Raw genomic sequence first — 57,671 nt, forward strand, 5'->3', positions numbered from 1 at the left:
GCGGCGCCACCTCGCCCTCGGAGGCACGCGAAAGGGCCGCCCCCGCTACATCCGGTGGCCGCCCCTTTCGCGGAGCGTGGGTGTCAGCCGTTCAGCTCGGCCGCCACCAGCTCCGCGATCTGCACGGCGTTGAGTGCCGCGCCCTTGCGCAGGTTGTCGTTGGAGACGAACAGCGCCAGACCGTGCTCGACGGTCTCGTCGACGCGGATGCGGCCCACGTACGAGGCGTCCTTGCCGGCCGCCTGGAGCGGGGTCGGGATCTCGGACAGCTCGACGCCCTCGGCGTCCTTCAGCAGCTCGTACGCGCGCTCGACGCTGACCGGACGGGCGAACCGGGCGTTGATCTGGAGCGAGTGGCCCGAGAAGACCGGGACGCGGACACAGGTGCCGGACACCTTGAGCTCCGGGATCTCCAGGATCTTGCGGGACTCGTTACGGAGCTTCTGCTCCTCGTCCGTCTCGAACGAACCGTCGTCCACGATCGAGCCGGCCAGCGGCACCACGTTGAACGCGATCGGACGCTTGTAGACGGCGGGCGCGGGGAAGTCGACGGACTCGCCGTCATGGGCCAGCTTGTCGGCCTCGGCGACGACCTTCAGCGCCTGGCCGTGCAGCTCGGCGACACCGGCGACACCGGAGCCCGACACCGCCTGGTACGAGGCGACCGTCAGCGTCTCCAGGCCGGCCTCGGTGTGCAGCGGGCGCAGCACGGGCATGGCCGCCATCGTGGTGCAGTTCGGGTTGGCGATGATGCCCTTGGGGCGGACCTTCGCCGCGTGCGGGTTGACCTCGGAGACGACCAGCGGCACCTCGGGGTCCATCCGGAATGCGGAGGAGTTGTCGATCACGACGGCGCCCTGGGACGCGACCTTCTCGGCGAGCGCCCTCGACGTCGCGCCGCCGGCCGAGAACAGCACGATGTCCAGGCCCGTGTAGTCGGCCGTGGAGGCGTCCTCGACGGTGATGTCCGTGCCCTGCCACTCGATCGTGGAGCCCGCGGAACGCGCGGAGGCGAAGAGCCGCAGTTCGGCGACGGGGAACTTCCGCTCGGCCAGGATGCTGCGCATGACTGTGCCGACCTGACCGGTGGCGCCGACGATTCCGACCTTCACGAAGACTCCTCTGTACGTGTGTGCGACCCGCTTGCCGCTCCATGATGCGTATGTCCCTGCCCGCCTTGTCCAATCCATTGTCCGTTCCTCGGACGGCGAACGCCGTCCGGGTGAACGTTCCGCCGCTCTTCCGCGTCACAGGGGAAACACGTTCAGGGGGAGGCAGTCCTTGCTGGGAAGGAAGGCGGCCGGCGCGGGGGAAGATCCCCTCGGCCCGGCACACGTGAACCGCGTACGGGCGGTTCTTTCACTGGGCGGAGTGCCACACTCCGACCTCCAGGACGGGGTGCAGCAGGTACGGCTGCGCCTCCTGGAGCGATCGGCCGGCGGCCGGGAGGCTCCCCGCGAGATCGGCGCCTGGGCGGCCGTGGTCGCCTCCAACCTGGCCGCCGACTGGCACCGGGGCCGCAGCAGGCAGGAGCGGATCGGCGCCCGGCTCGCCGCGCTGAGCCCGGCGGACTCCCTGACCGAGGGCGGCCAGGAGGCCAGGCTGCTGGCCCTCACCGTCGCGGAGGGACTCGACGAGCTGCCCGCCGCGCAGCGTCAGGCCCTGGTGCTGCGGTTCTACGCCGATCTCTCCGTACCGCAGATCGCGGCGGAGCTGGGCATTCCCGAGGGCACGGTGAAGAGCCGCCTGCACACGGCGGCCGGAGCGATGCGCGAACGACTGGCGCGGACGCACGCGGACGAGGTGGTGTGACGGTGGACACGGACGAACAGGACGAGCTGATGGCCGTACTGCTGGGGGAGCCGTCGCCCGACGCGGACGATGACGCGGCCGCCGCGGCCCGGCATGCCGCAGCGGCCAGGGACATGGAACTGCTCGGGGAGCAGCTGCGCATCGTCGGGGACCGGCTGGCCGCCCCGGAGGCGCACGCGCCCGCCCGCTCCCGGTGGACCAGGAAGGGACCGCTCGCGCTGGCGGCGTCGGTGGTGATCGCCGTCTGTCTGACCGGGACCGGGATTCTCTGGTCGGTCGCTCAGCCGTCGGAGGAGAGCGGCGACGTCAAACTGACCGAGGAGGGCCGGCTGGCCTGCGCGCGGGTCGTCGCGGACGGCACGGTCAGCCGGACGGAACGGGCCGGCGGCCTCGTACGGGTCGTGCTGACGGTCGACCGGTACCTCAAGCCGGACAAGGGGCCCCGGGAGACCTCGTTCATCGTCCCGGGCGCCGAGGAGAACTACTTCCGGCCCGGCAGGCCCATGCTCGTGGTCGTCTCGCGCTTCCCCGGTGAGGGGGTCGAGTCGTACCTCGGTGACGACCGGGCCGCCGCCTGGCAGTGGATGACGGACGCGCTGCCCGCCTCGCGCACCCTGGACTGCACGGACCCCGGATGACGCACAGCGGGGCGGGAGCTCCCGGAAGAGCGCCCGCCCCGCTGTTCAGGTACTGCCGGCCGTTACGGCGTGACCTTCTCGATCACGACGCTGCCGGTGCCCGCCGCTGTGCCGCGGGCGTTCACCAGCTGGACCTCACCGAAGAACTGACGTCCCTCGGGTGCCGCACCGGCGACCAGGACCTCGGCGCCGAGCTGGGCCGAGGCGCCGTTGGCCAGGGTCACCGACTTCGACTCGTCGACCGTGATCGCACCGAGCGACGGCGCGTAGTACACGTCGCGGTAGTCGTACTCGGTGGTCCCCGCCGGAACCGCGTAGCCGTCGACGACGACGGTGTACGTACCGGCTGCGGGCTTCACCAGGCTGACCGACTCCTCGGAACCGGCCGTCGTGGACGCGCCGACCTCGGTGTCGCCGTTGTAGACGTACAGGTCGATGTCGGCGTTGGCGTCCGACGTGCCACCGATGGCGAAGTCGAGCTTCTCGACGCCCTCACCGATGGTGACCGTGGTCTCGTACGTCTCGCCCGTGGCGATCGACGGGCGCTCGACCTTGGCCGAACCCAGCGAGCCGCCCTTGAGCTTGCCCTCCAGGTCACCCGCGTTGTTCGTGACCGTCCAGTTCACCGCGGCCGGGGTGCCGACCTTCGCCTCGGCGATGGTCTGCACCGCCGGGTCGAAGGTGGCGCCGAGCAGCGAGACGTCCAGCTTGTACGGGTTGTCCAGCAGCGGCGACGTACGGCGCGACTCGACCTCGATCTCCCAGACTCCGGGCTGCGGGTCCTTGTAGGAACGTGTGTCCGGACGGCAGGTGTTGGTCGGGCTCTCGTAGTTCGGGTAGCAGTAGATCGTGGCGCTGTCCTCCACCGCGACCCCGTAGGGGTGGATGGAGATGAACCGCGTCTGGCTGCCCGAACGGAGTGCGCTGAGGGCGACCTCAAGGGTCTTCGCGCCCTCCGGCACGTTCACGAAGTACGACTTGTGGCCGTTGCGCTGCACCGAGCCGGACGTCGTGTAGGAGTAACCCGGCGCCACGAGCTGCTTGGAGACGACGACGGTGGCGAGGATCTGGTGGTCCACACCGACGGTCCGCGAGTCGTTCACCTTGAGGATCGCGCTGTGCACACCGGCACTGCCCGGGCGCGCCTTGACCTTGACGGTCACCGGCTTGCCGAGGGGCAGGTGGACGGTGCTCGAACCGGCCAGCGAGAAGGTGCCGTCGTTGTTCTTCCAGGACAGCGAGTGCGCGACGTTGCGGTCGGGGCCCGTGGTGCGGGTGACCGTCACGTCGTACGTCTTCGTCTGGCCGGCCTTCAGGCCGCCCTCACGGTCGTACAGGCCCGTGCCGAAGCCCGGGGTCTTCAGCGCGAAGTCGATCGCGGTGTCGACCGGGGCCTTCACCGAGTACTCGTGCGCCGTGGCACCCGACTTGATGGACTTCCAGGCACCGATGATGTTCATCAGACCGGCACCCTGGGCGTGCGCGGGCACACCGCTGATGTGGGTGGCGGTGCTGGTCAGCGCGGTGCGCAGATCGGCCGGGGGCAGCTCGATGTTCTTCTGCTCCGCGGCCGAGAGCAGCAGCGCGGCGGCACCGGCGGCCTGCGGCGAGGACATCGACGTGCCCTGCAGCATGGAGTAACCGGCCGGCAGGCTGTAGCCGGCCTCCTTGACCGGACCGCCGGCCTGCCACGTCTGGGTGGTGTTGATCGAGGCACCCGGAGCCGTCAGGATCGGGGCGAAGCCGCCGTCCTCACGCGGACCGCGCGAGGAGAAGTTCAGCATGGCGTACTTCTTGGTGACGTTCGAGCCGTAGTTCGCGGCCCACGTCTCCTTGGAGATGGACGCACCCACCGAGATGACGTGGTCGGCGAGACCGGGGTCACCGATGGTGTTCACACCCGGGCCGTCGTTGCCGGCCGAGATGACCAGCTGGACGCCGTAGTTGTCGATGAGCCGCTTGTAGAGCTCCGCGCGGGCGTTGTTGCCGTCGTTCAGTGGCGGCAGGCCGCCGATCGACATGTTGACGATGTCGACCCCGCGGTTCACGACGAGGTCGATCATGCCCTCGGTCAGCGCGATGTTGGTGCAGCCGCCGGACCAGGTGCAGGCACGCGAGGAGACGACCTTGGCGCCGGGCGCCGCGCCGTTCATCTTGCCGCCGAACAGGCCGTTGGCCGCGGTGATACCCGCGACGTGCGTGCCGTGCGAGCCCTCGATGACGCCGATGTTCACGAAGTCGGCCTTGGCGCCGGCCGCGTTGTACACGACGTTCTTGCGGGTCTCGACGACGAACGGAATCCGCTCGACGACGTCGGTCGCCGGGTTGTCCGTACCGAAGTAGCCGACCTGGTGGCCGTCCTTGTACGGCTTCATGACGGCGTCGTTGGTGAAGTCGGCGTCGTTGTTGAGGTCGACGCGCGCCGTGCCGGTGACCGCGTCGTAGAGGACGGCCCACACGTCGGTGGTGTCGCCGTCCCGGTTCAGGTCTCCCGCCATGTCGCCACCGCGGGTGGCGGCCTCGGAGAAGAGCTGGATCTTGTACGCGCCCTCGGGCGCCGCGTACGTGCGACCACCGATGGTGAAGGTGGGACCGGCCACGGAGGCCGTCATCCGCAGCCACGTACCGTCGCCGTCGCTGACCGGGTCGGTGGCCGTCACCCAGTCGACGATCTTGCGCTCGCCGGTGGTGGTCTTCTGCAGCGCCGGGTGACCGAGGTCGACGCCGGAGTCCAGGACACCGATGGTGATACCGCGGCCGTCGGCCTTCGGGTTCTGCGCGACGAAGTCGACCGCGCCCGTCTCGAAGGACGGGTTGTACGGGTTCTTCGCCGGGGTGTCCTTGCCGGGCGCCGGGTAGGAGCCCGTGGCCTGCGTCGACGCACCGGCCGCGCGGTCGCCCGCGGGAGTCGGGTCGTCGAGCTTGATCTCCTGCTTGAGATCGATGCCGTACACGGATGACAGCTTCTGCGCCGCCTTGAGCGTGGCCTCGGCGGTGGCGGTCGGCACGGTCGCGCGGACGTAGCCGAGCTTGTCGTACGTCTGCCCGAGCACGGACCCCTTGACGGCGTCCAGCTGCCGGGTGACCTCTTCGGTCGCACCGGGGGCGGTGGCGACCATGAGCGTGATGTTCTTCTCGCCCTTGGCCTCGGCCTGCGCCAGCACGTCGGCGTCGGCACTGCCGAGCTTGTCGCCCTTGCCGCTGGCGGCGGAGGGCTTGACCGGTGCGGTGGCCGGGTCGTCGGCGGCGAAGACCGGGGCTGCGCCGGAGGCGGCCAGCGCGGCCACCAGACCGGCGGCGGCGGCGATTCTGGCCGCTCGTCTCGCTCCGGGTATGAAGCTGGGGGATTCCTTGGTCATCAGCATCCCTGTATGTGAAAGAGAGAGTCCGGAATTCGGTACCCGATGACCGCTCACCCTGTCGTAAATGACAGGGGTTTGTGGAGAGTTGACGGGGGCGAGTATGGGACATGGCGTAGATCCGCCAATGAGGTCAAAGCGTCACGCGGGACGAATGGGCCCATAGGTGCCTTCACCGAGGCAGGATCACCACATAGGCGGCCGGTTCGCGGTCGTTCGCCGCCATCAGTGCCGTGCGCACCACGGTCGCCTGCTGCTCCAGGGTCTCGCGCAGCTTCTCCGCCGTGACGTGGACGACGGTGATCCCGAGCCGTTCCAGGTGGTCGCGCTTGTCGGCGTACGCGGACCAGTGCGCCTCGCCGTCCTCTGAGGGGGTACGGGAGTCGATCTCGACGGCCACGGCCTGGTCGGGCCAGTACGCGTCGACCTCGCCCAGACGGGGGCCGCCCGGCAGGCGCAGGTCCACGTTCCACAGCGGGGCAGGCAGTCCCCGTGTACGGACCATCTCGTACAGCCGGCTCTCCGCCACCGCCCGGCCCTCGGCCAGCAAGGACTCGACGGCCTCCCTCACATGGGCCAGCCCCAGCAGCTTCGCCGCACTCAACTCCCGTACCACCGCTGCCGGTTCGCAGTGCCCGCCCCGGACTGCCTCCGTCAGCATCCGGCGCGCCATGGAACCGTCCGTGATCCCGGCGACGGCATCCGCGAGAGCCCGCTCCACGGGGGCTACCGGGACCCCGTCCACCTGTACGGGTCTGGGCAGCCCGGCGCGGCGCAGCACCTGTACGTACCCGGTCGAGCGCAACCGCCGGGTGCGGGGCACCAGCACGTCGATCCGGTGGAGCGAGGCCACGGGCGGGGCGGAGGAGAACCCGTACAGGGTGAGCGCGGCCGGCCCCGTCGCCATGGCCTCCCCGTACGGGGGCCCGGCCGGTGCGGGCGCCGCCGAGCGCCGCGCGGACACGGGTGGGCGGCCGGCGTAGAGCAGGGCGCCGTGCAACCGCTCCTCGCCGGTGGGCGGGCCGGGGTGCAACAGGTATACACCGGGCAGCAGTTGCTGCCACGGACCACCGGGCAGGCACTGTGCGGCGGTCTGCGCGGCGGACACGCCCCGCGCCCGCAACTGCGCGGCGGACTGCACGTGGTGCCGTACCAGGTGGGGGCGGAGGGAGAGAGGGGTGTTCTGCGTCATGCCCCCGGGGTGCCCGCTCACTGAGGGGGCCCTAACCTCTGTTACACGTTCGTCGACATTCCGGGACAACGCCGCCCTAAAGTACGGGAGTTCGACTGCCGAAAAGACCCGTCCCGCCCGGAAATCCTGTGGCGGCCATCCGCATGCCCGTACGAACGTCGTGCGTACGGGCTCGTCCACCTGCCGGCAGGGCCCCGGGCCGCCACGAACGGGCGACCCGGGGCCGGGCCCAGACCTCAGCCCGTCCGGCGTCCGAGGACGCAACCCTCGCACCCGACCCGGGTCACACCGCGTCGCACGCCTGTCCCCGCAACGCCCGCGCCAGATCGTCCCGCGCTTCCAGGACCAGCCGCCGCAGCGCCGGCGCCGCGTCCGCGTGCGAGGCCAGCCACGCGTCCGTCGCTTCCAGCGTCTCCGGGCTGTCCTGGAGCCCCGGGAACAGCCCCGAGACCACGTCCATGCCGATCTGGATCGACCGCTCGGCCCACACCCGCTCGATCGCGTCGAAGTACGCGCTCGCGTACGGCGCCAGCAGCTCCCGCTGCGAGGACTGCACGAAGCCCGCGATCGTCGCCGTGACCAGCGCGTTGGACAGCTTGTCCGACTCCACGACCGCGGCCCACGCCTGCGCCTTGACGGCCGCGGACGGCCGCGAGGCCAGGCACCGCACGTGGTGCCGCTTGCCGGACGCCGTGTCGTCGCGCGCCAGCTCGGCGTCGATGACCGACTCGTCGGCCTGTCCGTGCGAGGCCAGCGGCGACAGGAACGCCCAGCGCAGCTCCTGGTCGACCTCCAGGCCGTCGATGTGCGCCGAGCCGTCGAGCAGCCCCGCCAGCAGCTGGAAGTCCGTGTCCGACGTGGCGACGGCCGCGAAGAACCGTGCCCAGGTCAGCTGGTGCTGGCTGCCCGGCTCCGCGGTGCGCAGCTCACGCAGCGCGCCCCCGGCCAGCAGCCGGCCGCCCTCTTCGCGCCACCCGGGCGCGATGTAGTGCACGAGCGCCGACTGCGTCCAGTTGTGCAGCATCTGGAGCACGCCGATGTCCGACTCGCGGCCGGAGAAGGCGAGTACGAGGGAGATGAAGTCCCGGGCCGGCAACAGCCCGTCCCGCGTCAGGTTCCACAGAGCCGACCAGCAGACCGCCCGCGCCAGGGGATCGGTGATGTCACCGAGGTGGGCCCCCAGGGTGGCGAGGGACCCCGCGTCGAAGCGGACCTTGCAGTACGTGAGGTCGTCGTCGTTGACGAGGATCAGCTCGGGCTTCTCCGCCCCGGCGAGCTCCCCGACGACCGTGCGCGCCCCGGCGACGTCCACCTCGGCGCGGGCGTAACGGACCAGGGCCCCGTCGGCGTCGTGCCGGTAGAGGCCGACCGCGATCCGGTGCGGGCGCAGCTCCGGGTGGGAGGCGGCGGCGTCCTGGAGGACGGCCAGCTCGGTGATCCGGCCGGCCACGTCGTACGTCACGTCCGGCGTGAGCACGTTGACGCCCGCCGTCTGCAGCCAGGCACGCGACCAGACCGTCATGTCGCGCCCGGACGTCTCGGCGAGCGCGGACAGCAGGTCGCCGAGCTGCGTGTTGCCGTAGGCGTGCCGCTTGAAGTAGCGCCGGGCGCCTTCGAGGAACGCGTCCCGTCCGACGTACGCCACCAGCTGCTTCAGCACCGAGGCGCCCTTGGCGTACGTGATGCCGTCGAAGTTGAGCTTGGCGTCCTCCAGGTCACGGATGTCGGCCGTGACGGGGTGGGTGGACGGCAGCTGGTCGGCGCGGTAGGCCCACGCCTTGCGGTTGTTGGCGAAGGTGACCCAGCCGTTGGTGAACCGCGTCGCCTCCACCTGGGAGAACGTGCCCATGAAGTCGGCGAAGGACTCCTTCAGCCACAGGTCGTCCCACCACTGCATGGTGACCAGGTCGCCGAACCACATGTGCGCCATCTCGTGCAGGATGACGTTGGCCCGGCGCTCGTACGACGCCGATGTCACCTTGCCGCGGTAGATGTACTCCTCGCGGAACGTGACACAGCCCGGGTTCTCCATCGCGCCGATGTTGTACTCGGGCACGAACGCCTGGTCGTACTTCCCGAACGGGTACGGGTAGTCGAAGTTGTCGTGGAAGAAGTCCAGGCCCTGCTTGGTGACGAGGAAGATGTCGTCCGCGTCGAAGTGGCGGGCAAGGCCCTTGCGGCACATCGCGCCGAGCGGGATCTCCAGCGTCGTGCCGTCGTCGAACACCCGGGTGTAGAGGTCGGTCTCGTAGTGGTACGGACCGGCGACGACCGCCGTGATGTACGTGGAGATCGGCTTCGTCTCGGCGAAGCGCCGCACCTCCCCGTCGCGGGACTCCTCGGCGCCGTTGCTCCGGACCGTCCAGCCGTCGGGAGCCGTGACCTCGAAGCGGAAGGGCGCCTTCAGGTCGGGCTGCTCGAAGTTCGCGAAGACGCGCCGGGCATCGGCCGGCTCGTACTGCGTGTACAGGTAGACCTCGCCGTCCTCCGGGTCGACGAAGCGGTGCAGACCTTCGCCGGTCCGGCTGTACGCGCACTGCGCGTCGACCACCAGGACGTTGTCGCCCCCGGCGAGGCCGTCGAGCGTCACCCGGGTCCCGTCGAAGACGACCGCCGGGTCCAGGGGCTTCCCGTTCAGCGTCACGGCGCTCACGCTCGGAGCCAGCAGATCGGCGAAGGTCGAGGCCCCCGCACGTGCGGCGCGGAACCGGATGGTGGTCTGCGAACGGAAGGTGCGCGGGCCGGCCTCCCCCTCGTCCCCGTCGGGCTCACCGACGGCGGAACGCAGGTCGAGGGCGACCTCGTAACCGTCGACGGTCAGCAGCTCGGCCCGCTCATGGGCCTCGTCGCGGGACAGGTTTTCACCGGGCACAGGCACTCCTTCGTGTCTCAGCCCGACCGGCAGTCGGGGGGCGGCATCGCACCCACCGCACGAGTGCCGGCCGGTCTCGTTCGAACGGCTTTGATCCTCGCATGCCGGTCATGGCGCCGGTATCCGGGAATGGCAGGGCCGCCCCGTGGCGTTGTGCCGCTCAGTGGTCGCGCCCTTCTGAGGAGAGACATGTCTGACAACAGCACGGCGAACGGCAGGACTCCGGTCGACTTCTGGTTCGACCCGCTCTGCCCCTGGGCGTGGATGACCTCCCGCTGGATGCTGGAGGTGGAGAAGGTCCGCGACGTCGAGGTCCGCTGGCACGTGATGAGCCTGGCCGTACTCAACGAGGACAAGCTGGACCAGCTGCCCGAGGAGTACCGCGACATGCTGGAGACGAAGGCGTGGGGCCCGGTCCGGGTCGTCATCGCCGCCCAGCAGAAGCACGGCGACGAGGTCGTCGGCCCCCTGTACACGGCGCTCGGCACCCGCTTCCACAACAAGGGCGAGGGCCCCACGCCCGCGGCCGTCGTCACGGCCCTGGAAGAGGTCGGCCTGCCGGTCGAGCTCGCGGCGTACGCGGACTCCGACGCCTACGACACCGAGCTGCGCGCCTCCCACAAGGAGGGCATCGACAAGGTCGGCCAGGAGGTCGGCACACCGGTCATCGCCGTTCCGGGCGCCGACGGCGAGCAGATCGCCTTCTTCGGCCCGGTCGTCACCCCCGCCCCCAAGGGCGAGGACGCGGCGAAGCTGTGGGACGGCACGCTGCTGGTGGCGTCGATCCCCGGCTTCTACGAGATCAAGCGGACCCGGACCCAGGGCCCGGTCTTCGACTGACGTCGCACAGGGAGGGCGGGTTCCGGACGAGGTCCGGAGCCCGCCCTCCCGCATGCGAGGCAGGCGGCGACGCCCTGCGGGGTGGGGAGCGGCACGCGCCGGTTACGCAGTGGCCTGATCCCGTTGGACTGCGTCGAGGTCGGTCGCGGACAGGACCGCCTCGACCGTCTCCCCGACCGACTGCCCCGAGGTGTCGATCCACGTTCCCGCATCACCGAGCTCCGCACGCATCGCACGGTCCAGGGGCGACCAGTCGGTGGCCAGCACCTTGTCCCGGGTCCGGTTGCGCTCCCGGGCGACGTCCGGGTCCGGGGCCAGGACGACGACGTGGAACCGGCCGGTCGCCAGCGTCTCCCGGTAGAAGTCGAGATGGGTGCGGCGTACGACCACATCGGCGAGTACGGGGACGAAGCCCGCCGCCACGAAACTGTCCGCCAGCAGACAGGCGTGCCGGGCCCGCAGGAAGATCTGCCGGTCCGCCTCCGCGTTGCCCTCCATGGTGGGCCACTCGTTCCCGCTGACGATCATGTCCTGGAGCGCGTCGACGTCGATGTGCGCCGACCTCCGCAGCCGCGCGGCCAGCGCGGCGGCCACCGTGGACTTCCCGCTTCCCGGGATGCCGGTCAGTAGGACGGCGCAGGGAGCGGGCTCCCGGTCGATGGGGCGGGGATCGAAGCTCACCGGGCGCTCCGCTCGCCGGGTGCGGCCGCCTCCAGCTCGTCGACGCTGCCGGACATGATCGTGCGTACGTGCTCCGTGATGTGCTCGGCGGGCCAGTCCCACCAGGCGACGGCGAGGAGGCGGGCGATGTCCTCGTCCTCGTACCGGGTCCGGATCAGTTTCGCGGGGTTGCCGCCGACGATCCCGTAGTCCGGTACGTCGGAGACGACCACCGCACCGGAACCGATGATCGCGCCGTGCCCGATCCGTACGCCGGGCATCACCGTCGTGCGGTAGCCGAACCACACGTCGTTGCCGACGACGGTGTCGCCCCGGCCGGGCAGGCCGGTCAGCAGGTCGAAGTGGTCGGCCCACGAGCCGCCCATCGTGGGGAACGGGAACGTGGACGGGCCGTCCATACGGTGGTTGGCGCCGTTCATGATGAACCGCACCCCCGTGCCGATCGCGCAGAACTTCCCGATGACGAGCTTCTCCGGCCCGTAGTGGTAGAGCACGTTGCGCGTCTCGAACCCGGTCGCGTCGTCCGGGTCGTCGTAGTACGAGAACTCCCCGACCTCGATCAGCGGCGAGGTCACGAGCGGCTTCAGCTGCACCACCCGTGGCTGCCCCGGCATGGGGTGCAGCACCGTGGGATCGGCGGGTACGAGGCTCATGTGGGCTGCTTCCGGCGGTCTCGACTACGGGTGGGCCCTCATGATGGCAGGCGCCTCCGGACGGCCGCACGCCCGTTTCCGCCCGGCCGCCGCTCTCCGGCTCAGGCCCGCAGGTCCTCCCGCGCGCTCACCGCGATGTCCGGGAAGTCCGTCACGACGGCGTCCACGCCCTGCGCGTAGTGGAAGGCGTACTCGGCGAACGCGTCACCGAACTCGGTGGGTGCGGTGCCCCGGCGGTACGGGGCCGGCAGGTACTGGTTCTCCGCGCGGAAGGTGTACGCGCCGACCTTCAGGCCCGCCGCGTGCGCGTCCGCCAGCAGGGTGAGCGGCGGGACGAGCGAGGACTTGTCCGGGCCGATCCAGTCCGCGTAACGGGCGATCTCGCGCAGCCCGGCGGGCGTCATCATCTCCTTGTACGTGACCGTGTGGCCGTAAGGACCGCCGCTCGTGCCGAGCGCCTGCCAGAGCGGCAGCCCGAGCCGGGCCTCGGCCACCCGGTGCAGGCTGGACGGTTCGAAGGACTGGACGACGCATTCGCGGGCGCTCAGCCGGTTGCGGCGGATGACGCGGATCAGTTCCGGCTCCAGCGGCAGCCCGATCGACCGGAAGTACGTGGGGTGCTTCGTCTCAGGGAAGACCGCGATGCGGCGCCCGTGCTCCTTCGACAGGGCGCGCGCCAGGTCGATGACCTCCTGGAACGTCATGACCTGCTGGCGGCCGTCGAAGACCGTGTTGCGGTTGCGGACCAGCGGCAGCCGCTCGACCGCCCGCAGCGTCTTCAGCTCGGCGAGCGTGAAGTCCTCGGTGAACCAGCCGGTGACGGCCCTGCCGTCCACGGTCTTCGTTGTGCGGCGGCCGGCGAACTCCGGGTGCGCGGCGACGTCGGTGGTGCCCGATATCTCGTTCTCGTGGCGCACGACCAGGACGTGGTCCTTCGTGGGGACGAGGTCGGGCTCGATCCAGTCGGCCCCGGCCCGTACCCCGAAGGTGTACGCGGCGGCGGTGTGCTCGGGGCGCCAGCCGGCCGCCCCCCGGTGGCCGATCACCAGCGGACCCGAGGGCCGGTGGCCGTGCGCCGGACGGGCGTCGGAGGCGACGGCGGGGCCCGCCGCCGCCGCGGTAACCGCGGCCGTGGCCAGGAGGATCGAGCGTCGTCTCGGGGCGTGGTGCATGCGGAACTCCTCGCGTGGGACGGAGGAACCACATAAGCGACGGCGGGTTACGGCACGGAGGACGGAGACCTGCGCCCTCATGTACGGGTGGGGCGCCCGGACTTGGCGCCGGCTCGCGCCCACGCGCGAGCGCCGGACGGGCCACCCGTACGGGCCCGTCCGGCGCTCCGGGACAGGAACGGCTACCGGACGGCCCCGGCACCCTTCCGCTGCCGCCACACACCGATCGCGGCCAGCACCAGCGTCAGCGCACCCGTGGCCAGCAACTGGTCGCGCGTGTCCGGCTGCCGCAGCATGAGCAGGAAGATCCCGCCCATGGCGGCCAGCGCCACGATCGTCCCGGCCGGGAACAGCCACATCCGCACGACCAGCTTCTCCGGAGCCTCCCGCTCCATCCGGCCGCGCAGGAGCAGCTGCGAGACCGCGATGAAGATCCACACCACCAGGATCACCGCCCCGATCATGTTGAGCAGCCAGGGGAAGACGTCGTCGGGCCGCCAGTAGCTGAGCAGCACGCACAGGAATCCGAAGACGGAGGAGATGAGAACCGCCCGGCGGGGAACACCCGAGGTGATCTTGCCGAGCCGCGCCGGTCCCTGGCCCCGCGCCACCAGAGAGCAGACCATGCGCGAGGCGCCGTAGATGTTGGCGTTCATCGCGGAGAGCAGCGCGACGAGGATGACCACGTTCATGATCTCGGCGGCGCCCGTGATGCCGAGGTGGTCCAGGGCCGCGTAGAACGGGCCGACTGCGGCGACCTTCGGGTCGTCCCACGGGACGAGGGTCACGATGACCGCCATCGAGCCGACGTAGAACAGCGCGATCCGCCACATGGCCGTCCGCACGGCCTTCGCGACACCCTGCACCGGGTTCTCCGACTCGGCCGCCGCGATGGTGACGGTCTCCAGACCGCCGTACGCGAAGACGGAGGCGAGGAGTCCGATGATGAAGCCGTCGGAACCGTTGGGCAGGAAGCCGCCGTCCCCCGTGAGGTTGGACGTGCCCGGCGCGTCCGTGCCCGGCAGTACACCGAGGATGGCCAGGACGCCCAGCACCAGGAAGAGCGTGATGGCGACGACCTTGAGCGAGGCGAACCAGAACTCGAACTCGCCGAAGTTCTTCACGGCGGCCAGGTTCGTACCGAGGAACATCACCATGAAGAGCGCGACCCAGGCCCACTCGGGGGTCCCGGGCAGCCAGCCGGTGACGATCTTCGCGGCGCCGATGCCCTCAAGGCCCACCGCGACACAGAGCAGCACCCAGAACGCCCACCCGGCGGTGAAACCCGCCCAGGGGCCGATCGCACGCTCGGCGTGCACGGAGAAGGAACCGGACGCCGGATTCGCGGCCGACATCTCGCCGAGCATGCGCATCACGAACATGACGAGCAGTCCGGAAATGCCGTAGGCGACGACGATCGAGGGGCCGGCGGCCGCGATACCGGCGCCGGAGCCGACGAACAGCCCGGCGCCGATGACACCGCCGAGGGCGATCATCGACAGGTGGCGCTGCTTGAGTCCGTGGGTGAGGGCGGAGTCGACCGTGGCGGTGCCGGGGGAGTTCGGTCCGGCGGTGGGGGGCGGCGCGGAGGTCCGGGACATGGACGAGCTCAGTTCGGTAGCCGGGACAGGGGAGGCCCACAGTCTGGGCAACACCCCGCCCAGGGGGAACGGTTGTCCGCTATACGGTCACCAGGCTCACACATGGTGCACACCCGGCTACTTATGGGGCGACATCCCGGCGGCCCCTGAACTCCCGCCCCACCGCGACCAGCAGCACCAGTCCCGTAGCCCCGGCCGACCACAGCACCTGGGGGCGCGCCGCGTCGTCGGTCAGCATCAGCACCAGCACGCCGAGCAGTCCGGCCAGCGTCAGCCAGGTCAGGTACGGGAAGCACCACATCTTCAGCGTCAGCGCCTCGGGCGCCTCACGCTCGATCCGGCCGCGCAGCCGCAACTGGGACGCCGCGATCAGACCCCAGACGAACAGGAGCACCGCACCGACCGAGTTGAGCATGTAGAGGAAGACCGAGTCGGGCCACTTCAGATTGAGCAGGACGGAGACGAAGCCGAAGGCGACGGAGGCCAGCACCGCCCGCCGGGGCACCCCACCGTCCCGGCCGCCGCCGGACACCTTCAGCAGCGCCCGCGGCGCCTCGCCTCGCTCGGCCAGCGAGAAGATCATGCGGGACGAGCCGTACAGATTGGCGTTGAGCGCGGACAGCAGCGCCACGAAGACCACGATGTTCATGATCTGCCCGGCGGACGGTACCCCGACCGCGTCCAGGACCTTCACATACGGGCTGAGCCCCGCCTGCTGCGCGGTCCACGGCAGCACGGTCACGATCACCAGCATCGAACCGACGTAGAAGAAGAGGATGCGCACCACCGCGCTGCGCACCGCTCGCCCCACCGCCCGCGCCGGATCGTCGGTCTCGGCCGCCGCGATGGTGACGACCTCCAGGCCGCCGAAGGCGAACACCACGGTCAGTACGCCGGAGACCACCCCGTCCCAGCCGTTCGGCAGGAACCCGCCCTGTCCCGTCAGGTTGGTGAGCCCCACCGGATCGGTGTCCGGAAGCACTCCGAAGATCGCCAGCAGCCCGAGCACCAGGAAGACCACGATCGCGGTGACCTCGAGCGCGGCGAACCAGAACTCGAACTCGCCGAAGTTCTTCACCGCCGTCAGATTGGCCGCGGTGAACACCACCATGAAGACCAGGACCCAGGCCCACGGCTCCACACCGGGCACCCAGCCATGCGCGATCTGCGCGGCGGCCGTCGCCTCCACGGCGAGCACGACCACCAGCAGGAACCAGTAGAGCCAGCCCGCGCTGAAACCTGCCCAGCGGCCCAGCGCCCGCTCCGCGTGGACGGAGAAGGAGCCGGAGGCGGGCATCGCCGAGGACATCTCGCCGAGCATCCGCATCACCAGCATCGCGAGCGCGCCCGCGATCAGGTACGAGAGGACGATGGCGGGACCCGCGACCGCGATCCCGGCGCCGGAACCGACGAACAGCCCGGCGCCGATCACCCCGCCCAGTCCGAGCATCGTCAGATGGCGCTGCTTCAGACCGTGGGACAACGGCTCGGACTGCGCGGGGGGAGGTGAGTCGTGCATGGGGTGCGGGTCACTCTCGGATCATTTATGGGGAACCTACAGTCTCACGCCGTCGGACCGGCCCCGGTGAGGGGCCCCGCCCCGCCCCCACCTCAGTGACGAGCGTCACGCCCAGGTGCGATTGCGTTCCGCGCTTTGTTCGAACCCGACCAATTCCCCAACCCCCGCTTTGTGGGCGGCTGATGGTGATCGATCGTTAACCCGTGGGCTAACGTCGGCCGGAGTCACCTGTCCTGCTGCCCTCACCCGCGGAGTCCCGATGAGTCTCGCCGCCACCCCCATCCGCTCCGGAGCGGTCCTCGCCGACCTGCTGCCCGCGGCCCGGCACCGCTACGCCGTCGACACGGCCCTGGTCATGGGCGGCGCCGCCCTCACCGGCCTCGCGGCCCAGATCGCCGTCCCGGTCCCCGGCTCCCCGGTCCCCGTCACCGGCCAGACCTTCGCGGCGCTCCTCGTCGGCACGGCGCTCGGCGCCCGCCGCGGCTTCCTCTCCCTCGGGCTGTACGCGCTGATCGGTATGGCCGGCATGCCGTGGTTCGCGGGCGGCACGTCCGGCGCGGGCGGCGCCTCGTTCGGCTACGTGCTGGGCATGCTGCTCGCCGCCACCGTGGTCGGCGGCCTGGCCCGCCGCGGCGGCGACCGTTCCGTGCTGCGTACCGCCGGCACGATGGTGGTCGGCTCCGTCATCATCTACGCGGTCGGCGTGCCGTACCTGGCGCTCTCCACCGGGATGTCGATGAGCTCGGCCGTGGCGCTCGGCCTGACGCCCTTCCTGATCGGGGACGCACTGAAGGCGGCCCTGGCCATGGGTGCGCTGCCCGCCTCCTGGAAGCTCGTCGGCCGGAGCCGGAAGTTCAGCGGCTGACGCCGTACGCCCCACCGAAGAGGCTCGCCGGGTCGTACCGCGACACCAGACCGGCGAGCCTCTCGCGTGTCCGGGGTTCATGGAAGTTCCCGGTACGGTCCCCGCCGCCGAACGAGAAGTTCAGCGAACGCCCCAGTACCGTGCCCTCCAAAGCGCCCGCCACCTCCGCGTACAGCGCCCGTACCGCGGCCACGTCCGTCCCGTCCAGCGGCGACAGCAGCCGCAGAAGGAACCCGGCGTCCCGGTACGGCACCGCGTTCGGCACGGCGGGCTGCCGGGCCAGCGCCCCGCCCAGGTGGTTGAGCTGGACGACCGTCATCATCGGCGCCTTCGGCCCCGTCAGCTCCAGCATCCGTTCGGCCGCCTCCGCCGCCGGCTCACCGAGGACCGCGCTGTCGCCGTAATAGGCGTGCGGGAACGGCGGATCGCTGTGAATCGTGTGGCTGTCGGTGTACGGCATCTCCCGCAGCGAATCCGCGAGGGCGGGCGCCACCTCGCGCAGCGGAGCGACCAGCCGCGCACCCTCCGCCGCGCTCCCGGTGTACGCGATCCGCACCGAGACGACGTACCGGCCGCGCATCGGCTCCGGGACCTGGGGGATGCCGGGGAGCGTCAGCGCGGAGAGCGAGGACGTCAGCGTGCCGGGCACGGTCCGTGTCCACTCCAGATAGCGGCGCAGTACGCCGGCGGCGGTGTCGCCGCTTCCGCCGTCGAAGGCGATCGAGCCCCCGTACAGCCGCTCCACGGCGACCAGACCGGTCTCCAGGGCCGTGACGATCCCGAGGCGGTGGCCACCTCCCCGCAGCGCCCAGAAGAGACCGGGCTCGCTGTCCGCGGTGACCCGGCGCAGAACGCCGTCGGCGGTCACCAGGCCGAGGGAGCGGACATGGTCCGCGGCGTAACCGAACTCCCTGGCCAGTACGCCCAGTCCGCCGCCCAGGGTGTACGAGACGGCGCCGACGCCCGGTGACGATCCGTTGAGCGGGGCGAGCCCGTGCGGGGCGGCGGCCTCGATCACCTGCCCCCAGGTGGCCCCCGCCCCGATCCGGGCGGTGCGCCGCTCCGGATCGATGTGGACGGAGTTCATCCGGCGCGTACTGATCAGCACCCCGCCCGCGCTCGCGCCGGGCCGTCCGTGCCCGGTCGCCTCGACGCCCACGGACAGCCCGCGCGCGGCGGCGTATGCCACGCCGGCCCTGACATCGCCGGCGTCGGCGGCGGCCACGACGCGCTCGGGCGCGAGGGCGAAACCGGTCTGGAAACCGGCCGTCTCCGTCGCGTAACCGTCGTCACCGGGGCGGAAAATGGTGGCAGACATGGAAAGGCTCTCCGTTCGCTCGCTGGGGGCTTGCGAAGGAGAGCCTTTCGGTAATACCTGACATCGCCTGTCAGGTATCGACTACTTCTTTCCGGCGTCCACGGAGTTGGCGGACTCGACGCCGTCCACGGCGCCCGGCTTCCGGCCGCGGAACTCACGTACGAGCGAGATCGCCACCACCAGCGCCGCGACCAGCAGCGAGAGGATGACCTGCTCGCGCCCGGTGTCGTCGGTCAGCATGTAGACCAGCACGAACGAGATCATCGCGATCGTCGCCCACGTCAGATACGGGAAGAGCCACATCCGTACGACCAGCTTCTCCGGCGACTCGCGCAGGATGATGCCGCGCATCCGCAGCTGGGTGAAGCAGATGACGAGCCAGACGAACAGCGCGACCGCGCCGGAGGAGTTCAGCAGGAACGCGAAGACGGTGTCGGGCCACTGGTAGTTGAAGAAGACGGCGACGAAGCCGAAGACCACCGAGGACAGGATGGCCGCCGTCGGCACGCCGCGCTTGTTCACCTTGGCGAACGCCTTCGGCGCGTCACCGCGCTGTCCGAGCGAGAACGCCATCCGCGAGGCCGTGTAGAGGCCCGAGTTGAGGCAGGACAGCACCGCGGTGAGCACGATGACGTCCATGACCTGGCCGGCGTGCGGGATGCCGATGGAGTTGAGCGCGGCGACGTACGAGCCGTCCTTGACGATGGACGGGTCGTTCCACGGCAGCAGCGTCAGGACGACGAAGATCGAGCCGAGGTAGAAGATGGCGATGCGCCAGATCACACTGTTGGTGGCCTTGGACACGGCGCGCTGCGGGTCCTCGGACTCACCGGCCGCCAGGGTGACGATCTCGCTGCCCATGAAGGAGAAGACGACCATCAGCACACCGGTGAGGATGGCCCCGGGACCTTCGGGGAAGAACCCGCCGCTGTCCGTGAGATGAGCGATCCCCGAACCGGGGTTGTCCGATCCCGGCAGGAAGCCGAAGACGGCGAGGAAGCCGACGACGACGAAGGCGCCGATCGCCACGACCTTGATCCCGGCGAACCAGAACTCGAACTCGCCGTACGAGCCGACCGAGACCAGGTTCGTCGCCGTCAGCACCACCATCACGATGAGCGCCCAAGCCCACTGCGGTACGCCGGGGATCCAGCCCTCCAGGATCTTCGCGCCGGCGGTCGCCTCGACGGCGAGCACCACGACCCAGAAGAACCAGTACAGCCAGCCGATCGAGAAACCGGCCCAGCGGCCCAGGGCCTGGTCGGCGTAGGCCGAGAAGGAGCCGGAGCTCGGGCGGGCGACGGCCATCTCGCCCAGCATCCGCATGACGAAGACGACCATGAGGCCGACCAGCGCGTACGACAGGAGGATGGCGGGCCCTGCGGCGGCGATACCGGCACCCGAACCCACGAAGAGGCCGGCACCGATGACACCGCCGATCGCGATCATCGAGAGATGACGGTTCTTGAGTCCGGCCTGAAGTCCGTCCGGCGAGCCGGGGCTGTCCGGCGTACCGGGCTGTCCGCCCGGCTCCGCCAGAGTCGTCTGCGACGTCATGGATCGAGTCCTTACGTTTTCTGATCGCGCCTTGTGGGCGTTGCCGCCATGGGGGGTGTGGGGTGGTGCGGCGGCCAGTCACGCATTCAAGCCCGGGAGGTACCGGAATAGGAACCCCCTCTTCCGATTCGTTCACCGGATCGTTGCCGCTGTGGCGTTGCGCACACGGCGCGCAAAGGGCCCGGAACCGGCCCCGGGTGCCCCGACCCCGCTGACGGATACCCCGTGATGTTCGTGCCACACTCGGAACATGCGCGTGTACCTCGGCTCCGACCATGCCGGCTACGAACTCAAGAACCACCTCGTCGAGTGGCTGACGGCCCATGGCCACGAGGCCGTCGACTGTGGTCCCCACATCTACGACGCCCAGGACGACTACCCGCCGTTCTGTCTCCGCGCCGCCGAGAAGACGGCAGCGGACCCGGACAGCCTGGGCATCGTCATCGGCGGTTCCGGCAACGGCGAGCAGATCGCCGCGAACAAGGTCAAGGGCGTCCGCGCCGCGCTCGCCTGGAGCGAGCAGACCGCCGCGCTCGGCCGCGAGCACAACGACGCCAACGTGGTGGCCATCGGTGGCCGGATGCACTCCGTGGAGGAGTCCACCAAGTTCGTCGAGATCTTCCTCGGCACCCCGTACTCGGGTGAGGAGCGCCACACCCGGCGCATCGAGATGCTCGCGGCGTACGAGGCGACCGGCGAGCTCCCCCCGATCCCGGCCCACCACCCGCAGCAGGGCTGACCGAGCCCGCACCCGTCTCATCCGTGCCGCCGGGCCCGTCCCGGCGGCACGGTCATGTCACAGCAACCCCACACCTGTACGGGAGCCGACGTGCCCGAGGGACACACGATCCACCGCCTCGCCGCGGACCACCGCGAGCGGTTCGCGGGCGCCCCGGTACGGGTCAGCAGCCCGCAGGGCAAGTTCTCCGCCAGCGCCGCCCTGCTCGACGGCCGCACCTTCACGGGCGTGGACGCCCACGGCAAGCACCTCTTCCTCGGCTTCGGGCACACCGGCTGGGTCCACATCCACCTCGGCCTCTTCGGCAAGCTGGGTTTCGGCAAGAACCCGGCCCCGCCGCCCACGGACACGGTCCGGCTGCGCCTGGTGAACGCTGACCACCACGCGGATCTGCGCGGCCCCACCACCTGCGCCCTGATCACCCCGGCCGAGAAACAGGCGATACACGACCGGCTCGGCCCGGACCCGCTGCGGACGGACGAGGACGGCGAGCGGGCCTGGCGGCGCATCTCCGGCAGCCGCGTCACCGTCGCGGCGCTCCTGATGGACCAGAAGGTCGTCGCGGGCGTGGGCAACGTCTACCGGGCCGAGGTCCTGTTCCGGCACGGCATCGACCCGTACCGCCCCGGCAAGGACCTCAGCCGCGCCGAGTGGGACGCGATCTGGGCCGACCTCGCGCTGCTGATGCGCGAAGGCGTCCGCAACAACCGCATCGACACGGTCCGCCCCGAGCACCTGCCCGAGGCGATGGGCCGGCCCCCGCGCGTCGACGACCACGGCGGCGAGGTCTACGTCTACCGCCGCACGCACCAGCCGTGCCACATCTGCACGACGGAGATCCGCACGGCGGACCTGGCAGCCCGCAACCTCTTCTGGTGCCCCACCTGCCAAGCGGGCTGAGCCCCACGGACCACCCGCCGCCAGCGGGACGAGTGACACGCCCCCCAGGTACGCGGACCCCAACTCCCGTACCGAGAGAGCCGGATCCGCCTCGTCCTCGGTCCGCCGGCAGCTCGCGCCGCCCTTCACGTCGGCCTGGAGCCGCCAACGCCCCGCGTTCCACGGGCAGAAGGCGTCCTCCACCTCCAGCACCCGATCGCGGGCTCGGAAGCCGTCAGGACGGCCAGAGCGGCTCACCCAGGGCCCGCACACCGCGCCGAACGCCCGCTCCGGATTCCCGAACCAGGTGTCCCATCCGGAAGGCCGCAGCCACGAAGTTGCGCCGTCATATGCCATCCCTACCAGGGGTGCGCCGGACGAGCTACCCGATTTCGAACGCATTGTCGCCGGGGTCCCCCTGCACTGGAGCCGCCCGGGTGGATAAGGTCCCCGCAATGGCACGTCGCGGAGGACCAGACTCGTACGCGGCCCGGTGGCGAAGATCGGCGCACCGGGCCCGCATCGCGCTGCGCAAATCCGGCGTGGACTACTTCCGCGGCGACGGCTCCGACTGGATCGCCCTCGTCGGTCTGCTGCTCACCGTTCCGGCCATCACCTTCACCACCCTCCTCAACCCGCTGTGGTGCGCCCCCGCCGCCCTCGTCCTCCCGATCGTCGCGGGCGGCCTGCTGCTGCGACCGGCCAGTCTCCTCGGCCTGTACGCGACCGCCGCCGCCGCGCTGATCGTCGAATCCATCGCGCTCGGCCCGTACGGCGCGGAGCCCGCCCGCGTCACCCCCGGCACCGTGCTGGTGGTCGCGGCCTGTGGCTTCTTCGGCCTGGTCCTCGCCCAGTTCAGGGCCCGGGTCGGCGTCCCGTGGCGGCGCGGCGGCACCATGCTCTTCGACCTGCGCGAACGCATCCGCGTCCAGAGCGCCCTGCCGAGGCTGCCCCAGGGCTGGCACCGCGAGATGGCCCTGCGCCCCGCGGGCGGCCAGTCCTTCTCCGGTGACTTCGTCGTCGCCGCACGCACCCACGGCGGCCGCACCCTGGAGGCCGTCCTCACCGATGTCTCGGGCAAGGGCATGGACGCCGGCTCCCGCGCCCTGCTGCTGTCCGGCGCCTTCGGCGGTCTCCTCGGCTCACTGCCCCCGCACGGCTTCCTGCCCGCCGCCAACGGCTATCTGCTGCGCCAGGACTGGGACGAGGGCTTCGCCACGTCGATCCACCTGGTACTGGACCTGGAGTCGGGCGACTACGAGCTCCTCTCCGCGGGCCACCCGCCGGCCCTCCAACTCCACGCGGGCAGCGGCGTGTGGGAGGAGATGGCGGCGGAGGGCCCCCTGCTCGGCGTCTACGACGGGGCGGAGTTCGACGCGGTCAAGGGCCATCTCGCCCCCGGCGACGTCCTGATGCTCTTCACCGACGGCCTGGTGGAGACCTCGGACCGGGACATCGCCGAGGGGATCGACCGGCTGACCGGCGAAGCGGACCGCTATGTCGCCACGGGCTTCGAAGGCGCCGCCTGGCATCTGATCGAGGCGTGCGCCAAGGACGTCAACGACGACCGCGCGCTGCTCCTGCTGTCGCGCCGCACCTGAACCGCGACCGAACCGTACGGAAGCGGTCGAAACCTCACGCCCGTCAACCGGGCAGAGCCCCGTACTCCTTGTCGCGTCCGCCGGGAAGAAGCCGGGCCAGAACGTGGGAGCGTCCGGCGGCCAGCGGTGCGAGGACCGCGAGCACGAGGACGTATCCGGCGATGAACGGAGAAAGCCGTTCGTCCAGTCCCGCGCCCGCCGCCATCGTGGCGAGGATCAGGGCGAACTCGCCGCGCGCCAGCAGCGTCGTGGAGATGTTCGCCGTGGCCTTCGGCCCGAAGGCGTACACCTTGGCGGCGGCCAGGCCCGCGCACACGTTCATCGCCACGGTCACCGCGACCGCGGCCAGCACCGGCCACACCACGCTGGGCAGGTCGCCCGGGTTGATCGAGAGGCCGAAGGCGAAGAAGAAGATCGCACCGAAGGCGTCCCGCAACGGGTGGACCAGCTTGAGGATGCGCGCACCCGAGGTCGTGCTCCCGAGCATCAGACCGACCATGAAGGCACCGATCGCGTCGGCGACGCCGAACCACTCCGAGACGCCGGCGACGAAGACCGCGGCGCCGAGGAAGGAGATGACGAGGAGTTCGTCGTCCTTCGTGTCGATCAGCCGGGACACGACCTTGGTGCCGAAGCGGGCGACCAGCGCGAGCAGCAGCAGGAAGCCGAACGCCTTGCCCCCGTCCATGACCGCCGCGCCGAGGCCGTCCGCACCGGACAGGATCGGCTGGAGAGCGGCGAGGTAGAGGGCGAGGAAGACGTCCTCGACGACGATGATGCCGAGGATCGGCTTGGTCTCCGGATTGCCGATGCGTCCGAGGTCGACCAGGACCTTCGTGACGATGGCCGACGACGAGATGCCGAGGACACCGGCGAGTACCAGTGCCTCCGAGGTCCCCCAGCCCAGCGCGAAGCCGAATCCGAGCCCCGCGCCGACGTTCAGGGCGAGGTACGCGCCTCCGGCGAGCGCCATCTTGCGCCCGCCCTCCTTGAGGTCGTCGAGGTGGAACTCGAGCCCCAGGTAGAAGAGCAGCAGCACCAGGCCGAGTGCGGAGAGCATCTCCAGGTCGTGCGGGTCGGCGACGAGGACGATGCCGGGGGTGTGCGGGCCGAGCAGGATCCCGGCCAGGATGAACAGGGGGATGGTCGGCAGCCCGATCCGCCCGCCGACGCGGGCGAGGACCGCGGCGGCGAGGAAGGCGCCGCCCATGGCGATGAGTGTGTCTGCGTGTCCGATGAGCCTGTCCTTCGGTCGTTCGGTCAAGAGCGCGTCAAGGAATCGTCAGTAATTAGTTTACCGAACGATTGACACTGCAACTCTTCGGACCGGTTAGGGACTCCGCCGAACCCCGCCGCATGTCACCCTCCGCCCGTAGAGTCGGCCCCGTGACGACTCCCCAACTGACCCTGGCCGAAGTCGAGGCGATCGCCCGCGAGGCCCACGCGGGCCAGACCGACAAGGCGGGACGCCCCTACGCCGAGCATCTGGCGGCGGTCGCCGAAGGCGTACGGAAGCGGGGCGGGAGCGACCAGCAGATCGCCGCGGCCTGGCTGCACGACGCCGTCGAGGACGACGCGCTCAGCCGGCGGTGGCTGGACGGGGCGGCTCTGCCGCAGCCCGTCAAAGACATGGTCCTCGCCGTCACCAAAAAGGACGGCGAGGACCTCTCCTCGTACACCGCGAGGATTCTCGCGACTCCCGGCGCCCTGCTCGTCAAGGAGTCGGATCTCGCCCACAACGCAGACCCTGCCCGGCTCGCGGTGCTGAAGCCGGCCACGCGTACCCGTCTGACGGCGAAATATGCGCAGGTACGAAGGCTCTTGGGGCTCACGGACGGCGAACCGCCCACCGAACGACGGGTTCAAGCCAACCCGTCGTCGCACTGACTCAGAGCCTGGCGGCATCCCGTCGGAACGCCCAGTTCATGTCCGGCTCCGTGGCGAACCGCAGGACACGCCGTACCGGCGGCGTGCAGAACAGCGTGACCGCCGCCGCCGCGACCAGCGAGACGAGCACGAGCCCACCGGGCGAACCCAGCCACTCGAAGCGGTCGAACAGGTCGGCGTATCCGGCCCCCTTCACCAGGAAGCCGTGCAGCAGGTAGCCGCAGATCGTCCCGGCGCCGAGCACCGTGAACCACATGTGCCGACGCGGCACCCAGGCCAGGAACGCGGCGGTCAGGACCAGTGCGCAGCCGAACATCGCCAGGGACATCACGGCCCCCGACCACCAGGGCGCGCCCATCTCCTGCGCGCTGTTGCTGCGGTAGAACCAGCCGAGCTGCATGCGCGGCGCGGCCCAGTAGGCGAACAGCAGGGACCCGACGAGCAACGGCAGGCTGAGCAGCCTGACCTCGCGCCGCCGTACCAGCTGGAAGTGCTCGGGCTTCAGGATCAGGCCGAGCACGAAGAAGGGGAGGAGCTGCAGCACGCGCTGGAGATCGAGGTCGTCCCCGATCGCCGGGGTCACCGAGGCGAGCACAGCGATCGCGAGTGCCACGGGCAGCGGGTGGCGCAGGGCCTTCCACACCGGAGTGGTGACCCGCCAGACGAACAGCGCGATCAGGAACCAGGTGAGGAACATCGGGTCGAGCAGGCTGATCTCCTGCTCGGGCGCCCCGCCGGCGTACCGCTTGAACAGCGAATACGCGGTCTCGAACACCACGTAGGGCACGGCGACGCCGGTGATCAGGCGCTTCACCTTGCTCGGCGTCATCTCGAACGAGCGCGAGAAGTAGCCGGAGATGAGGATGAAGGCCGGCATGTGGAACGCGTAGACGACCATGTACAGCGCCCGGGTGGCCCGGCTGCCGTCCATCACCGGCTCCCAGGCGTGCGCGACCGCGACCAGCACGATGGCGAGGAACTTCACGTTGTCGAAGTAGGCATCACGCTTTTTGGCCGGTGCGGCGGCAGCGGGACCGGTCGGCACGGGGGTGGGGGGAGTGCCGGGGGCCGTCAGGGTCTGCTCGGGTCTGGGCTCCGACTCCCGGGTCGCAGGGGGGAGTGGGGCCCTCTGAAATACGCTCGGAGCTTGGAACATCTAAGGCACCCTAGACCCGTCGATTGCAATTCGTAAAACCCTCAAGGCATATCGCGTGTTCCCGCTCATTCGGAAGTGAAACCACAGAGATATGCCCGCTATGCACCGCTTAATCCACCTTAAATGGCGCATAGTGGAGGGTGGTTGAGGGATGTGAATTTCGCCCCACTGATTCCTGGGAATGGGCTGTGAATGAAGTGTGGGGATATGGCAACCATCACATTCATTTAAATTCCCCCTACCTGGCGCACAGTTACCTCACAGCTGTCTCACAGCGGGGACCGCAATCCGTGCCCCGCGCGGGCCGGGACCGCCGGGGCGCCCGCCCGTGGCTGTCCGCCCCGGGGTGTGCGCGGGCGCGAGTATGGCGCGATTCGGGCAGGTTGATTCGCCACCTGGCGGCAACCACACGGGAGTTGGTGGCACGATGGATGCGACGGCGCGTGCTGGATCGCACGCTGCCGGGCCGGCAAGGCGGACCGACCAAGGGTGTGATCAGTCGTGGCCATTTCACTGTCTGTGGTGCTTCTGTTGGCGATCATCCTGGTGGTGCTGATCCGTGGTGGATCCATCAAGGCCGGGCCCGCGATCGTCGCAGTGCTCTTCGGCTTCTTCCTGGCATCGACCGGCATGGCGCCGTCGATCAACAGGTTCATGAACTCGCTCGCGGACACCATCAACCAGATCAGTTTCTGATCCGGGCGGTCCGTCGGCCCACGAGCCGTCAGTGGCTCAGGGACTAACGCGAAAGGCCCGGTTCGGCAGTCACTGCCGAACCGGGCCTTTCGTATGGAGCGGGCGACGGGAATCGAACCCGCGTAGCTAGTTTGGAAGACTAGGGCTCTACCATTGAGCTACGCCCGCATGCACCGCACCGCAGGTCCGTGGACCTCGGCACGAACAGCATCGTAGCGGGTCCGCGGCGTGCTCCGCACACCCGTTACGGGACCGGCCGGGCGCCCGCCGTGCAGCCGCGGCCGGACACCCCCTGTGAGACGCCCGGTGCAAAGCGTGCGAGGCATGGCCCGACGGCATGTACCCTTCGTGTCGCACCGACGGGGTGTGGCGCAGCTTGGTAGCGCGTCCGCTTTGGGAGCGGAAGGTCGTCGGTTCGAATCCGGCCACCCCGACCACAGGCAAGATCGCATTGGGGGAGTCATCCCCCTTGCCGTTACTATGCAAATTGCGTGCCCGTGTGTCCGATGAACCGGGCCCGATCCGCGAAGCCGCCCCCGGCGGTCCAGCAGAACCCCAAGAAGTCAGCCCCCAAGGAGACCGAACCGTGAAGAGCGCCGTGGAGACCCTGAACCCGACCCGGGTTCGGCTCAGCATTGAGGTGCCCTTCGAGGAGCTCAAGGACAGCCTCGACGCGGCGTACAAGAAGATCAACCAGCAGGTCACGGTGAAGGGCTTCCGTAAGGGCAAGATCCCCAACCGGGTCATCGACCAGCGGTTCGGCCGTGGTGCTGTGCTGGAGGAGGCCGTCAACGACGCCCTCCCGAAGTTCTACACCGAGGCTGTCAACGAGGGTGAGCTCAACGTTCTGGGCCAGCCCGAGGTCGACATCACCGAGCTGAAGGACGGCGAGCTGCTGTCCTTCACTGCCGAGGTTGACGTGCGCCCCGAGATCGAGATCCCGGACTACTCCGGCATCGAGGTCACCGTGGACGCCCTCGAGGTCACCGACGAGGACGTCGAGAAGGCCGTGGAGCAGCTCCGCGAGCGCTTCGCCTCCACCAACCCGGTCGAGCGTGCCGCCGCCGAAGGCGACGTCGTCACGATCGACCTGGAGGCCAAGGTCGAGGGAGAGGTCCTTGAGGACGGCGTGGCCGCGGGTGTCTCGTACACCATCGGTTCCGGCGAGCTCCTCGAAGGCATCGACGAGGCCGTGACCGGCCTGGAGGCCGGTGGCGAGGCCACCTTCACCTCTCAGCTGAAGGGCGGCTCCGCCGAGGGCAAGGACGCGGAGGTCACCGTCAAGGTCACCGCCGTCGCCTCCCGTGAGCTTCCCGAGCTGGACGACGAGTTCGCCCAGATGGCGAGCGAGTTCGACACGCTCGACGAGCTGAAGGCGGACAGCCGCAAGCGCCTCGAGAACACCAAGCAGTACGACCAGGCCACCCAGGCCCAGGAGCGCGTCCTCGACGAGCTGCTGAAGCTGGCCGAGGTCCCGATCCCCGAGAAGCTCCTCGCGGACGAGGTCCAGACCCGCAAGCACAACCTCGAGCACCACCAGCTCGGCCAGATGGGTATCGACCTCGAGAAGTACCTGGAGATCCAGGGCAAGACCCTCGAGGAGTTCGAGGCCGAGACCGCCGAGCAGGCGATCAAGGGCATCAAGACCCAGTTCATCCTGGACGAGCTCGTCAACAAGGAGAAGCTGAACGTCAACCAGGAGGAGCTCACCGAGCACCTCATGCGGCGCGCAGCCTCCTCCGGCATGAGCCCCGACCAGTTCGCCCAGGCCGTCGTCGAGGGTGGCCAGGTGCCGATGCTCGTCGGCGAGGTCGCCCGCGGCAAGGCGCTCGCCGTCGTCGTAGAGGCCGCCAAGGTCGTCGACACCAACGGTGAGGTCGTCGACCTCGAGGACGACGAGGAAGAGACCACGGAGGCCGTCGAGGCCGCCGATGGCGACACCGAGGACACCGAGGACGCCGAGGACAAGCCCCAGGGCTGAGCCTCGTACCGATCCGTTCGACGGGCTCCGGACGCTGTGCGTCCGGAGCCCGTCGTCGTATCGGCGTACGACCGTCGGAACCCTTGTGCGGACTGCTTACCTTGCGCTCCCAGCGAACAGTTGGGGAACCGGGATGGCGTTGTCCTACCTGCGCGTTAGGGTCCATGAAGGAAGGGTGGGGGAGTCCCCGCCCACCCGGTACGAAGACGCTGAGACGGCCGGAGCCGTCAGAGACGAGCAGGTGGATACGTGACGAATCTGATGCCCTACGCCGCCGGAGAGCCGTCCCTCGGTGGTGGCCTCGGCGACCAGGTCTACAGCCGACTGCTCGGCGAGCGCATCATCTTCCTCGGTCAGCAGGTCGACGATGACATCGCCAACAAGATCACCGCACAGCTGCTGCTCCTTGCCGCCGAGCCGGACAAGGACATCTACCTCTACATCAACAGCCCCGGTGGCTCGGTGACCGCAGGCATGGCGGTCTACGACACCATGCAGTACATCCCCAACGACGTCGTCACCATCGGTATGGGCATGGCGGCCTCGATGGGCCAGTTCCTGCTGACCGGTGGTTCGGCGGGCAAGCGCTTCGCGCTCCCGAACACCGACATCCTCATGCACCAGGGTTCGGCCGGCATCGGCGGTACCGCCTCGGACATCAAGATCCAGGCCCAGTACCTGCTCCGGACGAAGCGGCGTATGGCGGAGATCACCGCCCTCCACTCCGGTCAGACCGTGGAGACGATCATCCGCGACGGCGACCGTGACCGCTGGTACACCGCGGAAGAGGCCAAGGAGTACGGCCTCATCGACGAGATCATCTCGGTCGCGTCGGGCATCCCGGGCGGCGGCGGCACCGGCGCCTGATCCGGCCTCCACCGGACCGGCACCCTCTTCCGCGCCTCTCGTACGCCGAGAACCCAGCCCACAGAACGCCACCAGGATGGTGAACACCCACATGAACAACTTCCCCGGCGCCTCCGCGAGCGGCCTCTACACCGGCCCGCAGGTGGACAACCGCTACGTCGTCCCGCGCTTCGTGGAGCGCACCTCGCAGGGTGTGCGTGAGTACGACCCGTACGCGAAGCTCTTCGAGGAGCGCGTGATCTTCCTCGGCGTCCAGATCGACGACGCCTCGGCCAACGACGTCATGGCGCAGCTCCTGTGCCTGGAGTCGATGGACCCGGACCGCGACATCTCGATCTACATCAACAGCCCCGGCGGCTCGTTCACCGCGCTCACCGCGATCTACGACACGATGCAGTTCGTGAAGCCGGACATCCAGACGGTCTGCATGGGCCAGGCGGCCTCCGCCGCCGCGGTCCTGCTGGCGGCGGGCACGCCGGGCAAGCGCATGGCGCTCCCGCACGCCCGTGTGCTGATCCACCAGCCGTCCTCGCAGACCGGCCGTGAGCAGCTCTCCGACCTGGAGATCGCGGCCAACGAGATCCTCCGGATGCGTACGCAGCTGGAGGAGATGCTGGCCAAGCACTCCACCACCCCGCTGGAGAAGATCAGCGAGGACATCGAGCGCGACAAGATCCTTACGGCGGAGGACGCCCTCGCGTACGGTCTGGTGGACCAGATCGTCTCCACCCGTAAGACCACAGCAGGCGCTTCCGTCTGAGCCGGTCTTTCCCCTTGGCACGTTCCGTTCGCACGGTCTCGGCCGTGTGAACCGTGCCAAGGGGGGCCCGTACGGGGGGTCAGGCAAGGTACCGTCGGATAGAGGCACCAGGAGCCGCTGAACCAGGCGTCTCCCAGGCGAAGGGGAAGCACCTCGTGGCACGCATCGGTGATGGCGGCGACTTGCTCAAGTGCTCGTTCTGCGGAAAGAGCCAGAAGCAGGTGAAGAAGCTCATCGCGGGACCCGGTGTGTACATCTGCGATGAGTGCATCGATCTCTGCAACGAGATCATCGAGGAGGAGCTCGCGGAGACCTCCGAGGTGCGGTGGGAGGAGCTTCCCAAACCGCGCGAGATCTACGAGTTCCTCGAGGGGTACGTCGTAGGACAGGAGCCCGCGAAGAAGGCCCTCTCGGTCGCTGTGTACAACCACTACAAGCGGGTCCAGGCCGGCGAGAACAGCAGCGGGGCCAACCGCGACGACGCGATCGAGCTCGCCAAGTCCAACATCCTGCTGCTGGGCCCCACGGGCTCGGGCAAGACGCTCCTCGCGCAGACGCTGGCCCGCATGCTCAACGTCCCGTTCGCCATCGCCGACGCGACGGCGCTGACGGAGGCCGGCTATGTCGGCGAGGACGTCGAGAACATCCTGCTCAAGCTGATCCAGGCCGCTGACTACGACGTCAAGAAGGCCGAGACGGGGATCATCTACATCGATGAGATCGACAAGGTCGCCCGCAAGAGCGAGAACCCGTCGATCACCCGCGATGTCTCGGGCGAGGGCGTCCAGCAGGCCCTGCTGAAGATCCTGGAGGGCACCACCGCATCCGTACCGCCGCAGGGCGGCCGGAAGCACCCTCACCAGGAGTTCATCCAGATCGACACGACGAACGTGCTGTTCATCGTGGGCGGTGCCTTCTCCGGGCTGGAGAAGATCATCGAGTCGAGGGCCGGCGCCAAGGGCATCGGCTTCGGCGCGACGATCCGGTCCAAGCTGGAGATCCAGGCGAGCGACCAGTTCCAGGAGGTCATGCCGGAGGACCTGGTGAAGTTCGGGATGATCCCGGAGTTCATCGGCCGTCTCCCCGTGCTGACCTCGGTCCACAACCTGGACCGCGAGGCACTGCTCCAGATCCTGGTCGAGCCGCGCAACGCACTGGTGAAGCAGTACCAGAAGTTGTTCGAACTCGACGGCGTGGAGCTGGAGTTCGAGCGCGAGGCGCTGGAGGCCATCGCCGACCAGGCGATCCTGCGCCAGACGGGCGCGCGCGGCCTGCGCGCCATCATGGAGGAAGTCCTCCAGTCCGTGATGTACGAGGTGCCGTCCCGCAAGGACGTCGCCCGCGTCGTCATCACCCCGGACGTCGTCCGCAACAACGTCAACCCGACGCTGGTCCCGCGCGAGCCGCGCACGATCGGCAAGAACGACGGCGGCCGCCACGAGAAGTCCGCGTAGCGACGGCACGGAGCACGCACGCGAAGGGGGCGCTCCCACCACCGGTCGACGGTGGGAGCGCCCCCTTCGCGTTTCGCCAGGCACGCACCGACCGCGTCGGCCTGACGCCGAGCGTCGTGAGCCGCGCTGGGTGAGAGAGCGGCGCCAGGCCGGCGGACCGATGTCCGTCAGGGGCCGGCCGGGCGCTACTTGACCTCGACGCGCACGTCGTTGCGGAGCTTGGCCGCGTTGGCGGCCGCGTCGCCCATCGACGTGCTCTTGCCGGTCATCATCGCGGCCATGTCCAGGTCCAGGACGTAGACCACCGTGCTGTGGTCGCCCCAGATGCAGAGCGGCATCGTGGTGGGCTTTGTACCGCCCGTGCCACCAGCACCCGTGATCTTGGATTCCTGGCACTTCAGGACGCCGTTCTCGAACCCGGTCGGGGTGAACGCCTTGGGGCTTCCGAGGAGCTCGCCCTTGGTCTCGCTGTCGGTGTCCTTCTCGGCCTCCGCCTTCATGTTGGCGAACATGGCGTCGACGACCTTCTCGGGGTCCTCGATGTTTCCGTAGACACCGCTGAACGACAGCATCTTCTGCGCCGCCGTGTCCCCGGAGGTGTAACTCCCGCTGACGTTCTTGGCGTTGGCCACCCCCCAGGCTTCGGCTTCCTTGAGGTCCTTCTCCGACATCTGTTCGTCGTTCTGATTGGGGGCCTTCTTGTACGCGCCCCCGAGCACCGTCTCGGGCGTCACGAGCTTGTACGTCTTGCCGTCGTCCGCGACCGAGCCACCGCCGTCCGACGTCATGAAGTACACGCCACCTGCGATGACGGCCAGCGCCAGGACGGCGCCACCGATGATCAGACCGGTCTTCTTCCTGGGAGCGGCCGGCGGCATCGGCATCTGGCCGCCGTACGCGGGCTGGCCGCCGTACGGGGGCGCGGGCGGCTGCTGGCCGTACGGGCCCGGCTGCTGGCCCTGCGGGTAGCCGTAGCCCTGCGGGGGCTGCTGCTGCGGCGGTACACCCTGGGGGGCCTGCTGCGGGTACCCGTAACCGGGCTGGCCCTGCGGCGGACCCTGCGGCGGCTGGCCGCCGTACGGGCCCGGCTGCTGTCCGTACGGTCCGGGCTGGCCCTGCGGCTGCTGCCCGCCGTACGGGCCCGGCTGGTTGTAGCTCATGCTGCTGTCCCCTCAGAATGCTTATGCGTTCCGAACATCCTGGCGGACGCGGCCCTGACGTGGGGCATCGGGCGGCACACCGTTACTGAACCAACCGGTTTCAATGCAGGACTGTGACGGCCCTAAACTGTCCCTCGTGACCGAGAACACTCAGCAGCAGACAGCCAGCAACCCCGAACTGCCGACCCAGTACGCGCCGGCCGATGTAGAGGGGAAGCTGTATGAGCGCTGGGTAGAACGCGGGTATTTCGAAGCCGACGAGCACAGCGACAAGCCCCCGTACAGCATCGTCATCCCCCCGCCGAACGTCACCGGAAGCCTCCACCTGGGGCACGCCTTCGAGCACACGCTGATCGACGCCCTCGTCCGCCGCAAGCGCATGCAGGGCTTCGAGGCGCTCTACCAGCCCGGCATGGACCACGCCGGCATCGCCACCCAGAACGTCGTCGAGCGCGAGCTCGGCAAGGAGGGCAAGTCCCGCCACGACCTGGGCCGCGAGGCGTTCATCGAGCGCGTCTGGCAGTGGAAGAACGAGTCCGGCGGTCAGATCTCCGGCCAGATGCGCCGCCTCGGTGAGGGCGTCGACTGGTCCCGTGAGCGCTTCACCATGGACGAGGGCCTGTCCAAGGCCGTCCAGACCATCTTCAAGCGGCTGTACGACGACGGGCTGATCTACCGCGCCGAGCGCATCATCAACTGGTGCCCCCGCTGCCTCACCGCGATCTCCGACATCGAGGTCGAGTACCAGGAGGACGACGGCGAGCTCGTCTCCATGACATACGGCGACGGCGACGAGACCATCGTCGTCGCCACGACGCGCGCCGAGACGATGCTCGGTGACACTGCCGTCGCCGTCCACCCCGACGACGAGCGCTACAAGCACCTCGTCGGCAAGCAGATCAGGCTGCCGCTCACCGAGCGCACGATCCCGGTCGTCGCCGACCACCACGTCGACCCCGCGTTCGGCACCGGCGCCGTCAAGGTGACCCCGGCCCACGACCCGAACGACTTCGAGATCGGCAAGCGGCACGACCTGCCGTTCCTCACGGTCATGGACGAGCGCGCCGTCATCACGGTCTCCGGCCCCTACGAGGGCCTCGACCGCCTGGAGGCCCGCTCCGCCATCGTCGCGGCACTGCGCGCCGAGGGCCGGATCGTCGCCGAGAAGCGCCCGTACGTCCACTCCGTCGGACACTGCTCGCGCTGCAAGACCACGATCGAGCCGCGCCTCTCCCTCCAGTGGTGGGTCAAGGTCGCCCCGCTCGCCAAGGCGGCCGGTGACGCCGTCCGCGACGGCAGCGTCAAGATCCACCCGCAGGAGATGGAGAAGCGGTACTTCGACTGGGTCGACAACCTCCACGACTGGACGATCTCGCGCCAGCTCTGGTGGGGTCACCGCATCCCCGTCTGGTACGGCCCGAACGGCGAGGTCGTCTGCGTCGGACCGGACGAGGAGGCCCCCACGGGCGAGGGCTGGACCCAGGACAGCGACGTCCTGGACACCTGGTTCTCCTCCGGCCTGTGGCCGTTCTCCACGCTGGGCTGGCCCGAACAGACGGACAGCCTCGCGAAGTTCTATCCGAACTCCGTCCTGGTCACCGGCTACGACATCCTCTTCTTCTGGGTCGCCCGGATGATGATGTTCGGCCTCTACGTCAACGACGGCGTCCCGCCGTTCGGGACGATCGTCCTGCACGGCATGGTCCGCGACGAGCACGGCAAGAAGATGTCGAAGTCCTTCGGCAACGTGGTCAACCCGCTGGACTGGATGGACAAGTACGGCTCCGACGCCCTGCGCTTCACGCTGGCACGCGGCGCCAACCCGGGCGTCGACGTCCCGATCGGCGAGGAGTGGGTCCAGGGTTCCGCGAAGTTCGCCAACAAGATCTGGAACGCCACGCGCTTCGCGCTGATGAACGGCGCCACGATCGAGGGCGAACTCCCGTCCGCCGGCGAGATGTCGGTGACGGACCGGTGGATCCTCTCCCGGCTCAACAAGACCGTCGCCGAAGTCGACGCGTACTACGACGACTTCCAGTTCTCCAAGCTCAGCGAGGCGCTCCGGCACTTCGCCTGGGACGAGGTCTTCGACTGGTACGTCGAGCTCTCCAAGACCACGTTCTTCGCGGGCGGCAAGCCCGCCGAGGTCTCGGGCCGTGTCCTGGGCGAGGTCCTCGACGTGATGCTGCGCCTGCTGCACCCGGTCGTCCCGTTCGTCACGGAGACCCTGTGGACGGCGCTCACCGGCCGCGAGTCCGTCGTCATCGCCGACTGGCCCACCGACTCCGGATTCCGCGACGACGCCGCGGAGAAGGAGATCGAGCTGGTCCAGCAGGTCGTCACCGAGGTCCGCAGGTTCCGCTCCGACCAGGGGCTCCAGCCGGGCCAGAAGGTCCCGGCCCGGCTCACCCTGACCGGCACGGAGCTCGCCCCGCACGAGGCGGCCATCCGCCAGCTGCTGCGTCTCCAGCCCGCCGAGGAGGGCTTCCAGGCCACTGCGACGCTGCCGGTCGCGGGCGCCACGGTGGCGCTCGACCTCTCCGGCACGATCGATGTCGCGGCGGAGCGCAAGCGCCTGACGAAGGACCTCGACGCGGCCCGGTCGGAGGTCGCGCAGGCCAACGGCAAGCTCGGCAACGAGGCGTTCGTGGCGAAGGCCCCGGACCACGTCGTCGAGAAGATCCGTGGCCGTCTGACCAAGGCCGAGGCGGACATCGCGCGGATCCAGGGACAGCTGGACAGCCTGCCCGCAGCCTGATCGGCGCACCCGCGCGAGGCCCCGGATTAACCAACAGCATCCGCACGGTCCGGGGCCTCGCGCGTCCCACGGGCAAGAGCCCGGGAGCGTGGGGGAGGGCGGGTAGCAGGCCGTGTCGGTGGTCCTCCGTAGACTGGACCCGTGACCGAGCAGCCCGACCCCAGCGACAACAGCTTCGACGAGATCGTCGAAGCCGAGACCCAGCGCGACCCCGACCTGGCGGTGATCGAGGCCGGGAGCCGCACACTGCGCACCCACTCGGGACCGCCGCAGGGCGCCGAGGTTCCCGCCCGCCCCACCGACCCGGAGACCGACAAGGCACTGCGCGCCGTGGAGCAGGAGCTCGCCGGCCGCTGGGGCGAGACCAAGCTCGAACCCTCGGTGACGCGCATCGCGGCACTGATGGACGTGCTGGGTGAGCCGCAGCGCGCGTACCCCTCCATCCACATCACCGGGACCAACGGCAAGACCAGCACGGCCCGCATGATCGAGGCCCTGCTGAACGCCTTCGACCTGCGCACCGGCCGCTACACCTCGCCGCACGTCCAGTCGATCACCGAGCGGATCAGTCTGGACGGCGCCCCGATCGAGGCCGAGCGCTTCGTCGATACGTACGAGGACATCAAGGCGTACGTCGACATGGTCGACGCCCAGCAGGACATCCGGCTGTCGTTCTTCGAGGTACTGACGGGCATGGCGTACGCGGCCTTCGCCGACGCGCCGGTCGATGTCGCGGTCGTCGAGGTCGGCATGGGCGGCACCTGGGACGCGACCAACGTCATCGACGCCTCGGTCGCGGTCGTCACCCCCATCTCGCTGGACCACACGGACCGCCTCGGCAACACGCCCGCGGAGATCGCGGGGGAGAAGGCCGGCGTCATCAAGCAGGGCGCGACGGTCATCCTGGCGCAGCAGCCCGTGGACGCCGCTCAGGTGATGCTGAAGAAGGCCGTCGAGGTGGACGCCACCGTCGCCCGCGAAGGCATGGAGTTCGGCATCGTCACCCGGGAGATCGCGGTCGGCGGCCAGTTCCTGACCCTGCGCGGCCTCGGCGGTGAGTACGACGGGATCTTCCTCCCGCTGTACGGCGCCCACCAGGCGCACAACGCGGCGGTCGCGCTCTCCGCGGTCGAGGCGTTCTTCGGCATCGGCGCCGAGCAGAGCGGGTCGCTCGACATCGAGGCGGTCCGCAAGGCGTTCGCCTCGGTCGCCTCGCCGGGCCGTCTCGAAGTCGTACGCAGCAGTCCCACCGTCGTCCTGGACGCGGCCCACAACCCGGCGGGCGCGCGAGCCGCCGCGGACGGGCTGACGGAGGCGTTCAGCTTCTCCCGGCTCATCGGTGTGGTCGGCACGAGCGGCGACAAGGACGTCCGGGGGCTCCTCGAAGCCTTCGAGCCGATCTTCGCCGAGGTCGTCATCACACAGAACTCCAGCGGGCGGGCGATGGACGCGGACGAACTGGCCGCGATCGCCGTCGAGGTCTTCGGCAACGAGCGCGTGCAGGTCGAGCCGCGCCTCGACGACGCGCTGGAGGCGGCGATCACCCTCGCCGAGGAAGAGGACGAGTACGCGGGAGCGGGTGTCCTCGTGACCGGCTCCGTCATCACGGTCGGCGAGGCCCGGCTGCTTCTGGGAAGGGGCTGACCTGTGCGTATGCTCTGCGCGTCGACGCTGCTCGGCGAGTTCTTCGTCATCGGGTTCGCCGGCCTGGTGGCCATGAAGTCGGATGGTCTGTCGACGGCCACGGTGTGGACCGTCTGCGGCATCGGCATGCTGCTGTCCGTCGTCCTCTGCGGCCTCATCACCCGTCCGGGCGGCATCCAGCTGGGCTGGGCGTTCCAGATCGCGCTGGTGCTGAGCGGCTTCGTCGTCCCGATGATGTTCGTCCTCGGGCTGGCTTTCGGCGGCCTGTGGTGGGCCTCCGTGCACTACGGGCGCAAGATCGACGAGGCGAAGGCCAGATGGGCGGCGCAGGAGGCCGCGCACACACCGGCCGCGGGCTGATGTCCACCGTGCCGTCGCCCGTCGGCGACGGCACGTAAACCCGGCCGTCGGTCCGTTCACGTACCCCTGTAATCTCGCTTCACCGCACCCGTATGCCTGCAAGGAGCCGTACATGACTCAGCGCACCCTCGTCCTTCTCAAGCCCGACGCCGTCCGGCGTGGGCTGATCGGCGAGATCGTCGGCCGCATCGAGCGCAAGGCCGGCTGGCAGATCACCGCGCTGGAGCTGCGCACGCTCGACCAGGAGACGCTGGAGCAGCACTACGGCGAGCACAAGGGCCGCCCGTTCTACGAGCCGCTCGTCGAGTTCATGGCATCCGGCCCCGTCGTCGCTCTGGTGGCCGAAGGCGAGCGGGTTATCGAGGGCGTCCGCGCCCTCGCGGGACCGACCGACCCGATCGCCGCCGCGCCCGGCTCGATCCGCGGTGACTTCGGCACGATCACCCGGGAGAACCTCATCCACGCCTCGGACTCCGAGGAGTCCGCAGAGCGAGAACTGAAGCTGTTCTTTCCCGGACTTTCCTGACCTCGGATCAGCCAAACAGCGCTCATGACCTGGGGCGACCGAAGTAATTCGGTCGCCCTTCGGTATAGGGCCCGCGATCGCGGGAACGCATCCTTCCGACGTATCGTCACCATGAGTGGAGCGGGCACCCGTTCCACCCGCATTGGCGAAGGACCGTCGCGCTGTGTCCGTGCTCACGGCACTACGATGGAAGCTTCCACGCCCACAGCGCCAACCTCGCCTACCAAAAACAAGCCAATCGCTTCAATTGGGAAGGCCCGACGCATCCTCATGGGGAACAAGGGGAACTCAATGTCGTTCATCGGCCGTGACATGGCTATCGACCTCGGGACTGCCAACACGCTGGTGTACGTCAGGGGGCGCGGCATCGTTCTGAACGAGCCGTCCGTCGTGGCCATCAACACCAACACGGGTGGCATCCTCGCGGTCGGTTCCGAGGCCAAGAAGATGATCGGCCGCACACCGGGCAACATCGTTGCCGTGCGGCCACTGAAGGACGGCGTCATCGCCGACTTCGAGATCACGGAGCGCATGCTCCGCTACTTCATCCTCAAGATCCACAAGCGCCGCTACCTGGCCCGCCCGCGGGTCGTCGTCTGTGTGCCCTCCGGCATCACAGGGGTCGAGCGACGCGCCGTCATCGAGGCATCGACGCAGGCCGGCGCGCGTCAGGTGCACATCATCGAGGAGCCCATGGCGGCAGCCATCGGCTCGGGCCTGCCGGTCCACGAGGCCACCGGGAACATGGTCGTCGACATCGGTGGCGGCACCACCGAGGTCGCGGTGATCTCGCTCGGCGGAATCGTCACTGCCCAGTCGATCCGGGTCGCCGGTGACGAGCTGGACAACGCGATCATCCAGCACGTCAAGAAGGAGTACTCGCTCCTCCTCGGTGAGCGGACCGCCGAACAGATCAAGATCACGATCGGTTCCGCGTACGACATGGACAAGGACGAGCACACCGAGATCCGGGGCCGCGACCTCGTGTCCGGGCTCCCCAAGACCGTCGTCATCTCGGCAGCCGAGGTCCGCAAAGCCATCGAGGAGCCGGTCAACGCGATCGTCGACGCGGTGAAGACGACCCTCGACAAGTGCCCGCCGGAGCTCTCCGGCGACGTCATGGACCGGGGCATCGTCCTGACCGGCGGCGGCGCGCTCCTGCGCGGTCTCGACGAGCGGCTCCGCCAGGAGACCGGCATGCCGATCCACATCGCCGAGGACCCGTTGGACTCCGTGGCCCTCGGTTCCGGCAAGTGCGTCGAGGAGTTCGAGGCGCTCCAGCAGGTACTGGACGCCCAGCCGCGCAGGTGACCGATCCCTCGGTAGGCCCCCACACCCCTCACGGGATGTGGGGGCCGGGCGGACGCCGCCGCCCCGTAGCGCAGATCGTTGATATACAGGCACGAACATTCCGACGAGGAAGGCACGGCCGCCGCACGTGAGGGACACACGAGAGAGCCGGCTGCTCCTGGTGCTGCTGGTTGCCACCGCGTTCGCATTGATCACGGTGGATATCCGTGGTGGCGAGGAGTCGCCGGTCGACGGCGCCCGGCAGGCCGGCGCAACGGTCTTCGGACCGGTCGAGAACGGCGTCGCGGCAGCAGTGGACCCGGTGGGCAACGCCATAGGAGCCGTACGCGACTCCGGGGACCGGCACGACCGGATCGCGGCCCTCGAACACGAGAACGCGGCGCTGAAGGCCAGGCTCGGCAGCGACGACCGCAACCGCAGCCGGATCCGCCAGCTCGACGCGATGATGAAGAACGCGGGCGCCGGCCAGTACGGCATCAAGGCCGCCGAGGTCATCGCCATAGGAGCGGCCCAGGGCTTCTCCTGGACGATCACCATCGACGCGGGCGCCAACGACGGGCTCAAGCGCGACATGACCGTACTCAACGGTGAGGGCCTGGTCGGCCGGGTCACCACCGTCGGACCGAACACCGCGACCGTCCTGCTCGCCAACGACCCCGACTTCACCGTCGGCACCCGGATGGAGAGGACCGACGAGCTCGGCTTCGCCACCGGCCAGGGGTCCAGGCCGCTCTCGGTCCAGTTCCTCAACGGCAAGGCCAAGGTGCAGAACGGCGACCGCCTCGTCACCTTCGGCTCCAGCAAGGACAAGCCGTTCGTACCCGGAGTCCCCGTCGGCGAAGTGGTCCGTGTCGACCCGTCCGGCGGAGCCCTGACCCGAACGGTCTACGTGAAGCCGTACGTCGGCTTCACCAAGCTCGACATCGTCGGCATCGTCGTCCAGGCACCGCGCGAGGACCCCCGCGACATGGTCCTGCCCAAGCAGCCCAAGAAGCCGGAGAAGCCGAAGCCCACGCCGACGGTCACGGTCACCCTCCAGCCCAACGGCGACCTCGTCGACGGCAGCGGAAAGGTCGTCGGGAACGTCAACGAAACCGGCCGGCCCGCGGAGAACGACGCCGCCGACCCGGCAGGCAACGCCGATCCAGCCGATCCCGCCGGCAACGCCGCAACCGACCAGGAGTAGAGCTGATCCCCATGCGCCTCAACCGGACTCTGCTCTCCGTCACCCTGGTCGTGGTCGCCCTCGTCGTCCAGGTCTCCGTACTCGCCCGCCTCCAGCTCCCCGGCGCGGTCCCCGACCTGCTGCTGCTCGTCGTGGTCGCACTCGCCCTCGTCCACGGCCACGTCAGCGGCGCCCTCATCGGCTTCGGCGCGGGCCTCCTCGCGGACCTGGCACCCCCCGCCGACCACGCCGCCGGGCGCTACGCCCTGGTGCTCTGCGTCATCGGCTACCTGGTGGGCCTGGCCAGGCCGGAGAACGGGCAGCTCAAGTCGGCGTTCGTCCCGATGGCCGTCGTCGTCGCCGCGGCCATCGGATCCACCTTGCTGTACGCGGGCGTCGGCGCCCTCGTCGGTGACACGGCCGCCCGCCATGTGGGCCTGGGCAGTCTGCTGTTCACCGCCGCGGTCTACGACCTGCTGCTCGCACCGTTCACCGTGCCGCTCATCATGGCGCTCGCCAGACGCACCGAGAACGATCCGCTCGTCGAGAGTTCGAACAGCGGCGACGTCGCCACGGGCTGGCTCTCCTCGGGCACAGGACTTCGCATCGGCGGCCAGCGCGGCGGACTGCGCGTGAAGGCCGCCCGCAACCGCGCCGCACGCGCAGGAAGGATCAAGGGGGTCAAACGACTGTGAGGGACCAGTACCCGACCACCACCGGGGGCGCCGCGTGAGCAACATTCCCGAGACCGGACGGACCCAGCGGGTCCAGATCCGCCTCATCGTCATTCAGGTCCTCGTCTTCTCCCTGCTGCTGACGCTCGGCGGCCGCCTCTGGTACCTCCAGATCCGCAACGGACAGGAGTACACCGACGAGGCGAAGAACAACCACGTGCAGCAGGTCGTCCAGCCCGCCGTCCGAGGCGCCATCCTCGACGCGCGCGGCGTACCCCTCGCCGACAACGAGACGCGTCTCGTCGTCTCCGCCAGCCGCACCGAGCTGATGAAGATGAAGGACGACGGCGTAGGCGTCCTCACCCGGCTGGCCGAAGTCCTGGACATGAAGACCAAGGACGTCCTCGACAAGGTCCGCCTCTGCGACTCGAAGACACCACAGCCCTGCTGGAACGGCTCGCCCTACCAGCCCATCCCGGTGACGGACGAGGCCACCACGCAGCAGGCCCTCCAGATCCGTGAGCGCGCCGAGGACTTCCCCGGCATCACCGCCGAACCCACCGCCGTACGCCGCTACGCCGCACCCGGCAAGGCCAACACCGCCCAGGTGCTCGGCTACCTCTCGCCGGTCACCGACGAAGAGCTCACCAAGGCCCAGGACAGCGACTCCCCGTACCTGCGCTCCGACCAGGTCGGTCGCTCCGGCCTGGAGCGCACGTACGACAAGGAACTGCGCGGCAAGGCCGGCGTCACCCGCTACGAGGTCGACAACCTCGGCCGCGTCATCGGAGAGGCCGAGAACGACAAGGCGGAGCCCGGCGCGAGCGTCGTCACCTCCATCGACGCCCGGGTCCAGGCCGTCGCCGAGTACGAGCTGAACAAGGCGATGGAGACGGCCCGCAAGGAGATGGACCGCAACACCAACCAGCTCTACAAGGCCGACTCAGGCGCCGTCGTCGTCATGGAGTCCAAGACCGGCCGCATCGTCTCGATGGCCTCCCTGCCCACCTACGACCCCAACGCCTGGGTCGGCGGCATCTCCGGCAAGGACTACGCCAGGCTCACCGGCAAGAAGTCCAACTTCCCGCTGCTGAACCGGGCCATCCAGGGCCAGGCGGCCCCCGGGTCGATCTTCAAGGTCGTCTCCTCGACCGCCGCGGTCAACGCCGGATACCCCTTCGACGGGAACTACCCCTGCCCCAGCTCGTACTCCATCGGCGGCCAGGTCTTCAAGAACTTCGAGTCCCAGGGCTACGGCAGCATCAGCCTCGGCCGCGCCCTCGAAGTCTCCTGCGACACCGTCTACTACGGTCTCGCGCACAAGGAGTGGCAGCGGGACGGCGGCACGCAGCCGAAGAAGAAGGCCAACGACTGGTTCTACAGGACGGCCCATCAGTTCGGTCTCGGCAAGGAGACCGGAATCGATCTCCCCAACGAGGTCACCGGCCGCGTCCCCGACCGACAGTGGAAGGAGAACTTCTTCCGGCTGAACAAGGACGGCTGGTGCAAGCAGGGCAAGAAGGACGGCACGTACGTCGAGATGATCGCGTACGAGAACTGCCTCGAAGGCGACAAGATGCGCGCCGGTGACTCCGTCAACTACTCGATCGGCCAGGGAGACACCCTCGTCACCCCGATCCAGATGGCGACCATCTACGCGGCCATCTCCAACGGCGGCACGCTCTACAACCCGACCGTCGGCAAGGCCATCGTCAGCGGCGACGGCAAGTCCGTCCGCGAGATCAAGCCGAAGTCGCACGGCAAGCTCCCCTTCAAGGGAGACACGCGCGACGAAATAGACGAAGCCCTCGCGGGTGTCGCGACCCGGGGCAGCGCCGCCTGGCGATTCGGCGGATGGCCCCAGGACAAGATCCCGATGCACGCCAAGACGGGCACGGCCGAGGTCTACGGCAAGCAGACGACCTCCTGGTTCGCCACGTACACCGAGGACTACTCGATCGTCATGACGATCTCCCAGGGTGGTACGGGCTCCGGCGCGTCCGGCCCCGCCGTGCGCAACATCTACAACGCCCTCTACGGCCTCGACGCCGCGGGCAAGCAGGACCCGAAGAAGGCACTCCTGCTCAAGCCGCAGAAGGACCTGCCTAAAATCCAGCCCGACGGCTCGATCGACGCGCCGAAGGTCAAGCCGTACGACCCCGAGTCGCAGAAGCCCGCCGAAGAGGCACAGCAGGCACTCGCCGGAGCCCCGGGAAGGCGGGACTGATGGCCGGCTTCTCCGTCTCCCGGTACGCCCCCGAGCGGTCCTCCTGGGCCAGGATCACCGCCCGCGACTCCCTCGTGCGGCGGCTCGACTGGCCGCTGCTCGGCTCGGCGCTCGCGCTGTCGCTCATCGGCTCGCTCCTGGTCTGGTCGGCGACCCGCAACCGTGACTCGCTCACCCACGGCGACCCGTACTACTTCCTCTTCAGGCACGCCCTCAACACCGGCATCGGCGTCGCCCTGATGATCGGCACGATCTGGCTCGGCCACCGCACCCTGCGCGGCGCGGTCCCGGTCCTGTACGGCCTCTCCGTGGTCCTCGTCCTGGCGGTCCTCACCCCGCTCGGCGCCACCGTGAACGGCGCCCACGCCTGGATCATCATCGGCGGCGGCTTCTCCCTGCAGCCCTCCGAATTCACCAAGATCACGATCATTATCGGCATGGCGATGCTGCTCGCCGCCCGCGTCGACGCGGGCGACCAGCTGCACCCCGACCACCGGACCGTCGCCAAGTCGCTCGGCCTGGCGCTCATCCCTATAGCGGTCGTCATGCTGATGCCCGACCTCGGCTCCGTCATGGTCATGGCCGTCATCGTCCTCGGTGTGCTCCTGGCCTCCGGCGCGTCCAACCGCTGGGTCTTCGGACTCCTCGGCGCGGGCAGCGTCGGCGCCGTCTCGATCTGGCAGCTAGGGCTCCTCGACGACTACCAGATCGCCCGGTTCGCGGCCTTCGCCAACCCGGCACTGGACCCGGCGGGCGTCGGCTACAACACCAACCAGGCCCGCATCGCGATCGGCTCCGGCGGCCTGGCGGGCACCGGCCTCTTCAAGGGCTCCCAGACCACCGGCCAGTTCGTCCCCGAACAGCAGACCGACTTCGTCTTCACCGTCGCGGGAGAGGAACTGGGCTTCCTCGGCGCCGGACTGATCATCGTCCTGCTCGGCGTCGTCCTGTGGCGCGCCTGCCGGATCGCCCGTGAGACGACCGAGCTGTACGGCACGGTCGTCGCCGCCGGGATCATCGCCTGGTTCGCGTTCCAGTCCTTCGAGAACATCGGAATGACGCTCGGCATCATGCCGGTCGCCGGACTCCCGCTGCCGTTCGTGTCGTACGGAGGATCATCGATGTTCGCCGTCTGGGTAGCGGTCGGACTGCTCCAGTCGATCCGGGTCCAGCGGCCGATATCCGCCTGATCCACTGCTGATCGGCCGCCGCCCCCTGCCCGTTCGCGCGCAACCCGTCTAGATTCGGTACATGGCGGACTCGAAGCGTGAGATCGAGCGTAAGTACGAAGCGACTCCCGATACCCGGCTGCCCGACCTGACCAGGGTGGCCGGGGTCTCGGACGTCACCCACCACGGCGTCACCGAACTCGACGCCGTCTACTACGACACCGCGGACTTCCGGCTCGCGGCCGGCTCCCTCACCCTGCGGCGCAGGACCGGCGGGGCCGACGAGGGCTGGCACCTCAAACTCCCGGTCGCCCCCGGAATCCGCGACGAGATCCGGGCCCCGCTCGCCGACGCCCTGCCGGACGGCCTCGCCGGACTGCTCCGCTCCAGGGTGCGCCAAGCCGACGTGGTCCCCGTCGTACGGCTGCTCTCGGCCCGCGACGTCCACCACCTCGTCGACGCGGACGGCGCCCTCCTGGCCGAGCTGAGCGTCGACGAGGTCCTCGCCGAACGGCTCACCGAGGAGGGCCGCGGCACCACCGCCGCGTGGACCGAGATCGAGGTCGAACTCGCCGACGACGGCGACCCGGCCTTCCTCGACGCCGTCGAACGGCGGCTGCGCAAGGCCGGCGTGCAGCCCTCCGCGTCCGCCTCCAAGCTGGCCAGGGCGCTCACCGAGACGGGCCCCTCGGCGAAACGGCACCCGGCCAAGAAGCCGAAGACGGCGAAGACCGCGAAGAAGGAAAGCAAGCAGCAGCCCCCGACCGCCGGTGACCACGTCCTCGCCTACGCGCGCGCCCAGATCGAGGCCGTCGTCGCCCACGACCCCGCCGTGCGCCGCGAGCTCCCCGACTCCGTGCACCAGATGCGCGTCGCCACCCGCCGGCTGCGCAGCGCCTTCAGGACGTACCGGAAGATCCTCGACCGGACGGTCACCGACACCCTGGGCGAAGAGCTGAAGTGGCTGGCCGCCGAGCTCGGCGTCGACCGCGACCAGGAAGTCCTCGAAGCCCGCCTCCGGGCGCGCACCGACGACCTGCCCCGCACCCTGCTCCTCGGCCCCGTCGGAAGCCGGCTGCGCATCTGGTCCGTGGCCCGGCACACCAGCACCCGGCGCCGCATCGCGGCCGTACTCGACGGAAAGCGCTACCTGGCCCTGCTGGACTCCCTCGACGCGTTCCTCGCCGACCCGCCGCTGCTGCCCGGCGCCGCCCGGGAGCCCGGGGAAGCGCTGCCCCGCGCCGTGCTGAAGGACTACAAGCGCCTCGCCACCCGCGTCGGCCACGCCCTGGAGCAGCCGCCGGGCGAGGGCCGGGACCTGGCGATGCACGAGGCCCGCAAGGCGGCGAAGCGCGCGCGGTACGCGGGGGAGGCGGCGCGGCCGGCGCTCGGCAAACCCGCCAAGAGGTTCGCCAAACGGATGCAGGCCGTGCAGAAGGTCCTCGGCGACCACCAGGACAGCGTGCTCGCCCGCGACGCCCTGGGGACCCTGGCGGTCCAGGCCCACGCGGCGGGGGAGACCGCGTTCACCTGGGGACTGCTGTACGGGCAGGAGCAGGCGTCCGCGGCGGACAGGGAACGGGAACTGCCGGACGTCTGGGCCCGGGCCTCCGAGCCGGCTGTGCGCTCGGCGTTGAAGGGCTGAGCCCCGGGGTACGCTGGATGGTCACCCCTGCCAGCTCACGAAGGTCCCCAGATGTCTGCCGAGTCGGTCTTCCCACAGCTCGAAGCTCTGCTCCCGCATGTGCAGAAGCCCATCCAGTACGTCGGCGGTGAGCTCAACTCCACCGTCAAGCCGTGGGACGAATGCGACGTCCGCTGGGCCCTGATGTACCCGGACGCGTACGAGGTCGGACTGCCCAACCAGGGCGTCATGATCCTGTACGAGGTACTCAACGAGCGCCAGGGCGTCCTCGCCGAGCGCACCTACAGCGTCTGGCCGGACCTCGAAGCACTGATGCGTGAGCACGAGGTGCCGCAGTTCACCGTGGACAGCCACCGGCCCGTCGGCGCGTTCGACGTCTTCGGGCTGAGCTTCTCCACCGAGCTCGGCTACACCAACATGCTCACCGCCCTGGACCTCGCGGGCATCCCGCTGGAGTCCAAGGACCGTACGGTCGACGACCCGATCGTGCTCGCGGGCGGCCACGCGGCCTTCAACCCCGAGCCGATCGCGGAGTTCATCGACTGCGCGGTCATCGGCGACGGCGAGCAGGCGGTCCTGGAGATCACCGAGATCGTCCGCGCGTGGAAGGCCGAGGGCCGCCCCGGCGGACGCGAGGAGGTGCTGTTCCGCCTCGCGAAGACCGGTGGCGTCTACGTCCCGCGCTTCTACGACGTCGAGTACCTCCCCGACGGCCGCATCGGCCGTGTCGTACCCAACAAGTCGGGCGTGCCGTGGCGGGTGTCCAAGCACACCGTCATGGACCTCGACGAGTGGCCCTACCCGAAGCAGCCGCTCGTCCCCCTCGCCGAGACCGTCCACGAGCGGATGTCCGTCGAGATCTTCCGCGGCTGCACCCGCGGCTGCCGTTTCTGCCAGGCCGGCATGATCACGCGCCCCGTGCGGGAGCGAAGCATCACCGGCATCGGCGAGATGGTCGAGAAGGGCCTCAAGGCGACCGGCTTCGAAGAGGTCGGTCTGCTCTCGCTCTCCTCCGCGGACCACTCGGAGATCGGCGAGATCGCCAAGGGCCTCGCCGACCGGTACACCGAGGACAAGATCGGTCTCTCGCTGCCCTCGACCCGCGTCGACGCGTTCAACGTGGACCTGGCCAACGAGCTGACCCGTAACGGCCGCCGCTCCGGTCTCACGTTCGCCCCCGAGGGCGGCTCCGAGCGCCTGCGCAAGGTCATCAACAAGATGGTCTCGGAGGAGGACCTGATCCGTACGGTCTCCACCGCGTACGGCAACGGCTGGCGTCAGGTGAAGCTGTACTTCATGTGCGGCCTGCCCACCGAGACCGACGAGGACGTCCTCCAGATCGGCGACATGGCGGTCAAGGTGATCGCCAAGGGCCGCGAGGTGTCCGGGCAGAACGACATCCGCTGCACCGTCTCCATCGGCGGCTTCGTCCCCAAGCCGCACACCCCGTTCCAGTGGGCCCCGCAGCTCAGCGCCGAGGAGACCGACGCCCGGCTGAAGAAGCTCCGGGACAAGATCCGCGACGACAAGAAGTACGGCCGCTCGATCGGTTTCCGCTACCACGACGGCAAGCCGGGCATCGTCGAGGGCCTTCTCTCCCGCGGCGACCGCCGGGTCGGCTCCGTCATCCGCGCGGTCTACGAGGCCGGCGGCCGTTTCGACGGCTGGCGCGAGCACTTCAGCTACGACCTGTGGATGGCCAGCGCCGAGAAGGCGCTGCCCGAGTTCGGTGTGGACGTCGACTGGTACACCACCCGGGAGCGGACGTACGAGGAGGTCCTGCCCTGGGACCACCTGGACTCCGGTCTCGACAAGGACTGGCTCTGGGAGGACTGGCAGGACTCGCTCGACGAGACCGAGGTCGAGGACTGCCGCTGGACCCCGTGCTTCGACTGCGGTGTCTGCCCCCAGATGGACACGAGCATCCAGATCGGCCCGACCGGCAAGACGCTGCTGCCGCTCACGGTCGTGAAGTAGTCGCACGCCGTTTCCGGGTGACAACTCGGTGACGGAGGCCCGGATCCGTAAACCACGGACCGGGCCTTCGCGTCGCTTCCGTCATGGACCAGGAATCGCAGCCCAGCCCGTACGGAAAGCACCAGGCGCCCGCACGGTACGAACCGGGCGACGGCTGCCTGACCACGCTCATCAGGATCCCGGTACGGATCGTGGTGCTGGTGCTCGTCCTTCCCGTACGCATGGTCTGGGACGTCCTCGTCGCCGGCGCCCGCGCCACCGACCGGATTCTGCTGCGCCCGCTCGGCAGGGCGCTGGCACGGCTCCTCGACGTCCTGATCGCGATTCCGGCGGTATGGCTGTACCGCTCCGCACTGACCCCGCTCGGCCACGCGCTGCTGTGGCTCGCGGCCGCCGTCTTCGTGTGGCCCTGGGTGGGGCTGTGGCGTTACGTCGTCGTCCCCGTGGCCCATTACGGCATCTTCGCAGTCCCGCTCGGCTGGTTCTACGCTGCCGTCCTCACGCCGCTGGGGCACGGCTTGGGGTGGATCGGCCGCACGCTGCTCGCCCCCGCCGGCCGAGGGATCGCCCTCGCACTGAAGTGGGTGCTGACCGCGCTGTTCGTGTGGCCGGTGGTGGGTGTGTGGAGATACGTCCTCACCCCGCTCGGCCACGCCTTCACCTGGATGGCGCACAACCTGGTCGTGTTGCCGCTGACCTGGGCGTACCGGCAACTGCTGACCCCGCTCGGCCACGGCACCGTGTGGCTGCTCACCGTGCTGCTCGTCGTCCCCGTCGTCTGGGTGTACGGACGGGTCCTCGCCCCGGTAGGCCGCGAGATCCTCGCCGCGTTCGCCATGGCCTGGCGGATCGCCGGGTTCATCTCGCGCGCCGTCGGCCGGGCCCTGGCCTGGCTGGCCTGGAATCTGGTGGGCGCGCCAGCCACCTGGGCCTACCGCTCGGTGTGCACTCCCGTCGGACATTTCGTACGGGACCAGGTCTGGGCTCCTGCCCGGCGGGCGGCCCTGGAGGCGGGACGCACGGCGCGGGGCGCGCTGCGCGCGGCACGTGAAACCGTGCGCCAGGCCCGCCGTGACGCCTGGAGAGCGCTGGCCGGAGAACGGCGGGCGGCCGAACCCCGGGAACTCGATGGGTCCGCTGCGCGTAGGCTGGGTAGTGAGCACCATGCAACGACTGACCCCAGCGCGGCGCCCGCACCCGAGATCTCCCCGCTGACAGCGCAAGCCGTCAAGCGGGGGTGAGCCGGAGCGGACACCCCGGGGCACCCCCATACTTCGTGGGCGGTACGCCACCGCGTCCGCCCCGCACCGAGGAGAAGAACCACTGGGCAAGCGACAGCCCGAAGGCCCGCCGCCCGCACCGGCAGTGCAGCGCATCCGACTGCGCTACACGAAGCGCGGCCGCCTCCGGTTCACCAGTCACCGAGACTTCCAGCGTGCCTTCGAGCGGGCGCTGCGCCGCTCCGAGGTGCCCATGGCCTACTCGGCGGGCTTCACGCCCCACCCGAAGGTCTCCTACGCCAATGCCGCACCCACCGGCACGGGCAGCGAGGCCGAGTTCCTGGAGATCGCCCTCACCGAGGCGCGTGACCCGGACACCCTGCGAGAGCTGCTCAACGAGTCGCTGCCGGACGGCCTGGACGTCACGGACGCGGTGGAGGCCCGTACGTCCGGTCTCGCCGACCGGCTGACCGCCTCCGTATGGGAGATGCGCCTCGACGGTGTGACCGTCGAGGACACGGCGAAGGCCGTCTCCGCCTTCATGGACGCCGAGACCGTCGAGGTCCAGCGCCGCGCGAAGAACGGGATGCGCACCTTCGACGCCCGCGCCGCCGTCGCCGGTCTGCAGGCTCTTGATCCACCGGCTGATAGGCCCGGGGACAAGCCCTGTGCGATACTGCGGCTGGTTGTTCGGCACGTGACGCCTGCCGTGCGACCCGACGACGTCCTGTCCGGTCTCCGCGTTGTGGCCGACCTCGCGCCGCCGGTCCCCGCAGCGGTGACCAGGCTGGCGCAGGGGCTCTTCGACGAGGAGTCCGGCACGGTGACCGACCCGCTCGCGCCCGACCGCGAGGCAGCCCCGACCGCTTCTTCAGCGGTCGCCCCGGCCGCCGTCGCGACGGCGCCGGAAGGTGCAGGTTCCGCGTAAGGCGGTCGTTGTAGCGCGGCCCTTCGACTCGGGAGCCACCTGGGTCGGGCCGCGAACTGACCAGAAGACTTTCGCCAGGCCGTACGCACACCGCGTACGGAACCGGCGAGCCAGACATCAGCTCCCGTGCGGCGCCCGCGCCCCGGACGGCGGTATCGCACCTTCGCGAACCGTGCCGGACCGGAATCAGGCGCGGCGCCCGGGAGCGTGACGGGAGAACCGCCCGCATGCTTGAGCCGACCGAACCCGGAACCAACGGGAACACCGAAGACAACAACAGCCCCGGGGACAAGCTGCCGCCGCGCCGCAGGCGCCGCGCGGCTTCGCGTCCCGCGGGCCCGCCGTCGGCGGGTACGCCGGGAGCGGTCGCCGATGACGTCACGCCGGCCGTACCGGCCGATGACGCCGCACAGCCCGAGACCACCGGAACGGCCGATGCCGCACCTCCGCGTGCCCGCCGCCGTGCGGTCCGCAAGGCGACCGCCCCGGCGGGCGCCCCTGGCGCGGCACCCGAGACCACTGAGGCCCCCGCGGCCGCAGAGACCCCTGTGACGGCCGAGGCTGCCGAGCCCGCCGAGGCCGAGGCGCCCGCCGCCCCGCCCCGTGCGCGCCGCCGTGCGGTCCGCAAGGCCACGGCTGCGGCCGGTGCGCCGCAGGCCGTCGCCGAATCCGTGACCGAGCCGGTGGCCGAGGCGGCCCCCGAGCCCGTCGCGGACGTCACCGAAGCACCCGAGGCACCCGCGGCTCCGCGTGGCCGTCGTCGTGCCGTGCGCAAGGCGACCGCACCGGCGGGCGCCCCGCAGACCACCGAGGACGTCGTCGTGGCAGCCGCAGAGCCCACCGCGCCCGCCGCTCCTGTCGAGGAGCCGGAAGCCGCACCGGTCGTCGAGGCCCCCCGTGGCCGCACCCGGCGCCGCGCGTCGGCCCCGGCGGGCACGCCGCAGGCCGAGGCCCCCGTCGAGCCCGAGGCGGTCGTCGAGCCGGCCGCCGAGGTCGCCGAGACGGCCGAGGCCGTCGAAGCGCCCGTCGCCGATGCCGCGCCCCCGGCGCGCACCCGCCGTCGCGCGGTCCGCAAGGCGACCGCTCCGGCGGGCGCCCCGCAGTCCGCCGAGGCCCCCGCTGGCGCGGAGGACGTCGCCGAGACCGGTGAGACCCTTCCCGCGGCCGTGGCCGAGGAGCTCGCAGCCGAGCCCGAGCAGGTCGAGGAGGCTGCCCCGCGCGGCCGCCAGCGCCGCCGGGCCACCGCGGCTGCCGGCCGGCCGGAGTTCACCGGCAAGGTCGAGGAGCCCGTCCGCAAGAGCCGTCGCGCGACGCGCCCGGCCGTGGCCGTCTTCCAGGCCCCGGTCTTCTCCGAGCCGATGTTCCAGACCCCGGAGACCGCCGCTGCCGCGGCTGCCGCCGCCGGTCCCGCGGCGGAGCAGGACGAGGTCGAGGAGGCCGAGCAGGCCCCCGTGGCCGAGCCCGTGACCGCCGAGACCGTGGAGGCGCAGGCGGAGCCCGCCGAGGCCGCGCCGCAGGGCGGCTCGCGCCGCCGTCGCCGTCGCCGTGGTGAGGCCGTCGAGGCGGCCGAGCCGGTCGCCGCCCCCGTGGCCGCTCCCGTCGAGGAGGCCGTGGAGGACGAGCACGAGGCCGAGGCCGAGACGGACGCCGAGCACGAGGGCGAGGAGACGGACGAGTACGGGGACCGGCCTTCGCGCCGTCGCCGTCGTGGTGGCCGTCGCCGCCGTCGCGGTGAGAGCAACGACCTGGACGACGCCGAGCACGACGAGGCCCCCGCGGACCGTACCGAGGACGAGGCCGAGCGCGTACAGGAGCACGACGAGGACGACGAGGACGACAACGACTCGGCCGGCGGCTCCAGCAGCAGCCGTCGCCGCCGTCGCCGTCGCCGTCGCAGCGGTGAGGCCGCGGCCGAGGCCGACAACGGCACGGACGACCCGGAGCGTACGGTCGTCAAGGTCCGCGAGCCCCGCAAGAAGGAAGTGGAGCGCGAGCCCGGTACCGGCTTCGACGAGGTCCAGTCCATCAAGGGCTCGACCCGTATGGAGGCCAAGAAGCAGCGCCGCCGCGAAGGCCGCGAGCAGGGCCGCCGCCGGGTGCCGATCATCACCGAGGCGGAGTTCCTGGCGCGCCGCGAGGCCGTCGAGCGGGTGATGGTCGTCCGCCAGAGCGGCGAACGCACCCAGATCGGCGTCCTCGAGGACAACGTGCTCGTCGAGCACTACGTCAACAAGGAGCAGGCCACCAGCTACGTCGGCAACGTCTACCTGGGCAAGGTGCAGAACGTACTGCCGTCCATGGAGGCCGCGTTCGTCGACATCGGCAAGGGCCGCAACGCCGTCCTGTACGCCGGTGAGGTGAACTTCGAGGCGCTCGGCATGGCCCACGGGCCGCGCCGCATCGAGACCGCGCTGAAGTCCGGCCAGTCGGTCCTCGTCCAGGTGACGAAGGACCCGATCGGCCACAAGGGCGCCCGCCTGACCAGCCAGGTCTCGCTGCCCGGCCGCTACCTGGTCTACGTGCCCGAGGGCTCGATGACCGGGATCAGCCGCAAGCTGCCCGACACCGAGCGGTCCCGGCTCAAGACCATCCTCAAGAAGATCGTTCCCGAGGACGCGGGCGTCATCGTGCGCACGGCGGCCGAGGGCGCGAGCGAGGACGAGCTGCGCCGCGATGTCGAGCGACTGCAGGAGCAGTGGGAGGACATCCAGCGCAAGTCGAGGAACAGCGGCAGCTCCAACGCTCCGACGCTGCTCTACGGCGAGCCGGACATGACGGTCCGAGTGGTCCGCGACATCTTCAACGAGGACTTCTCGAAGGTCATCGTCAGCGGTGACGAGGCGTGGGACACGATCCACGGTTACGTTTCGCAGGTGGCACCGGACCTGACGGACCGGCTGTCCCGCTGGACCTCCGAGGTCGACGTCTTCGCGACGTACCGGATCGACGAGCAGCTGATGAAGGCGCTGGACCGCAAGGTCTACCTGCCGAGCGGCGGCTCGCTGGTCATCGACAAGACCGAGGCGATGGTCGTCGTCGACGTCAACACCGGCAAGTTCACCGGTCAGGGCGGAAACCTCGAGGAGACCGTCACCAAGAACAACCTGGAGGCGGCCGAGGAGATCGTGCGTCAGCTGCGGCTGCGCGACCTCGGTGGCATCGTCGTCGTCGACTTCATCGACATGGTGCTGGAGTCCAACCGGGACCTCGTGCTGCGGCGACTCCTGGAGTGCCTGGGCCGGGACCGTACGAAGCACCAGGTCGCCGAGGTCACCTCGCTCGGCCTGGTCCAGATGACCCGCAAGCGGGTCGGCCAGGGTCTGCTGGAGTCCTTCTCCGAGACCTGTGTCCACTGCAACGGGCGCGGTGTCATCGTCCACATGGAGCAGCCGACCACCGTCGGTGGGGGTGGCGGCGGCAAGCGCGCCAAGAAGCGCGGCCGCGGCGGCGTGGGCCAGGACCAGGTCCACGAGCACGACCACGAGCAGATCGACGAGGACGAGCACGAGATCGAGAGCGAGGCCGAGGTGGCGGCGGAGATCGCGGCTCCGGTCGCGCTGCCCGAGCCGGAGTTCGTCCCCGACGAGGAGCTGTACAGCAGTCCGGCCGAGGCCGAGGCAGCTGCCGGGCGCGGTCGTGGCCGTCGGCGTGCGACCCGCAAGGTGTCGGCTCCGGCCGGCGCCCCGAAGGCCGCCGCCGAGCGAGTGACGGCACCCGAACCGGTGGCCGAGGCCGCTCCGGTCGTCGAGCCCGAGCCGCAGCCCGAGCCGGTCGTCGAGACCTCGGTGGCCGCTCCGGCCCCCGAGGCCGAGGCGCCCGTCCAGGGCCGTACCCGTCGCCGGGCGACCCGTAAGGCGACCGCACCGGCGGGTTCGCCGAAGCCGGTCGAGACGGTGGAGCCGGTCGCCGCGGAGGACCCCGTCGTCGGGTCCCCCGTCGTGTCGGTCCCGGTCGCCGAGGCCCCCGTCGTCGAGGCCCCCGAGGCCGAGGCCCCGGCTCCGGTCGCCGCGCCGCGTGCGCGGCGCCGGGCCACCCGTAAGGCCACCGCACCCGCGGGCTCGCCTGCGGGCGCCGAGGAGGCGGAGGTCGTCGTGGTGACCGCCACGCCCGTGACCGAAGGCACTTCCGAAGCGGTGTCCGAGTCCGCTTCCGAATCCGTTTCCGACAGCACGGAGACGGACGCGGAGGCAGCGGCTCCGGCCAAGAAGACGGCCCGCAAGGCCGCCGCCAAGAAGGCTCCGGCCAAGAAGGCGGCAGCCAAGAAGACGGTCGCCAAGAAGACCGCCGCGAAGAAGACGACCGCCAAGAAGGCCGCCTCGAAGAAGACGGTGGCAGCCGAGCAGTCGTCGCCCTCCGTGACGGCTCCGGCCTCGTCGTCCGATTCCGCGCAGTCGGCCGGCTGACACGCCGACAGCCGGTCGTGCACCCACACGTGCCCCGTCCCGAGAGTCTCGGGGCGGGGCACGTGCTTTGTTCCAGAACTGATGCACCGACCGGTTAACAGCCCCGAAATGGCATTAGAAATCCCTGATAATGTGACGGGGGTTGCTGTGCTGTGAGGATCCTCTTCATGGAACTACACACAGTGACCGGGTGCCGGTGGAGGACAGACCGGCCCCGGATTCCTCGGCAGGGCGTCGGCATTCCGCCGGTGGGGTTAAGCGCGGCCTCGTAAGACGTCCCGCACCCCAGACCTCTGCCAGTAAAGAGCTCTTGCGGTGTTCAAGGAGGACGTCCATGACGAGCATCAACGAGCAGCCGATTCCTGCTGCCCGCCCGGTCATCGGTGAAGAAGAGATCGAGGCCGCCGTACGCGTGCTGCGCAGCGGACGCGTCGTACAAGGGCCGGAGGTAGCGGCATTCGAGGAGGGCTTCTCGGAGGTGGTCGACGGCCGCCACTGCGTCGCCGTCAACTCGGGCACCTCCGCCCTGCACCTCCTGCTGCTCGCTCTGGGCATCGGCCCCGGCGACGAGGTGATCGTCCCCTCGTTCTCCTTCGCCGCGTCAGCCAACGCAGTCCGTCTCGTCGGCGCCGACGTCGTCTTCGCCGACATCGAGCCCGGCAGCTTCGGCCTGGACCCGGCATCCGTCGAGGCGGCGATCACGCCGCGTACCGCCGCGATCATGCCGGTGCACCTCTACGGTCACCCGGCCGCGATGGACAAGCTCATGCCCATCGCCGAGAAGCACAAGCTCGCCGTCGTCGAGGACGCCTGCCAGGCGCACGCCGCCGCCCTCAACGGCACGCCGGTGGGCGCCTTCGGGGCCGGAGGAACGTTCAGCTTCTACCCGACCAAGAACATGCACTCCCTCGAAGGGGGCATGGTCACCACGGCCGACGCCGAGCTCGCCCGCACCCTGCGCCTCCTGCGCAACCAGGGCATGGAGCAGCGGTACGCCAACGAGATCGTCGGCGCCAACATGCGGATGACGGACGTGGCCGCCGCGGTCGGCCGCGTACAGCTGACGAAGCTCGACGGCTGGACCGAGCAGCGCCGCGCCAACGCCGCGTACCTCGACGCGCACATCAGCAACCCGGCCGTGACCACTCCGCCGGTCGCCGAGGGCGCGCGCCACGTCTACCACCAGTACACGATCCGGGTGCGGGGCGACCGCGACGCCGCGATGGCCGCGCTCACCGAGGCGGGCGTCGGCAACGCCGTCTACTACCCGACGCCGATCCACCGGCTCAAGCCCTACTGGGAGCCGGACCAGAAGGCCGGCCGCACCTGGGACCTGCCGGAGACCGAGCGCGCCGCGGCCGAGGTCGTCTCGCTGCCCGTCCACCCGTCGCTCACCGAGAGCGAGCTGGAGCGGATCGCCAACGCCGTGAACACCCTGGGAGCGAAGCTGTGACCGCCGCACTCAAGGCCGGACTGATCGGCCTGGGCTCCATGGGGCGTCACCACGCCCGGGTCCTCGCCTCGCTCGACGGTGTGACGCTGGTCGGCGTCGTCGACCCGATGGGAGACAAGAACGGCTGGGCGCAGGGCGCTCCCGTGCTGTCCACGGTCGAGGAGCTCATCGCCCTCGGTATCGACTACGCCGTCGTGGCCTGCCCCACGGGGCTGCACGAGGAAGTCGGTCTGAAGCTGGCGGACGCCGGTATCTGCGCCCTCATCGAGAAGCCGCTCGCGGACACCGTCGAGGGCGCCCGCCGCCTCGTGGACGCCTTCGAGTCGCGCGGTCTGGTGGCCGGTGTCGGTCACATCGAGCGCTGCAACCCGGCCCTGCTCTCGCTGCGCAGCCGCCTGGAGGCCGGTGAGCTCGGCGACGTGTACCAGGTCGTCACCCGCCGCCAGGGGCCGTTCCCGCACCGCATCGCCGATGTCGGCGTGGTGAAGGACCTGGCCACGCACGACATCGACCTGACGGGCTGGGTGACCGGCCAGACGTACACCTCGATCGCCGCGCACACCGTGTCGAAGTCCGGCCGCCCGCACGAGGACATGGTCTCCGCCGTCGGCAAGCTCTCCGACGGCACGATGGTGAACCACCTGGTCAACTGGCTGAGCCCGCTCAAGGAGCGCTTCACCTCGGTCACCGGCGAGCGCGGCTGCTTCATCGCCGACACCCTCACCGCCGACCTGACGTTCCACTCCAACGCCGCGGTGACGACCGAGTGGGAGGCGCTCCGCGCGTTCCGCGGTGTCTCCGAGGGCGACATGATCCGATACGCGATCCCGAAGCGCGAGCCGCTGCTCGTCGAGCACGAGCTCTTCCGGGACGCGGTGCTGGGCGAGCCGGCCGACATCTGCACGCTGCGGCAGGGTCTGCGTACCGTCGAGGTGGCGGCGGCCGTGCTCCG

The 57,671-nt window shown here is 69.9% G+C and carries 43 protein-coding genes, 2 tRNA genes and 1 pseudogene (1 of these 46 running past the window's edge); 30 read left to right on the forward strand and 16 right to left on the reverse strand.

Translation table 11 applies throughout. From position 1 onward, the window contains the following. Positions 1–83: 83 nt before the first annotated feature. Entirely contained in the window at positions 84–1,112 is a 1,029-nt protein-coding gene (locus ACFWSK_RS27985) for an aspartate-semialdehyde dehydrogenase (RefSeq protein ID WP_383791797.1), read from the reverse strand. Positions 1,113–1,281: 169 nt separating this feature from the next. Here ACFWSK_RS27985 and ACFWSK_RS27990 point away from each other — a divergent pair, with 169 nt between their 5' ends. Then, positions 1,282–1,812: an RNA polymerase sigma factor gene (locus ACFWSK_RS27990; protein WP_383791800.1), complete on the forward strand. Its 531-nt coding sequence runs from the start codon at positions 1,282–1,284 to the stop codon at positions 1,810–1,812. A 2-nt stretch (positions 1,813–1,814) separates the two neighbouring features. Continuing rightward, positions 1,815–2,450 (forward strand): hypothetical protein, encoded by a 636-nt coding sequence (locus tag ACFWSK_RS27995; RefSeq protein WP_383791804.1) that lies wholly within the window; start codon positions 1,815–1,817, stop codon positions 2,448–2,450. A 62-nt stretch (positions 2,451–2,512) separates the two neighbouring features. Here the strand turns inward: ACFWSK_RS27995 and ACFWSK_RS28000 are convergent, their stop codons facing one another. The 3 genes from ACFWSK_RS28000 to pepN all read right to left on the reverse strand — a co-directional run bounded on the left by ACFWSK_RS28000 (position 2,513) and on the right by pepN (position 9,873). Further along, complete coding sequence (locus tag ACFWSK_RS28000) at positions 2,513–5,815, reverse strand: S8 family serine peptidase (protein WP_383791807.1); 3,303 nt, start codon at positions 5,813–5,815, stop codon at positions 2,513–2,515. A gap of 166 nt (positions 5,816–5,981) precedes the next feature. Beyond that, positions 5,982–7,001, reverse strand: coding sequence for a hypothetical protein (locus ACFWSK_RS28005; protein ID WP_383791810.1), 1,020 nt, complete (start codon positions 6,999–7,001; stop codon positions 5,982–5,984). A gap of 283 nt (positions 7,002–7,284) precedes the next feature. Continuing rightward, positions 7,285–9,873: an aminopeptidase N gene (pepN, locus tag ACFWSK_RS28010; protein ID WP_383791815.1), complete on the reverse strand. Its 2,589-nt coding sequence runs from the start codon at positions 9,871–9,873 to the stop codon at positions 7,285–7,287. A gap of 189 nt (positions 9,874–10,062) precedes the next feature. Between pepN and ACFWSK_RS28015 the strand changes: the two genes are divergently transcribed. After that, positions 10,063–10,713 (forward strand): DsbA family protein, encoded by a 651-nt coding sequence (locus ACFWSK_RS28015; RefSeq protein WP_383791818.1) that lies wholly within the window; start codon positions 10,063–10,065, stop codon positions 10,711–10,713. 102 nt (positions 10,714–10,815) lie between these two features. On the opposite strand, the gene ACFWSK_RS28020 is transcribed toward ACFWSK_RS28015, so the two are convergent. The 5 genes from ACFWSK_RS28020 to ACFWSK_RS28040 form a co-directional block, all read right to left on the reverse strand. After that, entirely contained in the window at positions 10,816–11,394 is a 579-nt protein-coding gene (locus ACFWSK_RS28020; protein WP_383791821.1) for an AAA family ATPase, read from the reverse strand. Continuing rightward, positions 11,391–12,047 (reverse strand): CatB-related O-acetyltransferase, encoded by a 657-nt coding sequence (locus ACFWSK_RS28025; protein WP_383791823.1) that lies wholly within the window; start codon positions 12,045–12,047, stop codon positions 11,391–11,393. The genes ACFWSK_RS28020 and ACFWSK_RS28025 overlap by 4 nt, the downstream gene beginning before the upstream one ends. A gap of 101 nt (positions 12,048–12,148) precedes the next feature. Next, positions 12,149–13,219 (reverse strand): glycerophosphodiester phosphodiesterase family protein, encoded by a 1,071-nt coding sequence (locus ACFWSK_RS28030; protein ID WP_383791826.1) that lies wholly within the window; start codon positions 13,217–13,219, stop codon positions 12,149–12,151. A gap of 182 nt (positions 13,220–13,401) precedes the next feature. After that, positions 13,402–14,820, reverse strand: coding sequence for an amino acid permease (locus tag ACFWSK_RS28035; protein WP_383791829.1), 1,419 nt, complete (start codon positions 14,818–14,820; stop codon positions 13,402–13,404). Positions 14,821–14,941: 121 nt separating this feature from the next. Beyond that, positions 14,942–16,339 carry an amino acid permease gene (locus ACFWSK_RS28040; RefSeq protein WP_383791832.1) on the reverse strand — a complete coding sequence of 466 codons (1,398 nt, stop codon included), beginning with the start codon at positions 16,337–16,339 and terminating at the stop codon, positions 14,942–14,944. A gap of 259 nt (positions 16,340–16,598) precedes the next feature. Between ACFWSK_RS28040 and ACFWSK_RS28045 the strand changes: the two genes are divergently transcribed. Then, positions 16,599–17,204, forward strand: coding sequence for a biotin transporter BioY (locus ACFWSK_RS28045; protein WP_383791835.1), 606 nt, complete (start codon positions 16,599–16,601; stop codon positions 17,202–17,204). Here ACFWSK_RS28045 and ACFWSK_RS28050 read toward each other — a convergent pair. Further along, positions 17,194–18,522, reverse strand: coding sequence for an FAD-binding oxidoreductase (locus ACFWSK_RS28050; RefSeq protein ID WP_383791838.1), 1,329 nt, complete (start codon positions 18,520–18,522; stop codon positions 17,194–17,196). The two genes, ACFWSK_RS28045 and ACFWSK_RS28050, sit on opposite strands and share 11 nt — an antisense overlap. 81 nt (positions 18,523–18,603) lie before the next feature. Next, positions 18,604–20,079: an amino acid permease gene (locus ACFWSK_RS28055; protein WP_383791841.1), complete on the reverse strand. Its 1,476-nt coding sequence runs from the start codon at positions 20,077–20,079 to the stop codon at positions 18,604–18,606. 250 nt (positions 20,080–20,329) lie between these two features. Between ACFWSK_RS28055 and ACFWSK_RS28060 the strand changes: the two genes are divergently transcribed. Together ACFWSK_RS28060 and ACFWSK_RS28065 are read left to right on the forward strand one after the other, a co-directional pair. After that, positions 20,330–20,818: a ribose-5-phosphate isomerase gene (locus ACFWSK_RS28060; RefSeq protein WP_383791845.1), complete on the forward strand. Its 489-nt coding sequence runs from the start codon at positions 20,330–20,332 to the stop codon at positions 20,816–20,818. 90 nt (positions 20,819–20,908) lie between these two features. After that, positions 20,909–21,718: an Fpg/Nei family DNA glycosylase gene (locus tag ACFWSK_RS28065; protein ID WP_383791848.1), complete on the forward strand. Its 810-nt coding sequence runs from the start codon at positions 20,909–20,911 to the stop codon at positions 21,716–21,718. A 9-nt stretch (positions 21,719–21,727) separates the two neighbouring features. On the opposite strand, the pseudogene ACFWSK_RS28070 reads toward ACFWSK_RS28065, so the two are convergent. Then, positions 21,728–21,916: pseudogene (locus ACFWSK_RS28070) on the reverse strand (sterol carrier protein domain-containing protein); the annotation flags it as partial. Between the two features lie 236 nt (positions 21,917–22,152). On the opposite strand from ACFWSK_RS28070, the gene ACFWSK_RS28075 reads away from it, so the two are divergent. Next, positions 22,153–23,298 (forward strand): PP2C family protein-serine/threonine phosphatase, encoded by a 1,146-nt coding sequence (locus tag ACFWSK_RS28075; protein WP_383791851.1) that lies wholly within the window; start codon positions 22,153–22,155, stop codon positions 23,296–23,298. Positions 23,299–23,341: 43 nt separating this feature from the next. On the opposite strand, the gene ACFWSK_RS28080 is transcribed toward ACFWSK_RS28075, so the two are convergent. Continuing rightward, entirely contained in the window at positions 23,342–24,508 is a 1,167-nt protein-coding gene (locus ACFWSK_RS28080; protein WP_383791922.1) for a cation:proton antiporter, read from the reverse strand. Positions 24,509–24,684: 176 nt separating this feature from the next. Between ACFWSK_RS28080 and ACFWSK_RS28085 the strand changes: the two genes are divergently transcribed. Next, on the forward strand, positions 24,685–25,185 hold the full coding sequence (locus ACFWSK_RS28085; RefSeq protein ID WP_383791853.1) for an HD domain-containing protein: 501 nt from the start codon (positions 24,685–24,687) through the stop codon (positions 25,183–25,185). Position 25,186: 1 nt separating this feature from the next. Here ACFWSK_RS28085 and ACFWSK_RS28090 read toward each other — a convergent pair whose 3' ends face one another. Continuing rightward, complete coding sequence (locus tag ACFWSK_RS28090) at positions 25,187–26,341, reverse strand: acyltransferase family protein (protein WP_383791856.1); 1,155 nt, start codon at positions 26,339–26,341, stop codon at positions 25,187–25,189. Positions 26,342–26,842: 501 nt separating this feature from the next. On the opposite strand from ACFWSK_RS28090, the gene ACFWSK_RS28095 reads away from it, so the two are divergent. After that, on the forward strand, positions 26,843–27,037 hold the full coding sequence (locus ACFWSK_RS28095; RefSeq protein ID WP_173313276.1) for a hypothetical protein: 195 nt from the start codon (positions 26,843–26,845) through the stop codon (positions 27,035–27,037). Between the two features lie 94 nt (positions 27,038–27,131). On the opposite strand, the gene ACFWSK_RS28100 is transcribed toward ACFWSK_RS28095, so the two are convergent. Then, positions 27,132–27,205: transfer RNA gene (locus ACFWSK_RS28100), tRNA-Gly, on the reverse strand. A 192-nt stretch (positions 27,206–27,397) separates the two neighbouring features. Here ACFWSK_RS28100 and ACFWSK_RS28105 point away from each other — a divergent pair. The 5 genes from ACFWSK_RS28105 to clpX all read left to right on the forward strand — a co-directional run bounded on the left by ACFWSK_RS28105 (position 27,398) and on the right by clpX (position 32,099). Next, positions 27,398–27,474: transfer RNA gene (locus ACFWSK_RS28105), tRNA-Pro, on the forward strand. 149 nt (positions 27,475–27,623) lie between these two features. After that, the gene (gene tig / locus ACFWSK_RS28110; protein WP_383791859.1) at positions 27,624–29,018 is read left to right on the forward strand and encodes a trigger factor; all 1,395 of its coding nucleotides are present in this window, start codon (positions 27,624–27,626) and stop codon (positions 29,016–29,018) included. A gap of 261 nt (positions 29,019–29,279) precedes the next feature. Further along, on the forward strand, positions 29,280–29,885 hold the full coding sequence (locus ACFWSK_RS28115) for an ATP-dependent Clp protease proteolytic subunit (protein WP_383791926.1): 606 nt from the start codon (positions 29,280–29,282) through the stop codon (positions 29,883–29,885). 76 nt (positions 29,886–29,961) lie between these two features. After that, on the forward strand, positions 29,962–30,645 hold the full coding sequence (locus ACFWSK_RS28120; protein ID WP_328910152.1) for an ATP-dependent Clp protease proteolytic subunit: 684 nt from the start codon (positions 29,962–29,964) through the stop codon (positions 30,643–30,645). 155 nt (positions 30,646–30,800) lie between these two features. Next, positions 30,801–32,099 (forward strand): ATP-dependent Clp protease ATP-binding subunit ClpX, encoded by a 1,299-nt coding sequence (gene clpX, locus ACFWSK_RS28125; protein WP_328910151.1) that lies wholly within the window; start codon positions 30,801–30,803, stop codon positions 32,097–32,099. Positions 32,100–32,284: 185 nt separating this feature from the next. On the opposite strand, the gene ACFWSK_RS28130 is transcribed toward clpX, so the two are convergent. Further along, entirely contained in the window at positions 32,285–33,259 is a 975-nt protein-coding gene (locus tag ACFWSK_RS28130; RefSeq protein WP_383791862.1) for a hypothetical protein, read from the reverse strand. A gap of 136 nt (positions 33,260–33,395) precedes the next feature. Here ACFWSK_RS28130 and ACFWSK_RS28135 point away from each other — a divergent pair, with 136 nt between their 5' ends. The 16 genes from ACFWSK_RS28135 to ACFWSK_RS28210 all read left to right on the forward strand — a co-directional run. Beyond that, positions 33,396–36,017, forward strand: coding sequence for a valine--tRNA ligase (locus ACFWSK_RS28135; RefSeq protein WP_383791866.1), 2,622 nt, complete (start codon positions 33,396–33,398; stop codon positions 36,015–36,017). 141 nt (positions 36,018–36,158) lie between these two features. Continuing rightward, complete coding sequence (locus ACFWSK_RS28140) at positions 36,159–37,661, forward strand: bifunctional folylpolyglutamate synthase/dihydrofolate synthase (RefSeq protein ID WP_383791870.1); 1,503 nt, start codon at positions 36,159–36,161, stop codon at positions 37,659–37,661. Positions 37,662–37,664: 3 nt separating this feature from the next. Beyond that, positions 37,665–38,021: a DUF4233 domain-containing protein gene (locus tag ACFWSK_RS28145; protein WP_383791873.1), complete on the forward strand. Its 357-nt coding sequence runs from the start codon at positions 37,665–37,667 to the stop codon at positions 38,019–38,021. Positions 38,022–38,133: 112 nt separating this feature from the next. Then, positions 38,134–38,547, forward strand: a complete 414-nt coding sequence (ndk, locus tag ACFWSK_RS28150; protein ID WP_266930635.1) for a nucleoside-diphosphate kinase — start codon at positions 38,134–38,136, stop codon at positions 38,545–38,547. Between the two features lie 291 nt (positions 38,548–38,838). Next, positions 38,839–39,858, forward strand: coding sequence for a rod shape-determining protein (locus ACFWSK_RS28155; RefSeq protein ID WP_383791876.1), 1,020 nt, complete (start codon positions 38,839–38,841; stop codon positions 39,856–39,858). Positions 39,859–39,985: 127 nt separating this feature from the next. Next, complete coding sequence (gene mreC / locus ACFWSK_RS28160; protein WP_383791879.1) at positions 39,986–41,044, forward strand: rod shape-determining protein MreC; 1,059 nt, start codon at positions 39,986–39,988, stop codon at positions 41,042–41,044. 11 nt (positions 41,045–41,055) lie between these two features. Continuing rightward, on the forward strand, positions 41,056–41,718 hold the full coding sequence (mreD, locus tag ACFWSK_RS28165) for a rod shape-determining protein MreD (RefSeq protein ID WP_383791882.1): 663 nt from the start codon (positions 41,056–41,058) through the stop codon (positions 41,716–41,718). Between the two features lie 34 nt (positions 41,719–41,752). Next, positions 41,753–43,924, forward strand: coding sequence for a penicillin-binding protein 2 (gene mrdA, locus ACFWSK_RS28170; RefSeq protein ID WP_383791885.1), 2,172 nt, complete (start codon positions 41,753–41,755; stop codon positions 43,922–43,924). After that, complete coding sequence (gene rodA, locus ACFWSK_RS28175) at positions 43,924–45,114, forward strand: rod shape-determining protein RodA (RefSeq protein ID WP_383791889.1); 1,191 nt, start codon at positions 43,924–43,926, stop codon at positions 45,112–45,114. Before mrdA ends, rodA begins: the two co-directional genes overlap by 1 nt. 61 nt (positions 45,115–45,175) lie before the next feature. Continuing rightward, the gene (locus ACFWSK_RS28180) at positions 45,176–46,738 is read left to right on the forward strand and encodes a CHAD domain-containing protein (RefSeq protein WP_383791892.1); all 1,563 of its coding nucleotides are present in this window, start codon (positions 45,176–45,178) and stop codon (positions 46,736–46,738) included. Between the two features lie 51 nt (positions 46,739–46,789). Then, entirely contained in the window at positions 46,790–48,715 is a 1,926-nt protein-coding gene (locus tag ACFWSK_RS28185) for a TIGR03960 family B12-binding radical SAM protein (protein WP_383791895.1), read from the forward strand. Positions 48,716–48,798: 83 nt separating this feature from the next. Further along, entirely contained in the window at positions 48,799–49,956 is a 1,158-nt protein-coding gene (locus ACFWSK_RS28190) for a hypothetical protein (RefSeq protein ID WP_383791898.1), read from the forward strand. Positions 49,957–50,080: 124 nt separating this feature from the next. After that, positions 50,081–50,863: a TIGR03936 family radical SAM-associated protein gene (locus ACFWSK_RS28195; RefSeq protein WP_383791901.1), complete on the forward strand. Its 783-nt coding sequence runs from the start codon at positions 50,081–50,083 to the stop codon at positions 50,861–50,863. A 227-nt stretch (positions 50,864–51,090) separates the two neighbouring features. After that, complete coding sequence (locus tag ACFWSK_RS28200; RefSeq protein ID WP_383791904.1) at positions 51,091–55,266, forward strand: Rne/Rng family ribonuclease; 4,176 nt, start codon at positions 51,091–51,093, stop codon at positions 55,264–55,266. Between the two features lie 334 nt (positions 55,267–55,600). After that, positions 55,601–56,719: a DegT/DnrJ/EryC1/StrS family aminotransferase gene (locus ACFWSK_RS28205; RefSeq protein ID WP_383791907.1), complete on the forward strand. Its 1,119-nt coding sequence runs from the start codon at positions 55,601–55,603 to the stop codon at positions 56,717–56,719. Continuing rightward, positions 56,716–57,671: the 5' portion of a Gfo/Idh/MocA family protein gene (locus ACFWSK_RS28210; protein WP_383791910.1), read on the forward strand. Its footprint extends 70 nt past the window's final position; 956 of the gene's 1,026 nt are visible here — the first part of the coding sequence; it begins with the start codon at positions 56,716–56,718; the stop codon falls past the right edge of the window. Before ACFWSK_RS28205 ends, ACFWSK_RS28210 begins: the two co-directional genes overlap by 4 nt.

Origin of the sequence: Streptomyces sp. NPDC058620 (genome assembly GCF_042717135.1) — a bacterium.
In the GTDB taxonomy this organism is placed as follows: Bacteria; Actinomycetota; Actinomycetes; order Streptomycetales; family Streptomycetaceae; genus Streptomyces.

Coding starts and splice junctions, on each gene's coding strand:
- ACFWSK_RS28075 (WP_383791851.1), top strand. CDS start 22,153: ATGGCACGTCGCGGAGGACCAGACTCGTACGCGGCCCGGTGGCGAAGA.
- ACFWSK_RS28180 (WP_383791892.1), top strand. CDS start 45,176: ATGGCGGACTCGAAGCGTGAGATCGAGCGTAAGTACGAAGCGACTCCC.
- ndk (WP_266930635.1), top strand. CDS start 38,134: ATGACTCAGCGCACCCTCGTCCTTCTCAAGCCCGACGCCGTCCGGCGT.
- ACFWSK_RS28015 (WP_383791818.1), top strand. CDS start 10,063: ATGTCTGACAACAGCACGGCGAACGGCAGGACTCCGGTCGACTTCTGG.
- ACFWSK_RS28115 (WP_383791926.1), top strand. CDS start 29,280: ATGCCCTACGCCGCCGGAGAGCCGTCCCTCGGTGGTGGCCTCGGCGAC.
- rodA (WP_383791889.1), top strand. CDS start 43,924: ATGGCCGGCTTCTCCGTCTCCCGGTACGCCCCCGAGCGGTCCTCCTGG.
- ACFWSK_RS28005 (WP_383791810.1), bottom strand. CDS start 7,001: ATGACGCAGAACACCCCTCTCTCCCTCCGCCCCCACCTGGTACGGCAC.
- ACFWSK_RS28185 (WP_383791895.1), top strand. CDS start 46,790: ATGTCTGCCGAGTCGGTCTTCCCACAGCTCGAAGCTCTGCTCCCGCAT.
- ACFWSK_RS28090 (WP_383791856.1), bottom strand. CDS start 26,341: ATGTTCCAAGCTCCGAGCGTATTTCAGAGGGCCCCACTCCCCCCTGCG.
- ACFWSK_RS28190 (WP_383791898.1), top strand. CDS start 48,799: ATGGACCAGGAATCGCAGCCCAGCCCGTACGGAAAGCACCAGGCGCCC.
- ACFWSK_RS28045 (WP_383791835.1), top strand. CDS start 16,599: ATGAGTCTCGCCGCCACCCCCATCCGCTCCGGAGCGGTCCTCGCCGAC.
- ACFWSK_RS28030 (WP_383791826.1), bottom strand. CDS start 13,219: ATGCACCACGCCCCGAGACGACGCTCGATCCTCCTGGCCACGGCCGCG.
- ACFWSK_RS28055 (WP_383791841.1), bottom strand. CDS start 20,079: ATGACGTCGCAGACGACTCTGGCGGAGCCGGGCGGACAGCCCGGTACG.
- ACFWSK_RS28025 (WP_383791823.1), bottom strand. CDS start 12,047: ATGAGCCTCGTACCCGCCGATCCCACGGTGCTGCACCCCATGCCGGGG.
- ACFWSK_RS28200 (WP_383791904.1), top strand. CDS start 51,091: ATGCTTGAGCCGACCGAACCCGGAACCAACGGGAACACCGAAGACAAC.
- ACFWSK_RS28000 (WP_383791807.1), bottom strand. CDS start 5,815: ATGCTGATGACCAAGGAATCCCCCAGCTTCATACCCGGAGCGAGACGA.
- ACFWSK_RS28120 (WP_328910152.1), top strand. CDS start 29,962: ATGGTGAACACCCACATGAACAACTTCCCCGGCGCCTCCGCGAGCGGC.
- ACFWSK_RS28205 (WP_383791907.1), top strand. CDS start 55,601: ATGACGAGCATCAACGAGCAGCCGATTCCTGCTGCCCGCCCGGTCATC.
- ACFWSK_RS28050 (WP_383791838.1), bottom strand. CDS start 18,522: ATGTCTGCCACCATTTTCCGCCCCGGTGACGACGGTTACGCGACGGAG.
- ACFWSK_RS28060 (WP_383791845.1), top strand. CDS start 20,330: ATGCGCGTGTACCTCGGCTCCGACCATGCCGGCTACGAACTCAAGAAC.
- ACFWSK_RS28080 (WP_383791922.1), bottom strand. CDS start 24,508: ATGGGCGGCGCCTTCCTCGCCGCCGCGGTCCTCGCCCGCGTCGGCGGG.
- mreD (WP_383791882.1), top strand. CDS start 41,056: ATGCGCCTCAACCGGACTCTGCTCTCCGTCACCCTGGTCGTGGTCGCC.
- ACFWSK_RS28130 (WP_383791862.1), bottom strand. CDS start 33,259: ATGAGCTACAACCAGCCGGGCCCGTACGGCGGGCAGCAGCCGCAGGGC.
- ACFWSK_RS28035 (WP_383791829.1), bottom strand. CDS start 14,820: ATGTCCCGGACCTCCGCGCCGCCCCCCACCGCCGGACCGAACTCCCCC.
- ACFWSK_RS28040 (WP_383791832.1), bottom strand. CDS start 16,339: ATGCACGACTCACCTCCCCCCGCGCAGTCCGAGCCGTTGTCCCACGGT.
- ACFWSK_RS28155 (WP_383791876.1), top strand. CDS start 38,839: ATGTCGTTCATCGGCCGTGACATGGCTATCGACCTCGGGACTGCCAAC.